This window comes from Pseudomonas oryzagri, from assembly GCF_020831405.1.
Lineage (GTDB): Bacteria > Pseudomonadota > Gammaproteobacteria > Pseudomonadales > Pseudomonadaceae > Geopseudomonas > Geopseudomonas oryzagri.
The window spans coordinates 185,322-241,424 of sequence record NZ_JAJHPU010000017.1; the positions used below are offsets into that span (position 1 = coordinate 185,322).

The window sequence follows — 56,103 nt, forward strand, 5'->3', positions numbered from 1 at the left end:
CCATCGGGCAGCAGCAGGCGGCCGTCGAGGCGCTGGCGCGTGCCGCGATTGTCGAGGGTCAGATCGATGTAACCGAGGGTCGCTCCCGCGCCCTCGAGCGGCTCCAGGGTCACCCGGCTGCCGAGCACCACCACCTGGCGCGGCGCCAGCAGGAGGGCAAGGATCTTGGCCGGATCGAGTTCGGGACGCGGGCTGGCGGGCTGGCGCAGGCCCTTGACGCGCCAGCGGCCGTCCGCTTCCTGGCGCAGGCCGAGCTGCAGCCCCAGCAGCTCGACGCGGGCGATGCGCAGGCTGCGCGTACGCAGGCTGTCGAGCACATCCGGGACCAGGCGCAGACGCTCCAGGTGCAGCGCTTCGCCGTCCGCCTGCAGCTGCACGTCGCGCAGCTCCAGCAGCGGACCGAAGCCCTGCCAGTGACCGCTCAGCGCGCCGACCTGCAGCGGCTGGCCGAGGGCTGCGGCGGCCCGCTGTTCCAGCTCGCCGCGGTATTCGGCGACCAGCGGCACCAGCGCGCGCCCCAGGCTGACATACAGGGCCGCCAGCAACAGCAGCGTGGCGCTCAGCGCGAGCAGGGCATCCAGCGCGCGCTCGAGCAGCCGGCCCGCCGGGGACATGTCAGTCCCTGACTTCAGAGCAGCACCACATCGAACTGCTCCTGGGAATACTCGCTCTCCACCTGGAAGCGGATCGGCCGACCGATGAATGCCTCCAGGTCGGCGACGTTGCCCGATTCCTCATCGAGCAGGCGCCCCACCACCTTGTCGCTGGCCAGCACCATGTAGCCCTCGGCCTGGTAGGCGCGGGCCTCGCGGAGAATCTCGCGGAAGATCTCGTAGCACACGGTTTCCGCGGTCTTCAGCCGACCGCGGCCCTGGCAGCTCGGACAGGGCTCGCAAAGCACCTGCTGCAGGCTCTCGCGGGTGCGCTTGCGGGTCATCTGCACCAGGCCCAGCTCGGTGATGCCGATGATGTTGGTCTTGGCGTGGTCGCGCTCGAGCATCTTCTCCAGGGTACGCAGCACCTGGCGGCGATGCTCCTCGTCTTCCATGTCGATGAAGTCGATGATGATGATGCCGCCGAGATTGCGCAGGCGCAGTTGGCGGGCGATGGCGGTGGCGGCCTCGAGGTTGGTCTTGAAGATGGTTTCCTCGAGGTTGCGATGGCCGACGAAGGCGCCGGTGTTGACGTCGATGGTGGTCATCGCCTCGGCCGGATCGACGATCAGGTAGCCGCCGGACTTGAGCAGCACCTTGCGCTCCAGGGCCTTCTGGATCTCGTCCTCGACGCCGTAGAGATCGAAGATCGGCCGCTCGCCGGGGTAGTGTTCGAGCCGATCGGACACCTCCGGCATCAGCTCGCCGACGAACAGGCCGACCTTCTGGAAGGTCTCCCGCGAGTCGATGCGGATCTTCTCGGTGCGCGGGCTGACCAGGTCGCGCAGGGTGCGCAGGGCCAGCGACAGGTCCTCGTAGATCACCGAGGGCGCGCTGGCGGTCTGCATCTGGGTGGAGATCTGCTCCCACAGGCGGCGCAGGTAGCGGATGTCGGCGAGGATCTCGTCGGCGCCGGCGCCCTCGGCGGCGGTGCGCAGGATGAAGCCGCCCTGCTCCTCGATGCCCTCGCTGGCGACGCAGTCGGCCACCACCTGCTTGAGTCGCTCGCGCTCGGCTTCGCCCTCGATCTTCAGCGAGATGCCGACGTGGCTGCTGCGCGGCATGTATACCAGGTAGCGGGAGGGAATCGACAGGTGGGTGGTCAGGCGCGCGCCCTTGGTGCCGATCGGGTCCTTGGTCACCTGCACCACCAGGCTCTGTCCCTCGTGGACCAGCGCGCTGATGCTTTCCACCGCGCTGCCCTCGCGGGTGGAGATCTCCGAGGCATGGATGAAGGCCGCGCGCTCCAGGCCGATGTCGATGAACGCCGCCTGCATGCCGGGCAGCACGCGCACCACCTTGCCCTTGTAGATATTGCCGACGATGCCGCGACGCAGGGTGCGCTCGACGTGCACTTCCTGGAGGACGCCGTTTTCCACCACCGCCACGCGCGATTCCATGGGGGTGATGTTGATCAGGATTTCTTCGCTCATCTAGTTACGCTTCTCGTCGCGGGGGATCGTCCATGCTGCGCCCTTCAGGAGCCGGCGTCACCCTGCTGCCAGCAGGGAATGCCGAAGCCGCCGAGCAGCTCGGCGGTTTCCGCCAGCGGCAGACCCACCACCGCAGAATAGCTGCCCGCAAGATGCTCGACGAAAATCGCCGCCAGGCCCTGGATGGCGTAGCCGCCGGCCTTGTCCTGCGGCTCGCCGGTCGCCCAGTATGCCTCGCGCTCGGCGGCGGAGAGGGTGCGAAAGTGCACACGGCTGCTCACTACCCGCGCCGCACAACGATCGCCATCGCATACCGCCACCGCGGTGAGCACCTCGTGGCTGCGCCCGGACAGCGCGGCGAGCATGGCCAGGCCGTCGGCGCGGTCGGCCGGCTTGCCGAGGATGCGCCCGTCCAGCACCACCGCGGTATCGGCGCCCAGCACGCAGGGCTCGCTTGAGCCGCAGGGTGCGCCATGCGCAGCGGCCGCAGCGCTGCCACCCAGCGCGGCCAGACCGGCGGCGGCCTTGGCCCGTGCCAGGCGTTCGACGTAGGCGGCCGGAGCCTCGCCGGGCAACACGCTTTCGTCGATGGGCGCGCTGACCAGGCGATGGGGCACGCCGATCTGTTGCAGCAGTTCGCGGCGCCGGGGCGAGGCGGAGGCCAGATGGAGCGACTTCACGAGCGATATCCCTCTCGGAGCGTGGCGAGGCTCAGTGGACGCGCAGCAGGCGACTGAACCAGCGCATGATGGTGAACACCCACGGCCAGAGCAGCGCGCTGACCAGTGCGGGGAACAGGAACAGCAGGGTTGGCGGGCGGTTGCCGGTCAGCGTGTTGAGCCACAACTGCACCAGCTGGGCGAGGCCGAACACCACCAGCAGCACCAGGCTCTGCTGCCAGACCGGGAACATGCGCAGCCGCTGGTGCAGCGACAGCAGCATGAACACGATCAGCGCCAGGACCAGGGCGTTCTGCCCGAGCGGCGTGCCGTAGAGCACGTCGGCGGCCAGGCCGAGCAGCCAGACGCGGGTCATGCCGATCCATTGCGGCGCGGCCAGCAACCAGTAGGCGATCAGCAGCGGCAGCCACAGCGGCCGGCCGACCGCCATGAACTCGGGCAGCGGCGCCACGCTGAGCAGCAGGGCGAACAGCAGGCTGAACCAGACGAACCAGCCGTTGCGGGAGCGGGAACGGGCGACCACCACCATCAGCGGGCTCCTCCGGCAGGGGCCGCCGCTGGCGCCGGCGCCGTGCTATTCGTCGCGGCGGAGCGGCCGGCAGCGGCCGGGCTCGCCTGCGTAGCCGGCGCGGTCGGCGGGTGGGCGGCCGATGGCGCAGCGGGATTCGCCGCAGCGGCACGACCGGCAGCGGACGGGCTCGCCTGAGTAGCCGGGGCGGCCGCCGGGTGGGCGGCCGACGGCGCGGCGGGATTCGCCGCAGCGGAACGGCCGGCAGTGGGCGGGCTCGCCTGAGTAGCCGGCGCGGCCAGCGGGTTGGCCGGTGGCGTAGCCGCGGGCCCGGAGGGATTCGCCGCATCCGGCGTCGGCGCAGCGGCCCCGCCTTGCGCCGCCTCGCGGTCGGCGGCTTCCTGGGCCAGCGCGGCATCCACGGCGCGCTCCTCCGGAGAGCGTCGGTCGCTGAATACCAGCAGCAGGTAGCGGCTACGATTGAGCCGCGCGGTGGGCACCGCACGCACCACGGCGAACGGCTGGCCGGAGTCGTGTATCACTTCCTTGACGGTGGCCACCGGGTAGCCGGCCGGGAAGCGCTGGCCGAGGCCGGAGCTGACCAGCAGGTCGCCTTCCTTGATGTCGGCGGTGTCGGCGACGAAGCGCAGCTCGAGGCTCTCCGGGTTGCCGGTGCCGACGGCGATGGCACGCAGGCCGTTACGGTTGACCTGCACCGGGATGCTGTGGGTGGTATCGGTGAGCAGCAGCACGCGGGCGGTGTAGGGCATCACCTCGACCACCTGGCCCATCAGGCCGAGGGCGTCGAGCACCGGCTGGCCGAGGAATACGCCGTCCTTCTCGCCCTTGTCGATCAGGATGCGATGGGTGAAGGGATTGGGATCGACGCCGATCAGCTCGCTGACCAGCACCTGCTCGTCGACCAGCGCCGCCGAGTTGAGCAGTTCGCGCAGGCGCACGTTCTGTTCGGTGAGGGTGGCCAGCTTCTGCAGGCGGCGCTGCAGCAGCAGGGCCTCGGCCTTGAGCTTCTCGTTCTCGGCGATCAGCTCGTCGCGGCGGCTGAACTGCTGGCTGACGCCCTCCCACAGGCGCAGCGGCCGCTCGGCCAGCCAGTAGAAGGGGGTGATCACCTGCGCCAGATTGCCGCGCAGCGGCTTGAGGGTGTCGAAGCGGGCGTCCACCACCATCAGCGCCACCGACAGAACGGTCAGCACCAGCAGACGCACACCCAGCGAGGGTCCCTTGGAGAAAAGCGGTTTGATGGCGAGCTCCTCGCAACGGCAAGCCTCAAGCCTGGAACGTCAAGCGCCAGCGGCAGACCCCGGCGCCAGGCGCTGGGGCCTGCCACGCCGGGCTTGCCGCTCGAGACTCACTCGGTCGACAGCAGATCCATGGCGTGACGGTCGATCATCTCCAGGGCGCGACCGCCGCCACGGGCGACGCAGGTCAGCGGGTCTTCGGCGACGATCACCGGCAGGCCGGTTTCCTGAGCCAGCAGCTTGTCGAGGTCGCGCAGCAGCGCGCCGCCGCCGGTCAGCACCAGGCCGCGCTCGGCGATATCCGAAGCCAGCTCCGGCGGCGACTGCTCGAGGGCGCTCTTCACCGCCTGGACGATGGCGGCCAGCGACTCCTGCAGCGCCTCGAGCACTTCGTTGGAGTTGAGGGTGAAGCTGCGCGGCACGCCCTCGGCGAGGTTGCGGCCACGCACGTCGATCTCGCGCAGCTCGCTGCCCGGATAGGCGGCGCCGATCTCCTGCTTGATGCGCTCGGCGGTGGCCTCACCGATCAGGCTGCCGTAGTTGCGGCGCACGTAGGTGACGATGGCCTCGTCGAAGCGGTCGCCACCGACGCGCACCGATTCGGCGTAGACCACGCCGTTGAGGGAGATCAGGGCGATCTCGGTGGTGCCGCCGCCGATGTCGACCACCATCGAGCCGCGCGCCTCGTCCACCGGCAGGCCGGCACCGATGGCGGCAGCCATCGGCTCCTCGATCAGGAACACCTCGCGGGCGCCGGCGCCGAGGGCCGACTCCCGGATGGCGCGACGCTCGACCTGGGTCGACTTGCACGGCACGCAGATCAGCACGCGCGGCGACGGCTGCAGGAAGCTGCTCTCGTGCACCTTGTTGATGAAGTACTGCAGCATCTTCTCGCAGACGCTGAAGTCGGCGATCACGCCGTCCTTCATCGGGCGGATGGCGGAAATGTTGCCCGGGGTGCGGCCGAGCATACGCTTGGCCTCGGTGCCAACGGCTACCACGCTCTTCTGGTTGCCCTGGTTGCGGATGGCAACCACGGACGGCTCGTTGAGCACAATCCCGCGCTCACGCACATAGATAAGGGTGTTGGCAGTACCCAGGTCGATCGACAGATCGCTGGAAAACATGCCGCGCAGTTTTTTCAACATGGGATAGAAAACCCTGGGGGGAACGCGTGGCTAAAAGTGCGGCGAACTCTAACAACGGCAGGGATTTTGGGCAAGGCGCACATATGTTAGATTGCTCGCTTTTCCGGGCCGCAAAGGCCCCTCATCGCGGCCTTTGACCGCCGTTTGGCGGCCCTGTTCCCCCCGTCCACGCCTGCCGGTCATTCGTCGCTTTTCCGCTGGAGACACCCGATGGCGCTCGAACGCTCCGACGTGGAAAAAATCGCCCATCTGGCCCGCCTCGGGCTGGACGAGGCGGAAATTCCGCGCACCACCGAGACCCTCAACAACATTCTCGGCCTGATCGACCGGATGCAGGCAGTGAACACCGACGGCATCGAGCCGCTGGCCCACCCGCTGGAAGCCACCCAGCGTCTGCGCGCCGACCAGGTCACCGAGACCGACCGGCGCGACGCCTACCAGGCCATCGCCCCGGCCGTGGAAAATGGTCTGTATCTGGTTCCCAAGGTGATCGAGTGATGCATCGTCTGACTCTGGCGCAAATCGCCCGCGGCCTGGCCGCCAAGGACTTCTCCGCCGTCGAGCTGAGCGACGCCCTGCTGGCGCGCATCCAGCAGCTCGACCCGCAGCTCAACAGCTTCATCACCGTCACCGCCGATCAGGCCCGTGCCCAGGCCCAGGCCGCCGATGCGCGCCGCGCGAGCGGCGAGAACGGCGCCCTGCTCGGCGCGCCGATCGCCCACAAGGATCTGTTCTGCACGAAAGACGTGCTGACCACCTGCGCCTCGAAGATCCTGCACAATTTCAAGGCGCCCTACGACGCCACCGTGGTCGAGAAGCTCGCGGCCGCCGGCACGGTCAGCCTCGGCAAGCTGAACATGGACGAGTTCGCCATGGGCTCGGCCAACGAGTCCAGCCACTTCGGCGCGGTGAAGAACCCCTGGGATCTCTCCCGCGTACCGGGCGGCTCCTCGGGCGGCTCGGCCGCCGCGGTGGCCGCCGGGCTGATCCCCGCCGCCACCGGCACCGACACCGGCGGCTCGATCCGCCAGCCAGCGGCGCTGACCAACCTCACCGGCCTCAAGCCGACCTACGGCCGGGTATCGCGCTGGGGCATGATCGCCTACGCCTCCAGCCTCGATCAGGGCGGCCCGCTGGCGCGCACCGCCGAGGATTGCGCCCTGCTGCTCGGCGCCATGGCCGGCTTCGATCCGAAGGACTCCACCTGCGTCGACGCCCCGGTGGACGACTACCTGGCCGCGCTCAACCAGCCGCTGGCCGGCCTGCGCATCGGCCTGCCCCGCGAATACTTCGGCGCCGGCCTCGACGCGCGCATCGCCGAGCAGGTGCTGGCGGTGGTCGAGGAGCTGAAAAAGCTCGGTGCCACGGTCAAGGACATCTCGCTGCCGAACATGCAGCACGCGATTCCCGCCTACTACGTGATCGCGCCTGCCGAGGCCAGCTCCAACCTGTCGCGCTTCGACGGCGTGCGCTTCGGCTACCGCTGCGAGAACCCGGTCAACCTCGAGGACCTCTACAAGCGCTCGCGCGGCGAGGGCTTCGGCGCCGAGGTCAAGCGGCGCATCATGGTCGGCACCTACGCGCTGTCGGCCGGCTACTACGACGCCTACTACCTCAAGGCGCAGAGGATCCGCCGGCTGATCAAGAACGACTTCGTGCAGGCGTTCGCCGAGGTCGACGTGATCCTCGGCCCGACCACGCCGAACCCGGCCTGGCAGCTCGGCGCGAAGAGCGCCGATCCGGTGTCGGCCTATCTGGAAGACATCTACACCATCACCGCCAACCTCGCCGGCATCCCCGGGCTGTCCATGCCGGCCGGCTTCGTCGACGGTCTGCCGGTGGGCGTGCAGCTGTTGGCGCCGTACTTCCAGGAGGCGCGTCTGCTCAACGTGGCGCACCAGTACCAGCAGGTCACCGACTGGCACACCCGCACCCCGGCCGGATTCTGAGGACGACACACATGCAATGGGAAACCGTGATCGGGCTGGAAATCCACGCCCAGCTCAGCACCCGGTCGAAGATCTTCTCCGGCAGCGCCACCACCTTCGGCGCCGAGCCGAACACCCAGGCCAGCCTGGTCGACCTGGGCATGCCCGGCACCCTGCCGGTATTGAATGAAGAAGCCGTGCGCATGGCGGTGAAGTTCGGCCTGGCCATCGACGCCGAGCTGGGCCGCACCAACGTGTTCGCGCGCAAGAACTACTTCTACCCGGACCTGCCCAAGGGCTACCAGACCAGCCAGATGGACCACCCGGTGGTCGGCAAGGGCCACCTGGACATCACCCTCGAGGACGGCACCGTCAAGCGCATCGGCATCACCCGCGCGCACCTCGAGGAGGACGCCGGCAAGAGCCTGCACGAGGACTTCCACGGCATGTCCGGGATCGACCTCAACCGCGCCGGCACCCCGCTCTTGGAGATCGTCTCCGAGCCGGACATCCGTTCGGCCAAGGAGGCGGTGGCGTACGTGAAGGCCATCCACGCGCTGGTGCGCTACCTCGGCATCTGCGACGGCAACATGGCCGAAGGCTCGCTGCGCTGCGACTGCAACGTCTCGGTGCGCCCCAAGGGCCAGGAAGCCTTCGGCACCCGCGCCGAGATCAAGAACGTCAACTCGTTCCGCTTCATCGAGAAGGCGATCAACCACGAGATCCAGCGGCAGATCGAGCTGATCGAGGACGGCGGCAAGGTGGTGCAGGAAACCCGCCTGTACGACCCGAACAAGGACGAGACGCGCTCGATGCGCGGCAAGGAAGAAGCCAACGACTACCGCTACTTCCCCTGCCCCGACCTGCTGCCGGTGGTGCTGGAGGACAGCTTCATCGAGCAGGTCCGTGGCGAACTGCCCGAACTGCCGGGCGAGAAGCGCGCGCGCTTCGAGAGCCAGTACGGCCTGTCCGCCTACGACGCCAGCGTATTGAGCGCCAGCCGCGAGATGGCCGAGTACTTCGAAGCCGTGCAGGCCGCCTGCGGCGACGCCAAGCTGGCTGCCAACTGGGTGATGGGCGACCTGTCCAGCCTGCTGAACGAAAGCGGCATCGAGATCGAGCAGTCGCCGGTATCGGCACAGCAGCTCGGCGGCATGATCCTGCGCATCAAGGACAACACCATCTCCGGCAAGATCGCCAAGGATGTCTTCAAGTTCCTCGCCGCCCGCGAAGGTGCCACTGCCGACGAGGTCATCGAGAAGAAGGGCCTGAAGCAGGTCACCGATACCGGTGCCATCGAGGCGATGCTCAAGGAAATGCTGGACGCCAACGCCGCCCAGGTCGAGCAGTACCGCGCCAGCGACGAAGCCAAGCGCGGCAAGATGTTCGGCTTCTTCGTCGGCCAGGCCATGAAGGCGTCCAAGGGCAAGGCCAACCCCGGCCAGGTCAACGAGCTGCTGAAGAAGCTGCTCGAAGGCTGAGCCGGCGGGCAACCCCAGGGTTGCCCTTGCCAGCGCCCGGCCCGGGATGGCCGGGCCGCGATAGCCTGTCCGTGAGCAGTTTCGGTCGGGCCGTCTATGCGGATCTGCTCAAACGCAGGCGGCAGTGAACCAACCGCCGACTCCGCGAATCGAAGCGAAGGTCACCTGCCGACGCCGGGCAAGCCCGGCGTCGTGCCTTCCCAAGGTTCTTCGCGATGAAACATCTGCTCCTGAGCTTCTTCCTGGTGCTGCTGGGCGGCTGCGCCAGCCAAGGGTCGTCCCGCGATGCCGAAGGCAGCGCCGACTACCGCGCCGAAGGCAAGGCCTCCTGGTACGGCAGCCGCCACCATGGCCGGCGTACCGCCAGCGGCGAGCGCTTCGACCAGCACGCCCTGACCGCGGCCCATCGCAGCCTGCCGTTCGGCAGCCGGGTCAGAGTCACCAACCTCGCCAATCAGCGCAACGTGGTGGTGCGGATCAACGACCGCGGACCGCATGCCCGCGGGCGGCTCATCGACCTGTCGCGCGCCGCCGCCGAGCGCCTCGGCATGCTGCGCAGCGGCACCGCCCAGGTGCGCCTGGAGCGGCTGGCGGACTGAGGGGGCTCTCCCCGGGAATGTCGGTCAACGTTGCTGGGGCTGCAGATGCGGCAACTCCAGCACCTGCGCCTGCGTCTCCTCGTCGCCCAGGCGGTTGAGCTTGCCGTCGACCACCGCGCCGTTCTCCATGCTCAGCTGGCGGTAACTGATATTGCCGCGCACCCGCGCGTTGGAATGCAACTCGAGCAGATGTTCGACCACCAGGTCGCCGACGATGGTGCCGTCGATCAGCGCGTCGTAGCTGCTCACGTTGCCTTCGATGCGCCCCTCGGCACTCAGCGCCAGCAGGCTGTGGGTGCCCTGCTTGTGGCTGATGTTGCCCTTGAAAACGCCGCTGACCTTGAGACCTTCCTCGAACTCCAGATCGCCGACCATCGACACGTTGCCGGAGATCAGGCTGGAGAACTTATCGATGGACACCTTGGAAGCCGACTTCTTGCTGCTGAACATCCCTGACTCCGAATGACTAGTGTTTTTTCTTCTGTTGCTGGAAAAAGGCCAGCTCGGTCTTCAAGCGCTTGACCTGCGCCGACATCTCCTCGATCCGCCGCATCAGCTGTTCCTGGGTGGCCTGCGCCTCGCCCTGCTGCAGACGGCCCTGCTCCAGCGCCGCCTGCAGCGCGCGATTTTCCGCGGCGAGAGCAGCGAGCCGGCGCTCGCGCTCCCGGCCATCGTCGAGGCGCCACCACCAGGCCGCACAGACCAGGCAGAACACCAGAAACACCGCCCATTGCCACAGGCGGCCGCCGCGGACGGTCTGCAGGCGGTGCTCGGCACGCAGCAGATCGCGGGTGGAGGGCTTCCTAGTCGTGGGCCATAGCACTGCGGTCGCGCTCCATGTCGCCGAGGGCCAGGAAACGCTGCGGGTCGGCGAAGCGACCGTGGTGCAGCACTTCGAAATGCAGGTGCGGACCGGTCGAGCGGCCGGTCGAGCCGACATCGGCGATCCGCTGCCCCGGGGTCACCAGCTCGCCGGCCTGCACATGGAAGCGCGAAAGGTGGGCATAGCGGGTCACCAGGCCATTGCCATGATCGATTTCCAGCAACTTGCCGTAGCCGCCCTGCTGACCGGCGAAGCGAATCTTGCCGCCGGCCGCCGCCAGTACGGCGGCGCCGGTGGGAAGCGAGAAATCCACGCCCGAATGGAACGCCAGGTGCCGGTTGAAAGGATCGACCCGGTTGCCGAACGCCGAACCCAGGCGGGCCCGCTCCACCGGCCGCCGCGACGGAATCGCCATCAGCGCGGCGTTGCGATTGGCCACGCTCTCCATCAGCCGATCCAGCTCCGAACGCAGACAACGCGCCGCGGCCATGCTGCGCGGCAGATCCTCGAGCGAAGCGGCGCTCGCGGCCGGGGCCTGCTCGGCACACCCGCGCGGCGGCAGCAGCAGGCCGCCCTGCCCCGCCGGCGCGGCGGACTTATCCGGGACCAGCGCGGGCAACAGCGAGGGATCGAGCGCCGACAACTGCTGGGTCAGCACCTTGTGCTCGCCCAGCATCTTGCGCAGCGAGAGCACGTCGGCTTCCAGCGACTTCAGGCGGCCGACCAGCTCGCCGACCCGGGCGATGGCGAAACGCTCCTCGGCCTGCGGCTGCGCCGGCACTTCGCCCGCCGGCGGCGCAACCCCGGCCTGCTCCAGGCCCCGACCGATCCACACGCCGCCGACGAAGGTCGCGAGGTTCAGCACCAGCAGGGCGAGCACGCCGGGAACGAGCAGGCGGCGCAGGTTGACGACCTGGATGGCATCGCGCGTCAGCGCGCGATTCGACGTCGAGAATAACTTCATGCGGACTTCCCGGAAAACAAAGCGGCCTGCCGGGTCAGGGCAAGCCGTCGAATGAGGTCGCACAATCTGCCCCAAGGGGACGGAATTTTCCATTGCCCCTTGGACAATTACGCAAATTGCCTGGCGTCGTCGCCACCTGGCGGGCGCCAGTATGCCCGCCTGGCCGGCCGGCTGGCTTGACTCAGATCCAGCCGCCCCACTGCAGCACGAACAGGCCGAGATTGGTGGTCAGCACCGCCAGCAGGGTGGTGATGACGATGATCGCCGCCGCCAGCTGGTGGTTGGCGCCGGCGGCGCGGGCCATGACGTAGCTGGCCGCCGCAGTCGGACTGGCGAAGAACAGGAACAGGATGCCCAGCTCGGCCTGGCGGAAGCCCCACAGCCAGGCGCCCAGGGTGGCCAGCGCCGGTAGCCAGAGCATCTTCATCAGGCTGGCGCTGACCGCCAGGCCGCTGCTGGCGCGCAGCATCGCCAGCGACAGGCTGCCGCCGATGCAGATCAGCGCCAGCGGTAGGGTCAGCCGGGCCAGATACTCGCCCGAGGTGGTCAGCCAGACCGGCAGGTGCACCTGCCACCAGGCGAAGGGCATCGCCGTCAGCACACCGAGGATCAGCGGATTGCGCAGGATGCCCTTGAGAATGCTCCACGGGCTGGTCCGGCCGTTGGGGCTGTAGACCTCCAGCACCAGCACGGCGAGGCTGTTGTAGAGCAGGATCACCAACCCGCCGAGCACACCGCCCAGCGACAGGCCGTAGTCGCCGTACAGGCTGGTGGCCAGCGCCAGGCCGACGATGCCGTTGTTGCCGCGGAAGGCGCCCTGCACGTAGACGCCGCGTTCGGCACGCGGACAGCGCCACAGCGCCCAGCCCCAGGCGAGCAGGAAGCCGACCACGGTGGCCAGCGCGAAGTAGCCGAGCAGCGCCGGCTGCAGCGCGGTGTCGAGGTCGGCGTGGAGGATGGCGAGGAACAGCATGACCGGCATGCTGACGTTGAACACCAGGCCGCTGGCGGTGTGGATGAAGTGGTCGTCGATCTGGCCGAGGCGCCTGAGCAGCATGCCGAGGAACAGCATGGCGAATACCGGGAGGGTGATGTACAGCGTCTGCAGGAAGAGGGAGAGCATGCCATGCCTCGGCTATCGACAAGCCGCCAATGATAGCCGGGGCAGACGGGGAAAGGCGTGCGCGGGGCGGGCGCGCTTCGCTGGCGTTCGTTCCGGGCGTCGGCCTGACCGTATCGATCACGGCCGGGCGGACGCGACCGCCGTGGCTCAGGGATAGCTGAAGCGCTTGACCAGGGTCAGCTCGCCTGGCGCACGCATCGGCACCAGGAAGGACTCCTGCTTTTCGTCCACCGTGCCCTCCTGGCTGATCAGGGTGATCTGCGCCGTGGTCAGCGCCACCCCCGGATCGCCGCCACCGCCGTAGTAGTTGACGTAGACCAGGTACTGCCCGGGTAGCGGGCTGGGCGAGGCGAACATCTCCGGCCCGTAGCCGGTGGTCACGTCTACATCCAGCGCGCCGCCATTGGCCAGCGCCCGCTCGCCATACCAGACGTGCCCACCGTCCGGGGCGACCACGTGCAGGTCGAGGTCGGTGTTGTCGCTGTCCCAGGCCAGCACCACGCGCAGGCGCGCGGGCGTCTCGCCGTGGCCGCCACTGTTGTAGAACTGCACGCGGTGGGCCTGCCGGCCGTCGGGGCTGCGCACCTCCACGCCGTTGCTGCCGGCGGGAAACACGAACGGACGGTCGAAGCGGCCGTCGGCCTGGGCCTTGAGCGGCATGGCGAGGCCGTTGACGATCAGCCGCGCCGGGGCGCCCGCGCCCTTGGGCGCTCCCTCGATCAGGCCGACGATGCGCGCCGTCGCCGCCTGATCGGCGGCGCTGTTGACCGAGGAGGCCGGATAGTTGACCTGCTGCAGGAAGTGCGCGCCCTCGGCAGAGCCCGGCCGCCAGCCGGCGAGCGGCGCCTCGAGGCGGATCGTCTCGCCGGCCGGCACCACGGCGATGGGCAACAGGCCGGCCAGCAGGGCGACGGCGACGGACAGGCGAGTGGTCATGGGGCTATTCCAGCAACAGGTGGCGGGCCAGGCTTTCGACATAGCCTTCGTCCTGGCCGTTGGGATGGGCCTCGAAGGCCAGGTGCAGGTATTCGTGGGTCAGGTCGAGGCGGTCCTGCAGGGAAAACAGGCCGCGCACGAAGATGCGGCGGCGCTCGCGGTCGACATGCGGGCGACCGGACGCCAGCTGGCATACCGTGAACTGGCGGGGCTCGCCGTAGCCCGGCTCGCCATCCAGCCGCCCCCGCCACTCGCGCTGCCGCGCCCGTAGCCAGTCCTCGGCGGCCGGCAGCGCCTGGCAGGCCGCCATCGGCTTGTCCCAGCGACTGAGGCTGGCGCGCGGGAAGGCGCGCGCCAGGATCGCGTCGTAGCGCAGCCCGGTGCCGGCCTGCGCCACCGCGTCGCGCCAGGCCAGACGCGCCGGTCCGGGCTGCTCCAGGTGATAGCCGACCGGACTGCCGGCCAGCACCAGATCGGTGGTCCAGGCGACGATGCGGCGCGCCTCGGCGCTCGCCGGGCGCGGCGCCACCCGCTGGCTGGCACTGCTGTCGGCGGTGGCCAGGCAGTCGCCGCGGCGTTCGGCGTTCTGCAGCAGGTAGCTGCGGATGGTCACCGCCAGCGCCTTGGCCGCTTCGACCGGCCGGGCCGCGGCTTCGCGGTCGAGCACCCGCGCCACGTACTCCTCCCGCTCCAGGCGGGCGACCAAATGCGGCGCCCCGTCCGCGCGGGTCAGGAACAGCTCGCCGGCGCTGTCGATCGCCAGGCGGTTGCCGTTGACGAACGTCACCTCGTAGCGGCCGCGCAGCACGCCCTCCGCCACGCCCTCGGCGCTGTCCGCGCGCCGCACTGCGCGCAGCGGATAGCGGGCGAACAAGCCCACCTCCACGCAGCTGCCCGGCTCGCGCGGCCAGGACGTGGGCAAGGCAGTACCCAGCGCTTCGGCGTAATGATTGAGAATGCTCCGCCCGGTGCCACTACCACCGACCCAGAGTGGCGTGCCATCCACCAGCCAGCCGGCGAAACCACCCTGGCGAGCCTCGGCGTCGTGCTCGGCCAGCCAGCTCCAGGTCTTTACCCGCAGGCGCCCGCCCAGCGCTCCCAGCGCCGTCCCCTCCGGGCCATTCAGCAGCACGTCGAGCAGCACCCGGCGGGCCTGCTCCTGGGCCGGCAACTGCGCCAGCGCCGTCAGCAGCTCGGCAACCGCCACCCGGCTTTCCGGCTGGAGGCGCTCGAGATCGCGCAACCAGGCTGGCGCGTGACGCGCCTGCCAGTAGCTCGCCCAGTCGGCAGCGCCCACGCCCAGGCGCTGCGGCTCGAAGTACAGACCGCAGGACTGCACCAGCGCCTGGTCGCGCTCGATGCGCTGCCCCGGTTCGCAGCAGTAGACCTCGTCGCGCGCCTGGCCCTGGCAGGTGTAGCCGACTTCGGCCAACCGGTTGTCGGCGAGATAGGCGTAGACGAACAGCTTCCACAGGCTGCCCAGCGGGGTCTGCAAATCCGCCGGCAGGGCGCCGCGCGACAGCACCCGGCTGCGATCCAGCTGGACCAGCTCGGCGCCCTGGTTATTCTGATTATTGCGCAGCGCCAGCTGCAGCGGGGCTTCCGCCGCCTCGCCGAGCAGCGGCAGCAACGCCAGCAGCAACCAACCCAGGCGCATGACCTCACTCCACCTCGAGCCGGCGCAGCGCCGACTGGCCTTCCAGCGCCTGCTCGTGCGGCGCGTACATGCGCTGGAAGCGCGCCGGCGGCAGGTCGAACTGGCCCTTCTGCGAGAAGCGCACCAGATGGCGGAACACCACGCGGCCCTGCAGGCTGTCGACCGGCACGGCGTAGAGCAGCTGTCCCGGCTCGTGGCGGGCCTTTTCCAGCGGCATCGCCTCGGCCGAGCCCAGGCCGCTGAGCTGGATGCCCCAGGTGGTGCGCTCGACGTCCGCGCCCGGTGGCAGCGGCACTTCCAGCAGGCCGTAGCGCAGCGGCTGCTCCGCGTCGCTGACCAGGGTCACTTCGTCCAGGTACAGGTCATCGCTGGAGATCGGCCGCTCGCCCAGCTCCTCGACACCGAACGCGAAGGCCTTGTCGCCGGGCACCAGGCGCAGCAGGCGGCGGCTGATGCTCACCGGCAGGTTGCCGGTCGCCGCCTGCGCGCTGTCGAAGCTCAGCGCCGCCGCCAGCGGCCGCGCCTGACTGGCCGGCAACTCCAGGGCGGTCGGCAGGCCCTCGCCCTGCCACTGCCAGTAGCGCTCGCCGGTGGCATCCCGGCGCGCCTGCCAGCCCGCCCCCGGAGTGGCCGCCTCGGCGGCGGGCGCCTGCTCCAGTGCTCCGCGCAGCCAAGTCAGCGCGAGGGCGCGCTCCAGGGTCGATTGCTCGGCGGCCAGGCGCTGCAGCAGGGCGACCGCCCCGGCCTGGTCATGCGGCGCCAGGCGCAGGCGCACCGCTTCGGCGAAGGGCTGGCGGCTGGCCGCGAGCAGGCCGCGGTCCGCTTCCAGCTGGGCCGCCAGAGCGTCCGGCACGCGCACCTTGAGTTCGCCGGCCAGCTGTACGCTCAGCAGCCTGGCGACCGCCAGGCCGAGCGCGGAATCCGGCGCGGCCATCACCAGGCTCGCCGTGCCATCCTCGGGCAGGCTCACCTGCTCACCAGCGCCGGCCGCGCCGAGTTCGGCCAGCAGGCCGTCCAGCAAGGTGGTCACCGGCAGCCGCATGTCGCGAGCGAAGCCCAGGATCAGCGCGCGCTGCAGCAGCGGCGAAGCCGTCGCCCGATCGGCGTAGACGTCGAGGACCCGCTGCCAGTGCTCGGCCGGCAGCTCGATGCCCAGGGCGCGGCTGGCGTGCCAGTCGGCGTAGTAGGCGTAGGCGGTGAGGAAGGCATCCGGCGGGGTACTGTCGCCCCACCAGGTGAAGGCGGCCGAGGGACCGGCCATCTGCACCAGGCGCAGGCGGCTGTTTTGCATGATCAGGCGCAGCCGCTCGCCGATGCGCGCCTCGCCGCCGGCCAGTACCGGGTAGGCCAGGCTCAGCGGCAGCAGGCGGCTGGCGGTCTGCTCGACGCAGCCGTAGGGATAGTCGAGCAGCGCGTCCAGGTTGCGCCGGAACAGCGCCTGGGCGCTGTCGTCCAGGTGCAGGCGCAGGTCGCCGGCATCCGCCGGCAGGTCCAGCGGCGTGCTGCCGGCGCCGGCCAGCAGCGTACGGGTCTGCCGCCCCTGCCAGCCGCCGCCGACGACGCGCAGGCCGACGCCGAGCGCATCGGCCGTGCGGCCGTCCTGCTGCAGTTCGCCCGTCCAGTCGCCGGCGACCAGCGCGGCCGGCGCCAGCGGCACGTAGTTGATGCCCCTGGCCAGCTGCAGCACGGTGCGCTGTTCCTGCCCGGCGTAGCGACTGAGCAATTCGGCCTGGGTGTCATCCTCGCCCTGGTTGAACACGAACACTCCCAGCGCCGGCCGGTCGCCGGCGCGGAACGCGGTCGGCCCGCTCCACTTCAGATACAGCGGTTTTTCCGAGCGGACGAACTGCTTGCGCTGGCCGACCTGGCCGTCCGCAGCGACCGCGCGGGCGGTGATGCGCCAGCGGGTCAGCGAGTCGGGCATGCGGAAGGTGAAGCGCGCCTTGCCGTCGGCATCGGTGACCAGGTCGGGCTGCCAGGCGGCGGTGTCGACTTCCTCGCGGCGCGGCCGTTCCAGCACCTTGACCGCGCGTTCGCTGCGATTGGCGCGCAGCGGCGCGCTCGGCGTACCCGGCAGGGCCACGTCGTAGCTGATGAACGCCAGGCTGGCGCTGGTGCGCACGTTGTTGCGCCGCGGGTGATAGAAGAACTGGTCGATGCCCGGGGCGATCTCCGGTTGCAGGGCGTAGATCATCTCGTCCACCACGCTGACCGTCAGCCGCGTCGCCGCCGGCTGGCCGGCGAAGCGGGTGGCCAGCTCCACGCTGACCAGCTCGCCCGGCTGGTACTGCTCCTTGTCGGTGACGATGTCGATATCGATCTGCGGCATCCCGACCTTGACCCCGGCGTTCTGGAAGCTGTAGTCGCCGCCCTTGGTGTACAGCACCGAGAAGGTCAGGTTCGGCGAAAAGTCCTCGCGCACCGGAATGCGCGCACGGTACTGGGTGTCGTTGAGCTTCTCCAAAGCGAGCCAGGCGCCGCCCTTGGACAGCAGCGCGGTGGCCTCCACCCGGTCGCGCTCCAGAGTCAGCAGCGCCTCGCCGACCGGCTCGGGGAAGGTGATCAGCGCCTGGGCCTCGTCGCCGACCCGGTACTCGGGCTTGTCGAGGACGATCTCGACGGTGCCGGCCACCGCCTTGAGGCCGGCACCGCTGACCACATGGCCGGTGGCGCCGAGGATCAGGTCGTGGGCGTCCTTGAGGGTGATGGTGTAGGTGCCCGGCCGCGCGAAGGCGATGCTGAAGTCGCGGGCGTCGGCGGCCAGACTGTCGCCGCCACGGCTCTGATCCTCCAGGCGCACCCACTCGTAGCGGGCCGGCACCAGCTCGCTCGGCTGCTCGCTGCGGTAGCCGAAGGAAACGGACTCGCCCACCGCACTGAAACGACGCGCGGTATCCAGCCGGTAGTGCGCGGCGCCACGCTCGATGAGGATTTCCTTGCTGGTCTTGACCCGGTAGGCGGCGCCGTCGCTGGCGAACACGCTCAGCAGGTAGCGGCTGGGCTTGCTCGCGGCGGGCAGTTCAAGGGCGGCCCGGCCCTGCTCGTCGGTCTGCAGCTCGCTGCTGGACAGCTCGACCGGGAACTGGCCGAGGTACTGCAGTTCGTTGTCGACCATCGACAGCTGCTGGGCGCGCAGGCTCAGCTGCAGGCGGGCATTCTTCACCGGCTTGCCGTCCGGATAGAGCAGCACCAGGTTGCCGGTGACCGGCTCGCCGGTGCGGAAGTCCGCCTTGGCCAGGTCGAGTGCGATCTCGAAGTGTGGCTTGATGTAGTCGGCGACCCGGAAGGCGCTGCTGTACAGCTGGTCGCGATAGGCAAAGCGCAGCTCGTAGCCGCCGGCCACGGCGTTGTCCGGCAGCTGGAAGCGGCCCTGGCTGCCGGCCTGGCCATCGAGGTTCAGGTCGAGCGTCTGCAGTACCGTGCCGTTGGCGTCCAGCACGCTGAGCTTGACCGGCGCGCTGGCCGGCGCCACCGAGTCGCGGGCATTCCTGAATTCGCGGCCGACGATCTTCACCTCCACCCAGTCGCCCGGGCGATACAGCGGCCGGTCGGTGAAGGCGTACAGCTTGGTGTCGTAGATCTCGCTGTCGTAATAGAAGTTCTCGGAGACGAACACGCCGCCCTCGGCGTCCTCGCCGAGCACGTAGGAGCGCTCCGGGCTGGCGTGCTGCAGGCGCAGCAGGCCCTCGCCGTCGGTACTGCCGCTGCTCATCACGCCCAGGCCGTCGCTCCACAGCACTCGGGTGCCGGGCACCGCGCTGCCCTCGCGCTTGCGCACGGTCCACACCAGCAGCTGGTCGCCGGCGATCTTGCTAACCGCCACGGTGTCGGAGACGAACACCACGGTGGTGGCGCGATACTGGCCGACCAGCGCCTCGGCCAGGTACAGGCCGGGCTTGAGCTTGCCCAGCGGGATGTAGACGTTGCCCGGATTGACCTGCATGAACTGGCTGGACGAGCCGGCCAGCTCGACGCCCTTGGGCGGCTCGATGGGCTTGGCGTCCCACAGCGGGTAGCGGAACTGGCTGACCAGCGGCAGCCCCTTGAGCGGGGCGAACTGCGGCGCCGCCTCGAACTGCGTCGGCGTGGCGATGGCCGCGCCCATCTTCAATTCCGGCGCCGCCTCGGTGACCTGCTTGCGCGACTCGTAGGAGAACGCCCGCTGCATCACCCGGCGCGACTTGCGATACCAGTTGTCCCACAGGTAGGCCAGGGTGTTGGACAGGCCCTCGCCCTTGAACTGGCCCTCGACCACCACCCGGTGCAGGTTCTTCTGCCGCTTGAGGAACTCCAGCGGCTGGTCGATGCGATACAGACGCACGTCGACCCCGCCGTAGGCCTCCATGCGATAGCGCCGGTAGTCGCGGCCCGGCGCCTCCAGACGCACGCGGGCCACTTCGTCGCTGGCGAAGCTGCTGTCGGCGAGCAGGAAGAACGACTCGCCGCTCTGCGGCGTGTAGCCGCTCGACTGCACCGCGTCGTCGGCCTGAGCGAGCGGCAGCAGCAGGAGCGCACAGAGCGCCAGGCCGAGCAGCCGGAGCAGGCCGCGCAAGCGCCTTGCGAGCGTCAGCGGGTGAGAAAATGCAGCCGATAGATGCCGATGAAGTTGGGATTGGCGGCGTCGGGTATCCATCGGGTGTCCTTCCATGTCATGAGTTGTTGCACGCCGACCTCGCGCATGCCGTTGTCGGTCGGTGTGGTGGTGCCGGTGTGGTAGACGATCGCGCGGCCCATCCAGATCATCAGGTGCTGGTCGTCGCCCTGGTCGAAGAAGATCAGGTCGCCGGGGCGCGCCTGGTTGAGGTCGCGGCCCATGAACGTGCTGTTGTGCTGGATCAGCTTGATGGCGTTGACGTAGGGGCCGAATTCGTCGCCGCCCTGGCTCCAGCGCTGCGCCAGCTGGCGCTGCTCCTCGCTCAGCGCCAGCTCCGGCGGCAGGTAGCGGTTGGACAGGCCGTTGCTGCGCAGCCACTTGCCGTCGTGGACCTTGAGCGCCTCGTTGGCGGCGAAGCGCACCAGGCCCGCGCAGTCCTGCTGGTGCCAGCGCGGGCTGGGCCCCTGGCGCAGCTGCTCCTGGGCGATGCGCACGAACCAGGCGCGGAACAGCTGCGACTGCTCGGCGTCGAGCGGCAGCGTTTCCTGCGCGCGCAATGCCGGACTGCCGAGCAGTAGCAGCAGCACGCCGGCGATCGGCAACAGTCGTGCGGCGACGATCATTCCAGCGCCCGCCAGTGCAGCGGCAGCCACTGCCAGCGTTCGTCGGCCTCGCTGCCCGCCGGCAGGGTCAGGGCATAGCGCTGGTGCCCGGCCAGCGCCTGCAGCTTGGGCAGCAGGTGGGCCTGTGCCGCGTTGCGGAACACCGGCTCCATATCCGCCGGCAGGCTGTCGAGGGTTTCCCGCTCGAGCAGCGCCGCCAGCGCCTGAGGCGCCAGGTAGGCGGGCACCAGGGCATCGCCGGGCAGCACTTCGGCCAGCGGCGGGAAGCGCTTGTCGAGGGTATCGATGGCCTTGTCGACCAGGCGGTCGTCCAGCGAGAACAGCAGGGTCGAACCGTGCCGCGCCAGGCTGACGCGGAAGAAGCCGCTGGCTGCCAGGGCGTCCGGCTGCGCGGCCTCATCGGCGGGATATTGGCCGAAATTGGAGCCGACCTCGCGCTGCCAGCGGTGCGCCGCCCCCAGCTTCTCCCGGCTCACCGGGAAGATGCCCTCGGCGGCCTGGGACTCCCAGGCGCCGATCAGCTCACCGAACAGCTGGCCGAGCTGCTCGTCGCTGGCCGCGTCGGGCTCTGCACGCAACTGCGCGACCAGCAACGGCGAGTGCAGGCGCGAGTCGGCGTACCAGCACAGCCCGGCCGCGCCACCCAGCTGCCGCGCCAGGCTGCCGGCCGCCTCGGCGGCGGCGCCGGTCCTGGCCAACATCCCGGCCGCCACCTCGGGCGCAACCGGCAGGGCCACGCAGGCACTGGCGCCCAGCGGCATCGCCCGCCACACCGGAGCGAAATCGAGCTCGGCGTGGTCATCGACCTCGTCCAGTGCCAGGTAGCTGTGCCAGCCCTCGCCGTCCAGCTCGAAACGCAGGCCGGCGAAGGCCGGAACGAAGCGCTGGTAGCCCAGCGCCAGGTAGCCGGCGCCGAGGGTGATGCGCTGGCTCGCCTCGGCGCGGGCGTCGAGGCCGAAGCGCTCGGCGAACGGGCTGTCACCCTCCAGCAGGGCCTCGACGCTCGTCGCGGCGTCATGGGCCAGCCGGGCGGCGTCGTCTTCGCCGTCGAACAGCAGGCCCTGGCCGGACAGCACCAGCAGCTGGTCGCCATGGCTGGCGAACAGCAGGTTGCGTCCGGCGTTGTAGCGCAGGCGATAGAGCGCCACCGGCGTGTCGTCGACCTGCAGCTCGCCGACCTTGCGCAGCTGGCTGTCGTCGCTGGCGACACGGGCCAGCGGCTCGAGCACGCGGGCCAGTCCGCCGCGCTGGATGACCAGCAGGAAGTGCTTCAGCTTGCCGTCGGCGCCGCGCCACAGGGCGACTTGCGCGGGCTGGTCGAGCAGCTCGTCGAGCAGGCTGTCCTGCAGGGTCAGCTCGTGCTCGTAGACGATCCGCCGCAGGCTGCCATTCAGGCCCAGGCGATCGGCATGCTGCTCGTAGTAGAAGACGAAGTCCTCGGTCAGGGTATCGCGCAGCAGCGGCACCGCCAGCAGGTCCCTGGGCAAACGGCTGAGCGAGGCGCTCTCGATCAGCACGTCGGGACGGCGCAGGTCCAGGCGCAGCGCATTCTGCGCGGCCGGCTCGGCGGCCGGCGCGGGTGCGCGCGACAGCCAGCCATACAAGGCACCGGCGGCCAGCGGCAGGCCGAAGCTCAGGACGATCAGCCAGCCGCCCAGGCGCGCCCGGGTCTTGCCGCCCGCGGCCGTGCGAGCGCTGGCGGACGAGGTGTTCGCGTTCATCTCTCCAACTCCCCAACTCTTCCCTGTAGCGTACGGCCCGGTAAGGCGAGCGCCCTTGCCGACCCCGCGCCGAGGAACCATCCGTTAATAGTCGAACGCCTTGATCAGCTGCAGATCGCCGATGCCGCGCAGGGGCACCAGAAAGGTCTCGCGCTTTTCGTTCGGTGTGTTTTCGTTGAATACCAGGCTGATCTGCGCGGTGATGACTTCGTTCTGGTTGCTGCCGGCCTGGAAGTTGTAGCCACCGCTGCCCAGGTTGCCCCAGTAGTTGACGTAGACCAGGTAGGTGCCGTGCAGCGGCGCGGTCATGGTGAACATTTCCGGGCCGGGGCCGTCGACGCTGTCGACGTCGAGGCCGCCGCCATTGCTCATCACCGGGTCGGCCCAGAAGGCGTGCTGGCCGTCCGGAGTGAGCAGGTGCAGGTCCAGCTCGGCCTTGGGATCGTCCCAGCCGAGGACGACCCGCACCCGTGCCGGCGTCTTCAGGCTGTCGGCCTCGTAGAACTGCACGCGCTTGAGCGACTGGCCATCGGCGCTGGCCAGCTCGACGCTGTTGGAGCCGGCGCCGAAGTTGTACGGCCGGACGAAACGCCCCTGGGCATCGGTGTACAGCGGCAGCGGATTGCCGTTGACCACCAGGCGGTGCGGCTGGCGCTGGCCTTCGAGACCTTGCAGGCGCCCTTCGATCAGGCTGCGCCCGCGTTGTCCGCCGCGGTCGATGGGCGGGGTGGGATAGGCCACGCGCGGGCCCTGCTGCGGTTCGAGCAGCCCGGAATGGCGCCAGCCGCCGACGGGCCCGTCGAGCTGGGCCGCAGGCTCGGCCCAGGCCCCCACGGCGCAGCCGAGCAGGCTCAGAGATAGCAGAGGAATGCGCATGAATAGTCCCTTATCGGCGCAACCCGTGCAGCCTAGCGATTCGGCCGGCGGCTGCCAACCGCCCGCCGGCGGGATTGCCGCCTGGGTCTCAGCGACCGTGGCGGCTCACGCGTAGTGGCGGGCCTCAGCGGCGTACCGGACGCTTCTGCAGCTTGCGCTGCAGGGTACGGCGGTGCATGCCCAAGGCGCGGGCGGTGGCGGAGATGTTGCCGTCGTGCTCGTTGAGCACGCGCTGGATGTGCTCCCACTGCAGGCGATCCACGGACATCGGGTTGTCGGGCACCAGGCTGTCGAGGTCGGCGTGCTCGGAGAGCAGCGCGGCCAGCACGTCGTCGGCGTCGGCCGGCTTGCACAGGTAGTTGCAGGCGCCGCGCTTGATCGCCTCCACCGCGGTGGCGATGCTCGAGTAGCCGGTGAGGATCACCACGCGCATCTCGCTATCCAGCTCGAGCAGCTTGGGCAGCAGCACCAGGCCGGAATCGCCGCCCATCTTCAGGTCGAGCACCGCGTAGTCGGGAAGGTCGCGCTCGGCCAGAGCCAGGCCATCCTCCGCCGAACTGGCCACCGACACACGCATGCCGCGCCGGGTCATGGCGCGGGCCAGCACGCGGGTGAAGGTCTCGTCGTCGTCCACCAGCAGCAGATGCGGCTGTTCTTCGGTGTCGAATCGGGCTTCTTCGCTCATCTCGATCCTCGCAAGGCAGAATCGGCGTTCAGGCGACGCCGTAATTGCGCGGCAGACGCAACTCGGTCAGCGTGCCGCCTTCTTCGTGATTGTAAAGCTTCACTGTACCACCGACACGGGTCACGCTGGCCTGGCTGAGGAACAGACCGAGGCCGAAGCCCTTGCCCTTGGTGGTGAAGAACGGCTTGCCGAGTTGCTCGGCGATCGCCAGTGGCACGCCGACGCCGTGGTCGCGGATGCTCAGGCAGATTTCCCGCGCATCCCAGTCCAGGCGGATGTCCAGGTCGTCCGGGCAGGCGTCGGCGGCATTGTTGAGCAGGTTGAGCAGCGCCTGGCTGAGGTCGGTCGGCGGCATCAGTCGCGGCGGCGCGCCGACACCCAGGCACTGGTAGCGATAGGTGGCTTCCGGACGCATCAGGTGCCAGCGCTGCAGCATCGCCTCCAGCCATTCGCTGACGGTCTGCTCGACGATCGCCTGGCGGCGCTCGGCCTCGGCGGCGCGCACCAGCTGCTGCAGGGTGTCCTTGCACAGCTTGACCTGCTCCTGGAGCAGGGAAAGATCCTCCTGCAACACCGGCTGGTCGCGATGCTCCAGGCGCAGCTCGTTGAGCAGCACGCTCATGGTCGACAGCGGCGTGCCCAGTTCGTGGGCGGCGCCAGCCGCCTGGGCGGCGACGGCGAGCAGCTGCTGGTCGCGCATGCCTTCCTCGCGGCGCTGGGCGCGCAGCTGCTCCTGGCGGCGCAGCTCCTCGGCCATCTTGGCGACGAAGAAGGTGATCAGCCCGGCGGCGAGCGCGAAGCTCAGCCACATGCCGTAGACCAGCAGGCTCTCGCGCGGCTCGGCCGGCAGGTCCAGCGGATGCGACCAGACCAGCAGCAGGGTGTAGCTGGCCAGCGCCAGGCCGGCGAGGAGCAGGGTATACAGCCAGGGCAGGGTCGCCGCGGCGATGGTCAGCGGCACCAGGTAGTAGGACACGAAGGGGTTGCTCGAACCGCCGGTGTAGTACAGCAGCACGCTGTGGATCACCAGGTCGCAGCCGAGCTGGATCGCGTACTCCAGTTCGGCGACCGGCCAGGAGGCGCGCAGACGCAGGGCGGTGAAAATGCTCAGCAGCCCGGACACGCCGAGGGTGACGGCCAGCTCGGTCCACGGCAGCGGCAGACGGTCGGACCACCAGGCGAAACCGACCGAGCCGGCCTGGGCGGCCAGCACGAGCAGACGGATGAGCACCAGCCGGGCGAGGTTCTGCAGGCTGGCGGAGAATAGCTGGACGGGTGCTTGCATAAGGGTTCCGAAAATCGGCGCGAGTATAACCAGAGCGACCTCCCCGATGCTTGCGGCAAATGGGCGCGGCAGCCCGTGGCCGCACCCGCGATGCTCCAGAAGGCGTCCAATCCCCCCTTCGCGACCACCGATCCGCGCGGGCGCCATCCCCTGCCGGGAACTGCGCCGCAACCGTCCGGTCCTACCCGGGATCGCCGGCTATCCTTGCCAGGCATCCCTAACGACAGGAGTCATCATGTTGCCCATGCAACGCTTCGCCGCCCTCCTCGCCCTCGGCGCCAGCCTGAGTATCCTCCAGGTGCAGGCTATCGAGGAGCCCCGCTACAACCAGATCAGCCTGCGCGCCGAGGTCGGCCGCGAGGTGGCCCACGACCGCATGCACGTCACCCTCTACCGCGAGGAGCAGGATGCCGATCCGGCCAAGCTGGCGGCGCAGGTCACCGCCAGCCTCAACCGCGCCCTGGAACGCGCCCGCGCGATCAAGACGGTCAACCTGGGCCTGGGCAGCCGGCAGAGCTATCCGGTCTACGACGACAAGGGCCGCAAGGTGGTGGCGTGGCGCGAGCGCGCGGAGCTGCGCCTGGAAAGCGCCGACTTCGCCGCGCTGGCCAAGCTGAGCGGCGAGCTGCTCGACGAGCTGCAAATGGCCGACATGCACTTCAGTCTGTCCGCCGACAGCCGCAAGGTGCATGAGGACCAGTTGCTCAAGCAGGCGGTGGCCGCCTTCAAGGCGCGTGCCCAACTGGTCAGCGAGGCGATGGGCGCCAGCGGCTACAAGCTGGTGCGCCTCGACCTCAACAGCAGCGGCGGTTCGCGCCCGCCGATGCCGATGGCGGCGATGAAGGACATGCGCATGGCGGAAAGCGCGCCGGTGCCGCAGATCGAGGGCGGCAACAGCGAGCTGGAAGTGAACGCCAGCGGGGTGATCGAAGTACAGCTGCCCTGAGCGGCAGCAGCGCCCGGTGCCGGCGGCTATCGCTGTCCGGCGCCGGCAGCAGGGCAAATGGCGGAAGGCAGTGAGAGTCGAACTCACCCGGGAACGGCTGCCGTCCCCAACCGGGTTTGAAGCCCGGCCGCGCCACCGGGCGCGAATGCCTTCCCTGTCTCGCGGGCGGCCGGCCGCGGGCACGCAGCGCACCTTCATGCGGCGACCGCCAGAGCCACCTGCGCCAGCGCGTTGTCGTGGCGCACCCGGCGCTCGTTGCCGCAGCGCCGGGTCAGGCCGATGCGGTCGAAGTGCTCGAGGATCTGCACGCAGCGCTTGCGGCCGATGCCCAGGCGATCGCGGAAGTCGACCACCCGGATCACGCCCAGCCGCGCCTCCAGCTGCACGACCAGGCGCGCCAGTTGCTGCAGGGTCTCCAGCGGATAGAACAGATCCTTGACCACCTGCTGCACCAGACCGAGGCGTGCCAGCTTGCGCAGCAGCAGGCGCATGGTGCCCTCCTCCACCGCCAGCGCGGCGGCCAGCTCGCGCACCCAGGGCGGGTCGAAGCCGCCTTCCAAGAGCAGCGGCCAGGCCCGGGCACGCAGTGCCTCGTCGGCCGCGGCGAGCTGCACGCGATGCTCCGGCAGATGCAGCCAGGGGCCGCTGGCCTGCAGCGCACCGCGCGCCAGCGCCTGCTCCAGCAGGGCGACGAACAGCGGCCGCTCCAGTTCGGCGAAGGCAAAGCGGCGCAGGCGGTCGCGATCCGGGCCGAGCTCGTCGGGCTGCCCGGCGTGGAAGCGCGCCAGCGCCGCCACCAGGCGCGCGTCGAGCGCCTGCCAGTGGTCGCGCGGCAGCAGGCGCGGCCCGCCGCGGGTGGCGATTTCCAGCACCTCCCCCGGCACCCGCCAGAGCGCGCGCGGGCGGTTGAACTGGCGCTCCAACAATCCGGGATCGAGACCGTTGGCCGCCTCGGCCAGCAGGATCGGCAGCGCCTGCTCCAGGCCGCCGTCACGCAGCGCGGCGAGCTGGGCGAGGCGCGCCGGCGTACGCCGCGCCCGCGCCGGGGCGAAGGGATCGAGCACCCGGCCGCCGCCCAGGGTGCGCTGCGCCGACTGGTCGCGCAGCACCAGGGCGTCGCCGTGCACCGCGTGCAGCGGCGCGTTGAGCACCAGCTGGGCGAGCGCCCGCGCCCCCGGCGCCAGGCTGTCGCCTTCGAGCAGGGCGACGCGACCGGTGACGTCGGCGGCGCCGAGGTGCACGTGCACCGGCGTCCAGTGTTTCAGCTCGCGCTCAGCGGGCAGCAGACGCAGGTCGATATCGATGCGCGTAGTCGGCGCGTGCAGCGCCTCGGCCAGCAGCCAGTCGCCGCGACGAATCAGCTCCACCGCCAGGCGTTCGCCGACGAGATTCAGCGCCACCCGCTGACCGGCGCAGGCCTCGAGCGCCTCGCGGTTCTGCGCATGCAGACCGCGCACCCGCACGCGCCGACCGGACGGGCTGAGCAGCAGCTCGTCGCCGACCGTCACCTGGCCGGCCAGCGCCGTGCCGGTGACCACCACGCCGGCGCCGGCGACACTGAAGACGCGGTCGATGGCCAGGCGGAAATGGCCGTCGGCGGCACGCGCCGCCAGCGTGCGCGCCTTGGCGGAGAGCGCCGCGCGCAGTTCGTCGATGCCCGCCCCGCTGAGGCTGGAAACAGGAAACAGCGGCGCGTCGGCATAGGGACCGGCGGCCAGCAGGCCGCGCACCTGCTCAGCCACCTCGGCCAGGCGCGCCGGCTCGACGCGGTCGCTCTTGGTCAGCGCCACCAGGGCGCGGGGAATGCCAAGCAGCTCGACGATGGCCAGGTGCTCGCGGGTCTGCGGCATCACGCCGTCGTCGGCAGCCACCGCCAGCAGCACGCAGTCGATGCCGCCGGCGCCGGCCAGCATGTTGTGCACGAAGCGCTCGTGACCGGGCACGTCGATAAAACCGGTGAGGTTGCCGTCGCCGAGGTCGGCGTAGGCGTAGCCGAGATCGATGGTGATACCGCGCTCGCGCTCCTCGCGGCGGCGGTCGCCGGCCACTCCGGTCAGTGCGCGCAGCAGCGCGGTCTTGCCGTGATCGATATGCCCGGCGGTGCCGACGATCATGGCGCCGCTCCGGCCAGCGGGGTCAACTCGACCAACTGGGCGACGAAGGCCGGCTCGTCGTCGAGCTGACGCAGGTCGAGCCACAGGGCGTCGTCGTCGAGGCGGCCGATCACCGGCAGCGGCAGCAGGCGCAGCGCCTCCTCCAGCTGGCGCAGGGCGCGGCCGCGCAAGCGCCGAGGCTGCAGCGGACGCAGGCACAACGCGGCGCTGGGCAGGCGCGCCACCGGCAGGGCGCCGCTGCCGATCATGCCCAGCGCGTCGGCGACGCTCACCTGCCAATTCGCCCCCAGCACCGCACGCAGCGCCGGCGCCAGACGTTCGGCCTGGGCGCGGATCGCCGCCTGCGGACGGCTGAGCAGGCGCAGGGTCGGCAGGCGCTCGGCGAGGCGCTCGGGGTCGCGGTACAGGCCGAGCACCGCCTCCAGCGCGGCGAGCGTCAGCTTGTCGACGCGCAGGGCGCGCTTGAGCGGGTGCTTCTTGATCTTCGCGATCAGCTCGCGACGGCCGACGATGATCCCCGCCTGCGGGCCGCCGAGCAGCTTGTCGCCGCTGAAGGTGACGATGTCGGCGCCGGCGGCCAGCGCCTGCTGCACGGTCGGCTCGGCCGGCAGGCCCCAGCGGGTCAGATCGACCAGGGTGCCGCTGCCCAGGTCCTCGAGCAGCGGCAGGCCGTGGCCGTGGGCGATGGCCGCCAGCTCGTCGGTGGCCACGCTGGAGGTGAAGCCCTGCACGCAGTAGTTGCTGGTGTGCACGCGCATCAGGAGGCCAGTGCGCGGGCCGATGGCGCTCTCGTAGTCGCTCGGGTGGGTGCGGTTGGTGGTGCCGACCTCGACCAGCTTGACCCCGGCGCGGGCCATGATGTCGGGAATGCGGAAGGCGCCGCCGATCTCGATCAGCTCGCCGCGCGAGATGATGCCTTCCCTGCGCGCGCCGAGCGCGGCCAGCGCCAGCAGTACGGCGGCGGCGTTGTTGTTGACCACGGTGACCGCCTCGGCGCCGGTCAGCTCGCGCAGCAGTCCCTCGACCAGATCGTCGCGGTCGCCGCGCCGGCCGCTGGCCAGGTCGTACTCGAGGTTGAGCGGATGGCGCGCGGCCTCGATCACCGCGTCGATGGCTTCCTGCGGCAGCAGGGCGCGGCCGAGGTTGGTGTGCAGCACGGTGCCGGTGAGGTTGAACACCCGACGTACGCGGCTGCGGTGGCCGGCGGCCAGGCGCTCGCCGGCGCGCCCGGCGAGCACCGCCTCGGACAGTTCGATGGCCGCCAGTTGGCCGTGAAGGGCCGGCTCGCGCAGCTCGTCGAGCAGGCCGCGCAGGGTGGCGAGCAGCGCCTGGCGCCCGTAGCGGCGCTCGAGGGGCGCCACCGCCGGGCTGCGCAGCAGGCGGTCGACCGAGGGCAGACGCAGGGTGGTCATCCGTCGCCTCCCGGCGCCAGCAGCAGGTTGGGCGCCTGGCGTCGGTAGCCCTCGCCATCGAGCAGCAGGTCGAGATCGAGGCTGGCGAGATCGGCGGACAACGTTTCGCCGCCCGGCTCCAGCTCAAGATAAAGTTGCTTGAGGTAGTGGCGGCACTCCGGGCAGGCCTCGGCGCGCACGCCGTGCGGCGAGTGCTGCAGATGCAGGTAGTCGAGCTTTCTGGTGCTCCGGCAGTGGCTGCACTTGAGGCGCACGTAGTGCCATTCGCAGGCGCACAGCGAGCAGACCAGGTAGCGCAGGCCGTTGCGCGCCCCCTGGCCGTGGATCACCCCGGCCATCGGCAGGGCGCCGCAGGCCGGGCAGGTCTGCTGGTCCTCCACCTCGGCGAAGGCACGGGGATCCAGGTTCAGCAGCCAATGGCTCCAGGCCAGTTGCAGCGCGGCGCCGACGAAGGGCGCCACGGCCGCCGGCACGCTGGCGTATCGGCCGTCGAGCAGCGCCCCGCCCCAGGCCTTGCGCTGCGCGGCGGCGGCCGCGCGCACGCGCTCGAGGGCGTGGGCGAGAGCCGGATTGGCCGGCGCAGGCGGCGCGAACGCGGCCAGCCAGGCGTCGAGCATCGGCAGCCAGGCGTCCTCGCGCACCAGGGCGTCGCCGGCCAGCGGCGGCATGTCGTGAGCGATGGCTTGGGCACAACGCTCGGGGTCGGGAAATGGCAGGGCGGGCGGCGCCTCCAGCACCTGCTGCTGGGCACGGCACACGGCGGCGAGCAGCTGCAGGTAGTCGCCCAGCGCGTGCCCCTCGGCGAGCTGGGCAAGACGCGCTGCGCGCAGCGCGAACAGGTTGCGCGGCGGTAGCTGGAGGAAGGGGGGCTTGCTGGCGGCGGCGGCGATCTGGCCGCGCTCGAGAATGGTGCCTGACACGCAGGACTCCTTCTGGGCTTGTTGTCCTTACTGGGCCTGAACTGAAGCCTAGACGCTGGCGTCGCGATTGCACGGGCCGGATGCGCAGGACCGCGTGCCGGGCCAGGCGGCGCGGTTGTCCCCCCTGCCCAGCGGGCGATGGGGTTGCGCCGCGAGGACGCGCACGGACTTGCTGTAGGGGCGAATTCATTCGCCAGCCATGGCCACGTCGGCGAATGAATTCGCCCCTACACAGGTCCCACCGGGGACCGGGCTATTTGCGGCCGATCTCCCTGAGCCAGGCGGCGTGATGCTTGCGCGCCCAGGCGCGGCTGACCTTGCCGTAGAGCATCGCGCCCATCGAGCCCTTGATCCAGATGGCGGCGTAGACGTGCACGATGATGCCGAGGATCAGCACGAAGGCGGCCAGCGCATGGGCCACCGCGGCCAGGCGGATCAGGCCGACGCCGAACGCCTCGCCGAAGTACTGGCGCCAGATGACGATGCCGCTGACCAGCAACACCAGCATGCACAGCACCAGCACCCAGAACAGCAGCTTCTGCCCGGCGTTGTAGCGGCCGACCTCCGGCAGCCGGTCCTCGCGGTTGTTGACCACATCGTCCATCTGCTTCAGCCACTGCCGGTCGTAGGCGTTCAGGTGGTTGTAGCGGGCGAAGCGGATGGCCAGAACCAGGAACAGCAGAAACATGGCGAGGCCAAGGAAGGGATGCAGGATGCGCGTCCACACCCCGCCGCCGAACAGACCGGACAGCCAGAACAGCGCCGGATGGAACAGCGCCAGCCCGGACAGCCCGGCGAGCACGAAGAGGATGGCCACGGCCCAGTGGTTGGACCGCTCCGCGGGGGTGTAGCGCTCGATCTCGTTGTTCATCGTCGACTCCCGGGAGAGGCTTGCGCGCTCTTCCCGTGGCAGCGGTCGTAGCCCGCCAACGCGCCGGGCCACCGCCGCATCAGGGTTGCTTGTTCGGATCCACCACATGCACCGACGGATCGACCTGGTGCACCGTCGGCTCGCCGGGGTCCGGCTCCTCGTCCACCCGGTTCGGCCCCACCCGCACGTAGTGGAAGAAGCCGGCCAGCACCGCGGCGCCCATTGCCAGCAGCGCGAGCGGCTTGGTGACGCCCTTCCACAGCTCGACCAGCGGGCTGATCGCCGGCGCCTCGGGCAAACCGGCGTACAGCGAGGGCTGGTCGGCATGGTGCAGCACGTACATCACGTGGGTACCGCCCACGCCGGCCGGGTCGTACAGCCCGGCCTGGGCGAAGCCGCGTTCCTTGAGATCCTCGATGCGTTCGGCGGCGTGCATCTGCATGTCCTGCTTGCTGCCGAACACGATGGCGCCGGTCGGGCAGGTCTTCACGCAGGCCGGCTCCAGCCCCACCGCCACGCGGTCCGAGCACAGCGTGCACTTGTAGGCCTTGTGGTCCTTCTGCGAGAGACGCGGGACGTCGAACGGGCAGCCGCTGATGCAGTAGCCGCAGCCGATGCACTTGTCCTGGTTGAAGTCGACGATGCCGTTGGCGTACTTGACGATGGCGCCCGGGCTCGGACAGGCCTTGAGACAGCCGGGGTCGGCGCAGTGCATGCAGCCGTCCTTGCGGATCAGCCATTCCAGGTTGCCGCTGGCGGGGTTCTCGTACTCGGCGAAACGGATCAGCGTCCAGGAGTCGGCGCCGAGGTCGTTGGGGTTGTCGTAGACGCCGACGTTGTGGCCGACCTCGGCGCGCAGCTCGTTCCATTCCGAGCAGGCCACCTGGCAGGCCTTGCAGCCGATGCACTTGGAGGTGTCGATCAGCTTGGCCACCTCGCCGACCTGGCGCACCTGCGGCATCGGCGTGGTGGTGGCGGAGCGCGCGGTGATGTCCTGGCTGGCCATGTCACACCTTCTCCACGTTGACGAGGAACGACTTGAACTCCGGCGTCTGCGTGTTGCCGTCGCCGACGAAGGGGGTCAGGGTGTTGGTGATGAAGCCGTTCTTGGCCACGCCGCTGAAGCCCCAGTGGATCGGGATGCCGACCTGGTGCACGGTCTTGCCGTCCACCGTCAGCGGCCGCAGGCGCTTGGTCACCACCGCCACCGCCTTGATGAAACCGCGGTTGGAGCTGACCTTGACCCGGTCGCCGGCGGTGATGCCCCGCTCCCTGGCCAGCGCCTCGCCGATCTCGACGAATTGCTCGGGCTGGGTGATGGCGGCCAGCCGGCAGTGCTTGGTCCAGTAGTGGAAGTGCTCGGTCAGCCGGTAGGTGGTGGCCACGAAGGGGAACTCCTCGGCCTTGCCGAACAGCTCCAGGTCGTTCTTGAACACCCTGGCGGCCGGGTTGCTCACCGCCTGGACGTTGCCGTGCAGCGGGTTGCGCCCGATCGGCGTCTCGAACGGCTCGTAGTGCTCGGGGAACGGGCCTTCGGCCATCTTGTCGAGGGCGAAGAAGCGCGCCACTCCCTCGGGGTTCATGATGAACGGGCTCATGCCGTCCTGCGGCGCCGAGTCGGGCTTGAAGTCGGGCACGTCGGTGCCGGCCCAGGCCTTGCCGTTCCACCACACCAGGCGCTTCTTGGCCGGATCCCACGGCTGGCCGGAGGGGTCGGCCGAGGCGCGGTTGTAGAGGATGCGCCGGTTGGCCGGCCAGGCCCAGGCCCAGCCGAGGGTCTGGCCCATGCCGTAGGGATCGGCGTTGTCGCGCCGCGCCATCTGGTTGCCGGCCTGCGTCCAGCTGCCGCTGAAGATCCAGCAGCCGCTGGCGGTCGAGCCGTCGGCGCGCAGCTGGGCGAAGCCGGCCAGCTGCTCGCCGGCCTTGGCCAGCACCGCGCCGCTGGCCGGATCGCTGACGTCGGCCAGGGCCCTGCCGTTGAATTCGCGGGCCAGTTCGTCCGGAGCCGGATCGTCCGGGCGCAGGTAGGGCCAGTCGAGATTGAGGATCGGCTCGGGGAAGGCGCCACCCTCCTTGGCGTACAGCGCGCGCAGGCGATGGAACAGGCCGGCCATGATGGCGATGTCGGTGCGCGCCTCGCCCGGCGGCTCGGCGGCCTTCCAGTGCCATTGCAGCCAGCGCCCGCTGTTGACCAGGGAGCCGTCCTCCTCGGCGAAGCAGGTGGTCGGCAGGCGGAACACCGTGGTCTGGATGGCGGCGGTGTCGACGTCGTTGAACTCGCCGGCGTTGCGCCAGAACTCCGAGGTGTCGGTGGCCAGCGGGTCCATGATCACCAGGTACTTGAGCCGGGCCAGCGCCGCACCGACCTTGGCCTTGTTGGGGAAGGCGGCGATCGGGTTGAAGCCCTGGCAGAAGTAGCCGTTGATCTGCCCCTGGAACATCATGTCGAACACCTTGAGCACGTCGTAGCCGGCGCCGGGCGCGTCGAGCTTGGGCAGCCAGTCGTAGGCCCAGTTGTTCTCCACGGTGGCGCTCTTGCCGTACCAGGCCTTCATCAGGCTGACGTGGAACTTCTCGTAGTTCTGCCAGTAGGACAGCTGCCCCGGACGCAGCGGCTTCTGCGTGCGCTTGGCGATGTAGGCGGCGTAGTCCTGCTCGCCGTCGCCAGGCAGGGTCAGGTAGCCGGGCAGCAGGTTGGACAACAGGCCGAGGTCGGTGAGGCCCTGGATGTTGGAGTGGCCGCGCAGCGCGTTCATGCCGCCGCCGGGCATGCCGATATTGCCGAGCAGCAGCTGCACCATGGCGCCGGTGCGGATCATCTGCGAGCCCACGCTGTGCTGGGTCCAGCCCAACGCGTACATGATGGTCATCACCTTGTCGGGGCGCGAGGTCTCGGCGATGGCCTCCCAGACCTTGAGCATCGTCTCCTGCGGCGTGCCGCAGACGCTGCTGACCAGCTCCGGGGTGTAGCGGCTGTAGTGATTCTTGAGCAGGTTGAACACGCAACGCGGGTGGCTGAGGCTTGGATCGACCACCGCGTAGCCGTCAGCGCCGATCTCGTAGCTCCAGGCGGACTTGTCCGGATAGCTGCGCTTGGCCGCGTCGTAGCCGTTGAACAGGCCGTCCTCGAAGGCGAAGCCTTCCTTCACCACGAAGGACACGTCGGTGTAGTTGCGCACGTACTCGTGCTGGATCTTGTCGTTCGCCAGCAGGTAGTTGATCAGCCCGCCGAGGAAGGCGATGTCCGTGCCGGTGCGGATCGGTGCGTAGAGGTCGGCGACCGAGGCGGAACGGTTGAAGCGCGGGTCGACCACGATCAGGCGCGCCTTGTTGTGCGCCTTCGCTTCGGTCACCCACTTGAAACCGCAGGGGTGGGCTTCGGCGGCATTGCCGCCCATGATCAGCACCAGGTCGGCATTCTGGATGTCGGCCCAGTGATTGGTCATGGCTCCACGGCCGAACGTCGGGGCAAGACCTGCCACCGTCGGGCCGTGTCAGACACGCGCCTGGTTGTCGAACGCCAGCATGCCCAGCGAACGCACCACCTTGTGGGTGATGTAGCCCGCTTCGTTGGAGGAGGCCGAGGCGGCGAGAAAACCCGTGCTCAGCCAGCGGTTGACCGTCTGCCCGTTCGCGTTGTGGGTGACGAAGTTGGCGTCGCGGTCGGCCTTCATCAGCGTGGCGATGCGCCCCAGCGCCTCGTCCCAGCTCACCCGCTTCCACTCGTTGCTGCCGGCCTCGCGCACCTCGGGGTACTTCAGGCGGTTGGGGCTGTGCACGAAGTCGAGCAGGCCGGCGCCCTTCGGGCACAGGGTGCCGCGATTGACCGGGTGGTCGGCATCGCCCTCGATGTGGACGATCTCCTGGACGACGTTCTTGGCGCCGTCGCCCCGGCTGTACATGATCAGGCCGCAGCCGACCGAGCAGTACGGACAGGTGTTGCGCGTCTCGCGGGTATTGGCCAGTTTGAAGTGGCGGATCGTCTCGGCGTAGGCCGGCGGTGGCGCCATGCCCAGCGCCGCGAGGCTCGAGGCGCCAAGACCGACACCGCAGACCTTGAAGAACTGCCGACGGTTCATGTCCATCGTGCTCTCCTTATCAGGCAGGGAACGATCGACCGGCGGACCGGGCGACCGCATCGACTTAACCATAGTCCAGCCGGCCCACGGTGCCAGCCGCAGGCCCGGCGCGACCCGCGATTGCGGCATACTATGCGGCGTTCCCCACCCGACCGGAGTCGCACCATGTCGTCCTTCAGCTGGCTGCTGCTCGCCCTGCCCCTGCTCTCCGGCGCCCTGATGCCGCTGCAGGCCGGCGTCAATGGCCAGCTGGCGCGGCATATCGACAGCGTGCTCACCGCCTCGCTGATCTCCTTCGTGGTCGGCACCCTGGCCCTGCTGTTCATTACCCTGGGCCAGCGCGACATGCCGACCAGCCTCGCGCCCTTCCGCGGCCTGAATTGGTGGCACTGGAGCGGCGGTCTGCTCGGCGTGCTGTTCGTGGTCAGCGCCGCCTTCGCCGGTCCGCGCATCGGCGCCCTGCTGTTCATGGCGCTGGTGCTGGCCGGCCAGATGTGCGCCGCGGTGGTACTCGACCACTACGGCTGGGCCGGCTTTCCGCAGTCCTCGGTGACCGTCGGCAAGGTCGCCGGCCTCGTGCTGATCGGCGCCGGTGTGTGGCTGATCCGTCGCGGCTGATCGCCGCTCTCCGCACTCCCTTCTCCTTTTCGTAGAGAACCCCATGCAGGTTGAAAGCTTCTTCGAATGGCTGGGCAAGGCCGTGGGCGCGCTGATCCGCGTCCTCGTCGAGAGCCTGAGCGGGCTGTTCGGCCTGATCGGCAGCGCCGGCGGGCACTTCCTCGACGGCCTGGCGCAGTCTTTGGGCATGCAGCCCACGCTGCTCGGCCTGATCGCCCTCGTCATCGGCCTGGCGCTGCTGGTCGCCGCCGGGCGCGCCTTCAAGCGCCGCTCCTTCGTCGGCGGGGCGATCTGGCTGCTGCTCGGCCTGTGGCTGCTCAGCTGGCTGATCCAGTGAACGGCCTGCGCGACGCCTGGCGGCACGCGCCGACCCAGCGCCGGGTATGGGCGCTGGCCGCGCCGATGATCCTCTCCAACCTGTCGGTACCGCTGGTGGCGCTGGTCGACACTGCGGTGGTCGGCCACCTGCCGCACGCCCACCAGCTCGGCGCCGCCGCGGTGGGCGGCAGCCTGTATACCCTGCTGGTGTGGACCTTCGGCTTCCTGCGCATGGGCACCACCGGCTTCGCCGCCCAGGCCTGCGGCCGCGGCGACGGCGGGGCGCTGCGCCAGGTGCTCGCCCAGGGCCTGCTGCTGGCCTTGGCCCTGGCGCTGCTGGGCGCCCTGCTGGTGGCGCCGCTGCTGCCGCTGGGCCTCGGCCTGATGCAGCCGGGCGTCGAACTGGGCGCCCTGGCCCATGAATACCTGTATATCCGCCTGTTCGGCCTGCCGGCGGCGCTGGCCAGCTACGCGTTGATCGGCTGGCTGCTCGGCACCCAGAACGCGCGCGCGCCGCTGGCCATGCTGCTCACCACCAACCTGCTCAACGTGGCGCTGGTGGTGGCCTTCGTGCTCGGCCTCGACTGGGGCGTGGCCGGCGCGGCGCGGGCCTCGGTACTCGCCGAATGGAGCGGCGCGCTGCTCGGCCTGTATCTCGCCCGCCGCCGCCTGGGCGAATACGCCGGCCGGGCGGACTGGGCGGCGCTGCGCCGCTGGGCGAGTTGGCAGGCGCTGCTGACCGTCAACCGCGACATCTTCCTGCGCACCCTGGCGCTGCAGAGCGTGTTCCTGCTGATCACCGTGCAGGGCACCCGCCTCGGCGACGCCACGGTGGCGGCCAACGCCCTGCTGCTCAACGGCCTGCTGCTCACCGCCCACGCCCTCGACGGCCTCGCCCACGCGCTGGAGGCGCTGTGCGGCCACGCCATAGGCGCGCGCGACCGCCTGGCGCTGCGCCGCGGCCTGTGGGTGGCCGGCGGCTGGTCGCTGCTCGCCAGCCTGGCCTTCGCCGTGCTGTTCCTGCTCGGCGGAGAATGGTTCGTCGACCTGCAGACCGACATCGCCGAAGTGCGCGCCATCGCCCACGCCCACCTGCCGTTCCTCGCCGCCCTGCCGCTGCTGGCGGTGTGGAGCTACCTGCTCGACGGCCTGTTCATCGGCGCCACGCGGGCGCGGGAGATGCGCGACGCCATGCTGCTGGCCCTGCTCCTCGCCCTGCCACTGGCCTGGCAGCTGCGCGAGCAGGGCAATGCCGGCCTGTGGCTGGCCTTCCTGGCCTTCATGGCGCTGCGCGGCCTGACCTTGGGCGCCAGCGCCTGGCGTATCGCGCGGCGCGGCGACTGGTTCGCTTCGCCATAGAAATCGGCGTGCCGGCGATCCGTGCGCCGGCGCGGGCCATGCTCGCGCGCAGGATCGCTTCTGCCGCACGCCGCGAGCCGGCCGGCGTCATCCGCCCGCCCTGGCGGTCCCCTGCGGCCAGCGCCTCGCGCGGCGGGCAACTGCTAGAATGCGCGCCCACTTCGTCGCCCAGCCCGCCGCCATGCCCAACCCAGCTCCCCTCGCCCCGCCCCGCGTCGCCGTGATCGGCGGCGGCCCCGCCGGCCTGATGGCGGCCGAAGTGCTCGCCGCCGGCAGCGCCCAGGTGGAAGTGTTCGACGCCATGCCTTCGCTGGGCCGCAAGTTCCTGCTCGCCGGGGTCGGCGGCATGAATATCACCCACGCCGAGGCCAAGCCGGCCTTCGTCGCCCGCTACGCCAACCGCGCCGCCGAGATCGGCCGCCTGCTGGAAGACTTCGACGCCGACGCCCTGCGCGCCTGGATCCACGCCCTGGGCATCGACACCTTCGTCGGCAGCTCCGGGCGGGTGTTCCCCACCGACATGAAGGCCGCGCCGCTGCTGCGCGCTTGGCTCCGCCGCCTGCGCGAAGCCGGCGTGATGCTGCATACCCGCGCGCGCTGGCTGGGCTGGGACGAATCCGGCGCACTGCGCATCGCCACCGTCGACGGCGAGCGGCTGCTGAAAACCGACGCGACTGTGCTGGCCCTCGGCGGCGGCAGCTGGGCGCGCCTGGGTTCGGACGGCGCCTGGGTGCCGTTGCTGGAACAGTGCGGCGTGCCTGTGGCGCCGCTACAACCGAGCAACTGCGGCTTCGAGGTAGCCGGCTGGAGCGCGTTCCTGCGCGACAAATTCGCCGGCGCCCCGGTCAAGCCGGTGGCCATCGCCGTGGACGGCCAGGCGCCGCGCCAGGGCGAGTTCGTGATCACCGCCAGCGGCGTGGAAGGCAGCCTGGTCTACGCGCTGTCGGCGGCGATCCGCGAGCGCATCAACCAGGAAGGTCGCGCCGTGATCCACCTCGACCTGCTGCCCAACCGCACCCGCGAGCAGCTCGCCACGGCCCTGCGCAAACCGCGCGGCACGCGCTCCATGGCTCGCCATCTGGCCGGTCTGGGCATCGACGGCGTGCGCGCCGCCCTGCTGCGCGAACTGACCGACGCGGCCACCTTCCAGGACATGGATCGCCTGGCGGTGGCGATCAAGGCGCTGCCGCTCACGCTGGTGCGCGCACGACCGCTCGACGAGGCGATCAGCAGCGCCGGCGGCGTACCCTTCGAAGCGCTGGACGCCAACCTGATGCTGCAGTCGCTGCCGGGCGTGTTCTGCGCCGGCGAGATGCTCGACTGGGAAGCGCCGACCGGCGGCTACCTGCTCACCGCCTGCTTCGCCAGCGGCCGCGCGGCGGGGTTGGGGGTACTGCATTGGCTGGAAGAGCGGCGCTGATTCGTAGGGTGGACAACGGCGTAGCCTTGTCCACCGGCCTGCCTTGGAAGCGGTGGACAATCGCTTCGCGAGTTGTCCCCCTACAAGGCTGCGTTGGCTGGCGCAGCGCTGAAACGTAGGGTGGGTTAGCCGCGCCGCGGCGTAACCCACCAGCGATGCCGCCCGGCATCGCGCCTGCCGGCCTGACGGCCGGTTGGTGGGTTACGGCCTGTGGCCTAACCCACCCTACGCCACCGGGTGGCCGCCATGAAAAACGCCGCCGCCCTTGCGGGCCGGCGGCGTTTTTCACAGCAGGACAAGACCTTAGCGGCGCTTGTCCTTTTTCTTCTTCTCGGCCTTCTTGTGGTGGCTCATCAGGCGGCGCTTCTTGTTCACCTGGCGCTCGGTGAGGGTGTTCTTCTTGCCCTCGTAGGGGTTGTCGCCCCCCTTGAACTCGATGCGGATCGGCGTGCCGACCAGCTTGAGCACACGCCGGTAGGTGTTTTCCAGGTAACGCGAGTAGGCGCGCGGCACGGCGTCCACCTGGTTGCCGTGGATCACCACCAGCGGCGGGTTGGCGCCGCCCAGGTGGGCGTAGCGCAACTTGATGCGTCGACCGTTGACCAGCGGCGGCTGGTGGGTGCTGACCGCGTCCTCGAGGATCTGGGTCAGGTAGCTGGTCGGCCAGCGGGTCACCGCCGAGCGGAACGACTCCTGCACCGACTTGTACAGGTGGCCGACGCCGGTGCCGTGCAGCGCGGAGATGAAGTGGATGTCGGCGAAGTCGACGAACTGCAGGCGGCGCTCCAGCTCGGTCTTCACCCGCTCACGCTCGTGCTGGTCCATGCCGTCCCACTTGTTGAGGGCGATGACCAGCGCGCGGCCGGTTTCCAGCACGAAGCCGAGCAGGTTGAGGTCGTGGTCGACCACGCCCTCGCGGGCATCCATGACGAAGATCACCACGTTGGCGTCCTGGATCGCCTGCAGGGTCTTCACCACCGAGAACTTTTCCACCGCCTCGAAGATCTTGCCGCGGCGGCGCACGCCGGCGGTGTCGATCAGCGTGTACTTGGCCTCGTCGCGCTCGAAGGGGATGTAAATGCTGTCGCGGGTGGTGCCGGCCTGATCGTAGACGATCACCCGCTCCTCGCCGAGCATGCGGTTGACCAGCGTCGACTTGCCGACGTTGGGACGGCCGATGATGGCGATCTTGATCCCGGCGTGCTCGTCGGGGCCGGGGATGCGCTGCTTGCGCTCGCCCTCGGCGCCTTGCTCACCCTCTTCGCCTGCGGCGAACTCGTCCTCCTCGGCCTCGTCCCGCGGGAACTCGCCGAGGGCGGCCTGCAGCAGGGCGTTGACGCCACGGCCATGGGCGGCGGCGACCGGGAAGGCGTCGCCGATGGCCAGCGGGCTGAACTCGGCGCGGGCGATGTCTGGATCGACGGTGTCGACCTTGTTGGCGACCAGGAAGGTGCGCTTGTTGTTCTTGCGCAGGTGCTCGGCGATCATCTGGTCGGCGGCGGTCATCCCGGCGCGCGAGTCGACCATGAACAGCACGGCGTCGGCTTCCTCGATGGCCTGCAGCGACTGCTCGGCCATCTTGGCGTCGATGCCCTCCTCGTCGCCGGAGATGCCCCCGGTGTCGATGACGATGTAGGTGCGGCCCTGCCACTTGGCCTCGCCGTACTTGCGGTCGCGGGTCAGACCGGCGTAGTCGGCGACAATGGCGTCGCGGGACTTGGTCAGGCGGTTGAACAGGGTGGACTTGCCGACGTTGGGCCGTCCCACCAGAGCAATAACGGGAACCATGCGGCTCTCCACTTAATTCGAAAAAACACAACGGCCGCTGCAGTCTAGATGCAGCGGCCGGTATAGGTTACGCACCGCCTCCCGGCGGTGCCTCAGCGAATGGTGTAGGCCACCAGTTTGCCGCTGTTGCCGTAGGCGTACAGCCAGTCGCCGACCACCAGCGGGCGGGCGCGCAGGCCGTCGCTGTCGACGCGCACGCGACCGACGAAGCGGCCGTCCACTTGGCTCAGCAGGTGCAGGTAGCCTTCCAGGTCGCCCACCGCCACGTTGCTGGAGAACACCGCCGGCGTGGTCAACTGGCGACGGGCCAGGGATTCGTTGCTCCACAGCGCCGAAGTCGAGCGTTCGTCGATACCCTCGACGGTGCCGCCGGCCTGGCTGAGGTAGACGTTGCCGAAGCCCAGGGCGACGCCGACGTAGCTGGACGCCTGGCGCTGCCACAGCGGCCGGCCGCTCTGCAGATCGAGCGCGGCCAGCTGGCCCTGGTAGGTCACCACGTAGAGGGTGCCGCCGGACAGCAGCAGGCCACCGTCGATGTCCACCATGCGCTCCAGTTCGGAACGGCCCTGCGGCACGGCGACGCGCTGCTCCCAGACCGGGATGCCGCGCTGGGCGTCGAGGGCGATCACCTTGCCGTTGGACAGGCCGGCCACCACCAGGCGGTTGGTCACCACCGGCGCGCCAGTGCCGCGCAGGGTCAGCACCGCCGGCGTGCTTTCGTAGATCCAGCGGCGCTCGCCGCTGGCGGCGTCGAGGGCGACCAGATGGTCGTCCTGAGTCTGCACCACCACCACGTCGCCGTTGCTGGCCGGCGCGGAGAGCACCTCGCTGCCGACGCGGGCGCGCCACTTGACCTCGCCGTTGACGCTGTCGAGGGCGATCACCTCCCCCTTGAGCGTGCCGACCAGGACCAGGCCGTAGCCGACCCCGACCCCGCCGGACACCGGCTTGTCCAGCTCGGTTTCCCACAGTACGTCACCGCTCTCGCGGTTCATCGCCATCACCAGGCCTTCGACATCGGCGGCGAACAGGGTGTCGCCCTCGGCGCCCAGCTCCAGCTGGTTCCAGCTCTCGCCCTGGCCCTCGCCGATGGAACGGCTCCACTGCTTCTGCAGCTCGACCTCCTCGCTGAACTTGCCGAGTTCGGCCGGCGGCAGCTCCTTGCTGCCCGTGCTGCTGCAGCCGCTGGCGAGCACCGCCGAGGCCAGCATTACCGCATGAATCCAGCGCATCATCAGGCCTCCCCGTCGGCCAAGTCGTCCAGCTTGATCTGCAGCGCACCCAGGCCGCCGTCCTGCGGCATCGCGGCGCGCGCCTTCTCATAGGCGCTGCGTGCCTCGGCCTTGCGGCCCAGCTTGGCCAGCAGGTCGCCACGCAGTTCCTCGCGGCTGGCAACGAAGGCCGCGGCGGCTTCGCCGGCGACCAGGGCCAGCGCCTCCTCGGTCTTGCCCTGGGCGGCGAGCACGCGCGCCAGGCGCTGGCGGGCGACTTCGCCCAGAGGGGCGTCGGCGGGCTTGTCGAGCACCTTGCGCAGCTCGGCGGCAGCGTCGTCGAGACGACCGTTGTCCACCGCCACGCGGGCCAGCAGCAGGCTGGCGTACTGCGCGTAGTGGCTGCCGGCGAAGTCCTTGCCCAACTTGCCGGCCAGTTCGCTGGCCTTGGCGGCATCCACTTCGGCCGGATTGTTGAGGGTGACTTCCACCAGCTGCTGGTAGAGCGCCGAGGCGCCGTAGGCCTGGCTGTTCTGATGGTTCTGCCAGGCCTGCCAGCCGAATACGCCGGCCAGGGCCAACGCGCCACCGGTGAGCAACGGCTTGCCGTTGCGCTGCCACCAATCCCTGATCGCCGCCAGTTCTTCTTCTTCGGTACGCGAGGTCACCGCGGTCACTCCCTAGATCTGTTCAGGTTCAGGCTTGCGCCAGGCAAGCCGCGAGATGCGCGGGCAGCGCATCCCAGGCAATGGTTTGCTGGGCGGCGTCGCCGCGCAGCGGCTTGACGCCGACCACCTGCTGGTTCAACTCGTCCTCGCCGAGGATCAGGGCGAACAGCGCGCCGCTCTTGTCGGCCTTCTTCAGCTGGCTCTTGAAACTGCCGGCGCCAGCGTTGACCACCAGACGCAGACCCGGCACGGCGTCGCGCAGTCGCTCGGAGAGCTGCAACGCGGCCAGCTCGGCGGCGTCGCCGAAGGCGGCCACATAGACGTCGACCTGACGGGCCAGTTCGGCCGGCACCTTGCCGAGGGTCTCGATCAGCAGCACCAGGCGCTCGACGCCCATGGCGAAGCCCACCGCCGGGGTCGGCTTGCCGCCGAGCTGCTCGACCAGGCCGTCGTAGCGGCCGCCGGCGCACACGGTGCCCTGCGAGCCGAGCTGGTCGGTGGTCCACTCGAACACGGTCTTGCCGTAGTAGTCGAGGCCGCGCACCAGCTTGGGATTGAGCACGTAGGGGATGCCGGCGGCATCCAGGCGGGCGGTGAGGCCCGCGAAGTGCACACGGGATTCCTCGCCGAGGTAGTCGGCCAGCTTCGGCGCGTCGACCAGCAGGGCCTGGGTGTCCGGGTTCTTGCTGTCGAGGATGCGCAGCGGGTTGCTGGACAGGCGCCGCTGGCTGTCTTCATCCAGCTGCTCGAAGCGCGCAGAAAGGTACTCGACCAGCGCCTCGCGGTAGCGCGCACGGTCGTCGCTGCTGCCCAGGCTGTTGAGCTCCAGCTGCACCGCGTCGCGGATGCCCAGTACGCCCCACAGGCGCCAGGTCAGCACGATCAGTTCGGCGTCGACGTCCGGGCCGTCGAAGTTGAACAGCTCCACGCCGATCTGGTGGAACTGGCGATAGCGACCCTTCTGCGGGCGCTCGTGGCGGAACATCGGGCCGATGTACCACAGCTTCTGCGGCTGGCCGCCGCCGATCAGGCCGTGTTCCTGCACCGCGCGCACGCAGGAGGCGGTGCCTTCCGGGCGCAGGGTCAGCGAGTCGCCGTTGCGGTCGTCGAAGGTGTACATCTCCTTCTCGACGATGTCGGTGACCTCGCCGATCGAGCGCTTGAACAGATCGGTGAACTCGACGATCGGCATGCGGATCTGCCGGTAGCCGTAGCCGTCGAGCAGGCCGGCGACGCTGTTCTCGAGATAGCGCCAGAGCGGGGTCTGCTCCGGCAGGATGTCGTTCATGCCACGGATGGCCTGGATGTTCTTGCTCACGCGGATTCCTTAACTGCGGGCGATCAGGCTGGCGTCGGCCGCAGCCTTCTCCGCCGCCTTCTGGCGGATCAGCTTCTCCAGCTCGTCCACCAGGTTGTCGTTGTTCAGCTTGTGCGCCGGCTTGCCGTCGATGTAGACCAGGTTGGGCGTGCCGCCGGTGAGGCCGACGTGGGCCTCCTTGGCCTCGCCCGGGCCGTTGACCACGCAGCCGATCACCGCGACGTCGAGCGGCACCAGCAAGTCCTCGACGCGGCTCTCCAGCTCGTTCATGGTCTTCACCACGTCGAAGTTCTGCCGCGAGCAGCTCGGGCAGGCGATGAAGTTGATGCCGCGCGAGCGCAGGCGCAGCGACTTCAAGATGTCGAAGCCGACCTTGATCTCCTCGACCGGATCGGCGGCCAGCGATACGCGGATGGTGTCGCCGATGCCTTCGGCGAGCAGCATGCCCAGACCAACCGCCGACTTCACGGTGCCGGAACGCAGGCCGCCGGCCTCGGTTATCCCTAAGTGCAGCGGCTGCTCGATCTGCCCGGCGAGCAGGCGGTAGGCGCCGACCGCCATGAACACGTCGGAAGCCTTGACGCTGACCTTGAAGTCCTGGAAATCCAGCTTGTCGAGGAAGTCGACGTGACGCAGGGCGGACTCCACCAGCGCCTCGGGGGTCGGCTCGCCGTACTTCTTCTGCAGGTCCTTTTCCAGCGAGCCGGCGTTGACGCCGATGCGGATCGGGATGCCCTTGTCGCGGGCGGCGTCGACCACCGCCCTCACCCGATCTTCCCGGCCGATATTGCCCGGGTTGATGCGCAGGCAGTCGACGCCCAGCTCGGCGACGCGCAGGGCGATCTTGTAGTCGAAGTGGATGTCGGCGACCAGCGGCACCCGGGCCTGCTGCTTGATCCGGCCAAAGGCCTCGGCGGCATCCATGTCCGGCACCGAAACGCGCACGATATCGGCGCCGGCGTCTTCCAGGCGGCGGATCTGCGCCACGGTGGCGGCCACGTCGCAGGTGTCGGTGTTGGTCATGCTCTGCACGGAAATCGGCGCATCGCCGCCGACCAGTACGGAACCGACGCGGATCTGCCGCGACTTGCGGCGCGAAATCGGGGAATGGCAGTGCATCTTACTGGCCCAGATTGACGCGGGCGGTGCCGCTGGCAGTCATGTTCTTGCGGTGCTCGACCACTGCGCCGTTGTAACTCACCTGCGCGACCCGGGCGTTGCCCAGGCGCAGTTCGAGCGGCGCCTTGCCGGCGATCTGCAGGGTCTCGCCGGCATGCTTGACGGTGCTGGTGAGCACACGACCGTTGGCATCGGTAACCTGGACCCAGCAGTCGGCGGTGAAGCTCACCTGGACCAGCCCCTCTCCTTCGCGGACGGCCGGAGCCGGCTCGCTCGGCGCGACAGCGGGTGCGGCCTCCGCTGCCGGCGCTGCGGGCGCCACCGCTGCTACCGGGGTCGCCGGTTCAGCGGGCGCGACGTTCGGCAGCGCGGCACTCGGGGTTGGCACCACCGCGGTGGCGGCCGGCGGCAGAGCGCTACCCGGCAGCGGCACGGCGACTGAGGTTGCCGGCGCAGCGGCGACCGGGGCGGCTTCGGCGCTCGGTGCGACAGCCTGGCCGTCCGCCTGAGGCTGGCCCGCCTCGGCCGGAGCGAGCTCGAGCGGAGCCTGCTCGCCGCCCTGCAGGGCTTCGGCCACCGCCTGGTCTTCCGGCTCGTCCAGCGGATGCACCTCGGTGGTGCCGTCGGCGCTTTCCACCTCGATGTGCTTGAGGCCGAACGCGCCAAGGTCGGCCAGACGCTCCGGACGCTCCTGCCACCAGAAGTAGCCGAGCAGCAACAGCAGGAGCAGCAACACGGCGCTGACCAGACGCAGCACGGTGCGCGACAGGCGCAGCGGCTCGGGAATGCGGCCGAGGCTCTGCACGGTACTGCCGGTGGCGTCGGTGCCGGTACAGCGATCGAAGGCCTCGACCAGCGCCAGCTGGTCCAGACCGAGCAGCTTGGCGTAGGCACGCACGTAGCCGCGGGCGAAGGTATGACCCGGCAGGCGCTCGAACTCGCCGGCCTCCAGTTGGGCCAGCGACTGCGGGCTCAGGTTGAGCTGGCCGGCCACCTCGGCCACCTGCCAGCCCTTCTTCTCCCGCGCCAGGCGCAGGGTTTCACCCGGATTGCCACGCGGTTGCGCGGCGACGGCTTCGCTGTGCGACATGCTCATTTTTGCTCCGCGAGGTATTGCTGGTATTCAGCCGTGCCGGGGTACAGGCGCTGCAGCTGCATACCGTAGTTGGCGGCCCGGTCGCGATCCTGGAAGACCTTGGCCAGGCGCACGCCGAGCAGCAGACTGCGGGCGTCCTGCGGCCCCTTCAGGGCCAGGAAGCGCTCGTAGTAGCCGCGCGCCGGCACGTACTGTCGGTCCTCGAAGGACAGCTGGGCCATTTCCAGCAGGGCGCGCGGACGGTTGCGGTCCAGGCGCAGCGCCTTGTCGAAATGTTCCATGGCCTGCTGGCGCTGGTTCATCCGCAGCGAGGTCAGGGCGAGGTTCTCGAACACGCGTGGGCGCTCGACGTAGAGGTTGTCTTCGGCGGCCTGCTGGAAGCGCTGGTAGGCCTCGGCGTAGCGCTGCTGCTCGAACAGGAAGCTGCCGTAGTTATTGAGGATGCGCGCGTCGTTCGGACGGGAGGACAGCGCCTGACGGTAGTGCTCGTCGGCCAGCTTGGGCTCTTTCTCGGCCTGGAACACCAGGGCCAGGGCCGCATGGGCGTCGGCATCGGAACCGTTGATTTCCAGGGCCTTCTTCAAGGGTACCTTGGCCTGGCTGGGGCTGCCCTTCTGCAGGTAGCCGATGCCGAGCTGGACGTAGGCGTCACGCGCCGCCTTGCGCCCCTCCTCGGTCTTCATCGGATCCTGCGGGCCGGTGGATACACAGCCGCCCAGCAGGGCGCCCAGCAACAGGATCGTGGTGGTTCGCAACAGCATGCACAGACTCCCTCGTCAGTTTCCAGATGCGGTCGAACGGGGCTGGTCGCCTTCGCTGTCCAACTGGCGCACGGCAATGTAGCGCTCGCTGCGACGCGTACGGTCCATCACCTGACCGACCAGCTGCCCGCAGGCGGCGTCGATGTCCTCGCCGCGCGTGGTGCGCACGGTGACATTGTGCCCGGCGTGGTGCAGCAGATCCTGGAAGCGGCGAATGGCGTTGTTGCTGGGCCGTTCGTAACCGGAGTGGGGGAACGGATTAAACGGAATCAAATTGATCTTGCAAGGAAAATTCTTGAGGAGTGCGATCATCTGCGCAGCATGCTCGGGCTGATCGTTCACATCCTTGAGCAGGGTGTATTCCACGGTGAGCACGCGCTTCTCGCCCAGCCCTGCGATATAGCGCTTGCAGGCGTCGAGCACCACGGCCAGCGGATACTTGCGGTTGATCGGCACCAGCTGGTTGCGCAGCTCGTCGTTGGGCGCGTGCAACGACAGCGCCAGGGACACGTCGATCACCTTGGCCAGCTCGTCGATCATCGGCGCCACGCCCGAGGTAGACAGGGTCACCTTGCGCTTGGAGATGCCGTAGCCGAGGTCGTCCATCATGATGTTCATGGCGGCGACCACGTTGTCGAAATTCAGCAGCGGCTCGCCCATGCCCATCATCACCACGTTGGTGATGGCGCGGTCGATCTTGGCCGGTACGGTGCCGAAGGATTTGTTGGCGATCCACACTTGGCCGATGATCTCCGCCGAGGTCAGGTCGCTGTTGAAGCCCTGCTTGCCGGTCGAGCAGAAGCTGCAGTCCAGCGAGCAGCCGGCCTGCGAGGACACGCACAGGGTGCCGCGGCCGCCCTGCGGGATGTACACGGTCTCGACGCAGCTGCCGGACGCCACGCGCACCACCCACTTGCGGGTGCCGTCGCTGGAGATGTCCTGGCTGACGATCTCGGGACCGCGGATCTCGGCACAGGCCTTGAGCTTTTCGCGCAGGGCCTTGCCGAGATTGGTCATGGCGTCGAAGTCTTCGGCGCCAAAGTGGTGAATCCATTTCATCACCTGGCCGGCCCGGAAGCGCTTCTCGCCGATGGCCTCGAAGAACTGTTCCAGTTGCGGCTGGGTCAGGCCCAGCAGGTTCACTTTGCCGGTGGTCTCGGTCATGGATTCACCCTCACCGCTGCCCGCTTAGCGGATGCGGTTGCACAGCTCGGTAGCGGAGAAGAAGTAGGCGATCTCGCGGGCAGCGGAAGCCTCGGAGTCGGAACCGTGCACGGCGTTCTCGTCGATGGACACGGCGAAGTCGGCGCGGATGGTGCCGGCAGCGGCTTCCTTCGGGTTGGTGGCGCCCATCAGTTCGCGGTTCTTCAGGACGGCGTCTTCGCCTTCCAGAACCTGGACGATGACCGGACCGGAGGTCATGAAGGCCACCAGGTCCTTGAAGAAGCCACGCTCGCTGTGCTCGGCGTAGAAGCCGGCGGCTTCGCGCTCGGACAGCTGGACCATCTTGGAAGCGACGACGCGCAGGCCGGCCTTCTCGAAGCGGGTGGTGATTTCGCCGATCACGTTCTTGGCAACGGCGTCGGGCTTGATGATGGAGAAGGTGCGTTGCAGGGCCATGGAAAAACTCCGGTGGGCAGGGTTGAAAGTTAACCCCTTGCACGGCGCCTCCGGCGATCGGCGGCACTGCACAAGGGGTCCGATAAATTGAACCGGCGGATTATACGCGGGTTCGCGGGAAATGCGTACCGCCGCACAGGGCGGTCGTCGTCGGGGCTTCGCCGGAGAAGCCGGCGGGACAGGCTCCTACGCGTAACGACGCAAGGTGGGGCGCGCGGGCGATGGCCCCGCGCGCTGCGGGCTCAGTCGAGCTCTTCGATCCAGGCGCTCTGGATGGCTTCCAACACCTTCTCGCCACCGCGCTGCGGGTCATCGGCGAACTCGGGCAGCGCCATCACCCAGGTGTGCAGGTCGACGAAGTTGACGTAGCGCGGATCGACCTCCGGCTTGCTCTCGGCCAGCTGGATGGCGATCTCCAGCACATCGGTCCATTTCAGGCTCATGGCGCTCCTCGCGGCGACGGTCAGTGTTTTTCCGACACCTGGTTGATGGTGTAGCGCGGGATCTCCACCACCAGGTCGGTGTCGCCGACGCGGGCCTGGCAGGACAGCCGCGACTCCGGCTCCAGGCCCCAGGCCTTGTCGAGCATGTCATCCTCCAGCTCGTCGGACGCCTCCAGGCTGGAGAAGCCCTCGCGGACGACCACATGGCAGGTGGTGCAGGCGCAGGACATCTCGCAGGCGTGCTCGATGTCGATGCCGTTGCGCAGCGCCGCCTCGATGATGGTTTCGCCGGTCTGCGCCTCGACCACCGCCCCTTCCGGGCAATGTTCGTCGTTGGGCAGGAAGACGATCTGCGGCATGGCTTATTCCTCGATTTCGTTGAGCTGTCGCCCGGTCAGGGCGGCCTTGATGCCGGCGTCCATGCGCCGGGCGGCGAATGCATCGGTGACCTGGCTGAGACGGCGGGCCTGCCGCTCGATCGCGCCGACATCGCTGCCGGCGGCCAGCTCACGCAGCTGCTGCATCTCGTGGTCGATGACCGCGCGCTCCTCGGCGTCGAGCAGACGCTCGCCGTCGGCGGCGAGGGCGGCCTGCACCACCTCGAGCAGACGCTCGGCTTCCACCTGCTGCTCGCGCAGGGCGCGCGCAGCCTTGTCGTCGCCGGCGTGAGCGAAGGAGTCCTGCAGCATGCGAGCGATTTCGCTGTCGCTCAGGCCGTAGGACGGCTTGACCTGGATGCTGGCCTCGACCCCCGAGCCGAGCTCGCGGGCGGAGACGCTGAGCAGACCATCCGCGTCGACCTGGTAGGTCACGCGGATCTTCGCCGCGCCCGCGACCATCGGCGGAATGCCGCGCAGCTCGAAGCGCGCCAGCGAACGACAGTCGCTGACCAGCTCGCGCTCGCCCTGCAGCACGTGGATCATCATGGCCGTCTGGCCATCCTTGTAGGTGGTGAACTCCTGGCCGCGCGCCACCGGGATGGTGGTGTTGCGCGCGATGACCTTCTCCATCAGCCCGCCCATGGTCTCCAGGCCGAGCGACAGCGGGATCACGTCGAGCAGCAGCAGTTCCTCGCCCTGCTGGTTGCCGGCCAGGGCGTCGGCCTGGATGGCGGCGCCGAGGGCCACCACCTGGTCGGGATCGAGGTCGGTCAGCGGGGTGCGGCCGAACAGCTCGCCGACCGCCTCGCGCACGCGCGGAACGCGGGTCGAGCCGCCGACCATGACCACCGCCTCGACCTCGTCGAGCTCGATGCCGGCGTCGCGCACGGCGCGGCGGCAGGCCTTGAGACTGCGGGCGAGCAGCGGCTCGATCAGCGCGGCGAACTGCGCGCGGTCCAGCGTGCCGGACCAGTCACCATAAGCGAGGGTGACGCTGTCGGCGTCGGTCAGCGCCTCCTTGGCAGCGCAGGCGACCTGCAGCAGGTGGCGTTGGGCGCCCGGATCGAGGTCGGCGGACAGCCCGGCCTGCTCGATGAGCCAGCCGGCGATGGCGTGGTCGAAGTCGTCGCCGCCCAGGGCGCTGTCGCCGCCGGTGGCCAGCACCTCGAACACGCCGCGGGTCAGGCGCAGGATGGAAATGTCGAAGGTGCCGCCGCCCAGGTCATAGATGGCGACCACCCCCTCGGCTCCCTTGTCGAGGCCGTAGGCCACCGCCGCGGCGGTCGGCTCGTTGAGCAGGCGCAGCACGTTGAGCCCGGCCAGACGCGCGGCGTCCTTGGTGGCCTGGCGCTGGGCGTCGTCGAAATAGGCGGGCACGGTGATCACCGCGCCGACCAGTTGCCCGCCCAGGCTCGCCTCGGCGCGCTCGCGCAGCACGCGCAGGATGTCGGCGGAAACCTCCACCGGGCTCTTCGCCCCCTGCACGGTGTCGATGAAGGGCATCTGCGAATCGCCGGCGACGAAGCGGTAGGGCAGTTGCGCACCGAGCTGCTTGACGTCGGCGAGGCCGCGCCCCATCAGGCGCTTGACGGAGATGATGCTGTTCAGCGGGTCGCTGGCGGCGGCCGCCACGGCGGCATGGCCGACCTCGACGCCGTCGGCCAGATAGCGCACCGCGGAAGGCAGGATGACCCGCCCCTGCGCGTCCGGCAGCGGCGTGGCCAGACCGCTGCGCATGGCGGCGACCAGGGAGTTGGTGGTGCCAAGGTCGATCCCCACCGCCAGGCGACGCTGGTGCGGCTGGGGGCTCTGCCCCGGTTCGGCAATCTGCAGTAGAGCCATGATCTTCGCAGTATCGGGCCCGCCCCCGGCATGCCGGCGGACGGTGCGGGTTAATCGTCGAGGCGCTCTTCCAGCTCGCGCACCTCAAGGGCCAGTTTGTCGAGGAACTGCATACGGCGCATCAAGCGTTCGGCCTGCTCGCGCTCGGCGGGCCGGTCCCAGCAGGCGGCGAAGCCCTGCTCCAGCTCCGCCTGGGCAGCCTTCAGGCGGCGCTTGAAGACGGCGACGCCGGCCAGATCGGCGCTGTCCTGCAACTCCTCCAGCTCCTCGCGCAGCATCATCTGCTGGAGGAGAAACTCGGGGTCCTGCACCGTGGCCTCGAGCGGCAGGTGCTCGCCGCGCAGGGCGAGCAGGTACAGGGCCCGGCGACTGGGACTCTTCAGCGTCTGGTAGGCGTCGTTGAGCTGGGCGGCACGCTCCAGCGCCTGGCGCTGCTCGCGCGGCGCGGCGTCGGCGAAGCGGTCGGGATGGGTCTCCCGCGCCAGCTCGCGGTAGCGCACGGCGAGCTGGTCGAGGTCGATGGCGAACGCCGGCTGCAGATCGAACAGGGCGAAGTGGCAGGTACTCACCGCGCGCCTCAGACGTTGAAGCTTTCGCCGCAGCCGCACTCGCTGCGCACGTTGGGGTTGTTGAACTTGAAGCCTTCGTTCAACCCCTCGCGGGTGAAGTCGAGTTCGGTGCCATCCAGGTAGGACAGGCTCTTCGGGTCGATGATCACCTTGACGCCGAAGCTCTCGAATACCAGATCCTCGGGCGCCAGCTCGTCTACGAACTCCAGCACGTAGGCCAGACCGGAACAACCGGTGGTACGCACCCCGAGGCGAATGCCCTCGCCCTTGCCCCGCCCTTCCAGCGAGCGCCGCACGTGCTGCGCGGCGGCTTCGGTCATGCTGATGGCCATTACCGACTCCTCAGATACTCAGAGCAAACCTTTCTTCTGCTTGTAGTCGCGCACGGCCGCCTTGATGGCGTCCTCGGCGAGCACCGAGCAGTGGATCTTCACCGGCGGCAGGGCCAGTTCCTCGGCCAGCTCGGTATTCTTGATCGACTCGGCCTCGTCCAGGGTCTTGCCCTTCATCCACTCGGTGGCCAGGGAGCTGGAGGCGATCGCCGAACCGCAACCGTAGGTCTTGAACTTGGCGTCTTCGATTACGCCGTCGTCGCTGACCTTGATCTGCAGGCGCATCACGTCGCCGCAGGCCGGGGCGCCGACCATGCCGGTGCCGACGTTGGGATCCTCGGCGTCCATCTTGCCGACGTTGCGCGGATTTTCGTAGTGGTCGATGACCTTGTCGCTGTATGCCATGGCGGTATTCCTCGCTGAATCGATACGGCGTCAGTGCGCCTGCCACTCGACCTTGGACAGGTCGACGCCTTCTTTGAACATGTCCCACAGCGGCGACAGCTCGCGCAGCTTGGTCACCGCCTCGCGCACCTTGGCGGCGGCGTAGTCGACCTCTTCCACGCTGGTGAAGCGCCCGAAGGTGAAGCGGATCGAACTGTGCGCCAGCTCGTCGTTGCGGCCCAGGGCGCGCAGCACGTAGGACGGCTCCAGGGAGGCCGAGGTGCAGGCCGAGCCGGAGGACACGGCGAGGTCCTTGAGCGCCATGATCAGCGACTCGCCCTCGACGTAGTTGAAACTGAGGTTGAGGTTGTGCGGCACGCGCGCCGTGGCGCTGCCGTTGAGGTAGACCTCTTCCATGCCTTCCAGGTGGGCCAGGAAGCGATCGGCCAGGGCCTTGATGCGCACGTTCTCGGCGGCCATCTCTTCCTTGGCGATACGGAAGGCCTCGCCCATGCCGACGATCTGGTGGGTGGCGAGGGTGCCGGAGCGCATGCCACGCTCGTGGCCGCCGCCGTGCATCTGCGCCTCGAGGCGCACGCGCGGCTTGCGGCGCACGTAGAGGGCGCCGATCCCCTTGGGACCGTAGGTCTTGTGCGCGGAGAAGGACATCAGGTCGACCTTCAGCTTCTCCAGGTCGATCTCCACCTTGCCGGTGGACTGGGCGGCGTCGACATGGAACAGGATGCCGCGGGCGCGGGTCAGCTCGCCGATGGCGGCGATGTCGTTGACGGTGCCGATCTCGTTGTTGACGTGCATGACCGAGACCAGGATGGTGTCGTCGCGCAGCGCCGCCTCGACCATCGCCGGGGTGACGATGCCGTCTTCGCCCGGCTCCAGGTAGGTGACCTCGAAGCCTTCGCGCTCGAGCTGGCGGGTGGTGTCCAGCACCGCCTTGTGCTCGATCTTCGAGGTGACGATGTGCTTGCCCTTGCCGCCGTAGAAGTGTGCGACACCCTTGATCGCCAGGTTGTCGGACTCGGTGGCGCCGGAGGTCCAGACGATCTCGCGCGGGTCGGCATTGACCAGCTCGGCCACCTGACGACGAGCGTTTTCCACCGCCTCCTCGGCTTTCCAGCCGAACAGGTGCGAGCGCGAGGCCGGGTTGCCGAAGTTGCCATCCATGGTCAGGCACTCGCACATCTTCTGCGCCACGCGCGGATCGGCCGGCGTGCTCGCGGAATAATCCAGGTAGATCGGCAATTTCATCAGGTCTCTCCTGTCAGGCTGGCGCACGCTGCATCAATCGATGGCGGACGCTTCGATCTTTTCAAGCTGGGGCGACAGCTTGCCATGCGAGTGGCAACGCTGGTCCTGGCGCTGGGCAACGCTCTGCACTTCCTGGCGCTGGACCAGGTCGGCGAGGCTGATGCCGCTGAGGAATTCGTGGATACGATCGCTTAGGCCGCACCACAGGTGGTGGGTCAGGCAGACATCGCCCTCGTGGCAGCCGCCGTTGCCCTGGCAACGGGTGGCGTCGACCGACTCGTTGACCGCGTCGATCACCTGGGCCACGTCGATGCTGGCCATGTCGCGCGACAGCTGATAGCCGCCGCCGGGGCCGCGCACGCTGCTGACCAGGCTGCCACGACGGAGCTTGGCGAACAGCTGTTCGAGATAGGACAGGGAAATGCCCTGCCGCTCGGAGATGTCGGCGAGGGACACCGGCCCGCCCTGCGCGTGCAGCGCAAGGTCGAGCATGGCAGTCACGGCGTAACGGCCTTTGGTGGTCAGTCGCATGGGCTGGTACCGCGATGGTTCGGAAAGTGCATGGAGTATGCAATTTTCCGAGTAAAGCAGTCAACTAAAAGACCGAGTATTTCACTCGGAAAAGACGGGCACGTCGGGAACGCGGGGGATCTTATAGCAGTTCCCCCGCGCGCGCATCTCAATCGTGGTGGCGTGGCGCCGCCGGAACAGCCTCGTCGGTTATCTCGCTGTCCTGCGGCTTGACGCCGGCGAAATCCTCGTTGCGCAGCTCCGGCAGCTTCTTCGCGCAGTAGTCGCTGCCCAGCGCGGTCAGCGCCGTGCACATGCCCTCCAGGCGATCGTCGACCGCATGCAGGTGATCGAGCAGCTGGCCGATGGCCTGCGCCACCGGGTCCGGCATGTCCTGGCTGACGCCGTAGGCGTCGAAACCGATCTTCTCGGCCATCGCCTTGCGCCGCGCTTCCTGCTCGTCGTCACCCTTGGTGATGATTCGCCCGGGAATGCCCACCGCGGTGGCGCCGGCCGGCACCGCCCGGGTGACCACGGCGTTGGAGCCGATCTTGGCGCCGGCACCGACGGTGAACGGGCCGAGGATCTTCGCCCCGGCGCCGACGATCACGCCGTCCTCCAGGGTTGGATGACGCTTGCCCTTGTTCCAGCTGGTGCCGCCCAGGGTCACGCCGTGGTAGAGGGTGACGTCGTCGCCAATCTCGGCGGTCTCGCCGATGACGATGCCCATGCCGTGATCGATGAAGAAGCGCCGGCCGATCCTCGCCCCCGGATGGATCTCGATGCCGGTCAGCCAGCGGCTGAGGTGCGACACCAGGCGCGCCAGCAGTTTCCAGTCGGCGCACCACAGCCAGTGCGCGACCCGGTGCAGCCACATCGCGTGCAGGCCGGGGTAGCAGATCAGCACCTCCAGGGTATTGCGCGCCGCCGGATCGCGATGGAATACGCTCTGCACGTCTTCTCGCATGCGCTCGAACATCAATCATGTCTCCGCTTGTGCAGCTCGCCACGGGCTGCCTTCTGAGTTTCTGTGAGGATACCGCGCAGGATGTTCATTTCCAGCTTGCTGACCCCGGAGCGCCCGTACAGGCGGCGCAGACGGGCCATCAGGTGGCGCGGTTTTTCCGGATCGAGAAAGTCGATCTCCACCAGGGTCTGCTCGAGGTGCGCGTAGAAGCGCTCCAGTTCGTCGGCGGTGACCGGCACCGCGTCGAGCATGGCGGTGGTTTCCAGCTTTTCCACCTTGGTCGGCTGGCCCTGCAGCGCCAGCCAGGCCATGCGCACCTCGTAGGCCAGCACCTGCACGGCGGTGGCCAGATTCAGCGAGCTGAACTCGGGGTTGGACGGGATGTGCACGTGGAACTGACAGCGCTGCAGCTCCTCGTTGGTCAGCCCGGCGTACTCGCGGCCGAACACCAGGGCCACCTCGCCGCCCAGCTTGACATGCTCGAGGCTGTGCTGGGCGCACTCGCGCGGGTCGAGCAGCGGCCAGGGAATGCGCCGGTCGCGCGCGCTGGTGCCAAGCACCAGGTTGCAGCCGGCCAGCGCCTCCTCCAGGCTGTCGACCACCACCGCCGCCTCGAGAATGTCGGTGGCGCCGGAGGCCCGCGCGTTGGCTTCGCCGCTGGGAAACTCCTCCGGCTGCACCAGCACCAGGCGCGACAGCCCCATGTTCTTCATCGCCCGCGCCGTACCGCCGATATTGCCCGGATGGCTGGTGTTGACCAGCACCACGCGAATCCTGTCGAGCACGTTCGCTCTCC

The 56,103-nt window shown here is 69.3% G+C and carries 52 protein-coding genes and 1 tRNA gene (1 of these 53 cut by a window edge); 9 read left to right on the forward strand and 44 right to left on the reverse strand.

Annotated features, from left to right (window positions below):
• The 6 genes from LMJ29_RS06075 to mreB form a co-directional block, all read right to left on the reverse strand.
• A protein-coding gene (locus tag LMJ29_RS06075) for a YhdP family protein (protein WP_229604618.1) crosses the window boundary here: on the reverse strand, window positions 1-614 show its 5' portion. It extends 3,238 nt beyond the left edge of the window; only the first 614 of its 3,852 coding nucleotides appear in the window; it begins with the start codon at window positions 612-614; its stop codon lies beyond the left edge, outside the window.
• Between the two features lie 14 nt (window positions 615-628).
• A complete protein-coding gene (gene rng / locus LMJ29_RS06080) occupies window positions 629-2,086 on the reverse strand; it encodes a ribonuclease G (protein WP_229604619.1) in 1,458 nt (485 codons plus the stop codon).
• A 44-nt stretch (window positions 2,087-2,130) separates the two neighbouring features.
• Window positions 2,131-2,766 carry a Maf family protein gene (locus tag LMJ29_RS06085; RefSeq protein ID WP_229604620.1) on the reverse strand — a complete coding sequence of 212 codons (636 nt, stop codon included), beginning with the start codon at window positions 2,764-2,766 and terminating at the stop codon, window positions 2,131-2,133.
• A gap of 31 nt (window positions 2,767-2,797) precedes the next feature.
• Window positions 2,798-3,295: a rod shape-determining protein MreD gene (gene mreD, locus LMJ29_RS06090; RefSeq protein ID WP_229604621.1), complete on the reverse strand. Its 498-nt coding sequence runs from the start codon at window positions 3,293-3,295 to the stop codon at window positions 2,798-2,800.
• The gene (gene mreC / locus LMJ29_RS06095) at window positions 3,295-4,488 is read right to left on the reverse strand and encodes a rod shape-determining protein MreC (RefSeq protein ID WP_229604777.1); all 1,194 of its coding nucleotides are present in this window, start codon (window positions 4,486-4,488) and stop codon (window positions 3,295-3,297) included. The genes mreD and mreC overlap by 1 nt, the downstream gene beginning before the upstream one ends.
• Before the next feature lie 155 nt (window positions 4,489-4,643).
• Complete coding sequence (gene mreB, locus LMJ29_RS06100; protein WP_229604622.1) at window positions 4,644-5,681, reverse strand: rod shape-determining protein MreB; 1,038 nt, start codon at window positions 5,679-5,681, stop codon at window positions 4,644-4,646.
• Between the two features lie 210 nt (window positions 5,682-5,891).
• Between mreB and gatC the strand changes: the two genes are divergently transcribed.
• The 4 genes from gatC (at window position 5,892) to LMJ29_RS06120 (ending at window position 9,689) form a co-directional block, all read left to right on the forward strand.
• Complete coding sequence (gene gatC, locus LMJ29_RS06105) at window positions 5,892-6,179, forward strand: Asp-tRNA(Asn)/Glu-tRNA(Gln) amidotransferase subunit GatC (protein WP_229604623.1); 288 nt, start codon at window positions 5,892-5,894, stop codon at window positions 6,177-6,179.
• Entirely contained in the window at window positions 6,176-7,630 is a 1,455-nt protein-coding gene (gene gatA, locus LMJ29_RS06110) for an Asp-tRNA(Asn)/Glu-tRNA(Gln) amidotransferase subunit GatA (protein ID WP_229604624.1), read from the forward strand. The genes gatC and gatA overlap by 4 nt, the downstream gene beginning before the upstream one ends.
• 11 nt (window positions 7,631-7,641) lie before the next feature.
• Window positions 7,642-9,090: an Asp-tRNA(Asn)/Glu-tRNA(Gln) amidotransferase subunit GatB gene (gene gatB / locus LMJ29_RS06115; RefSeq protein ID WP_229604625.1), complete on the forward strand. Its 1,449-nt coding sequence runs from the start codon at window positions 7,642-7,644 to the stop codon at window positions 9,088-9,090.
• A gap of 215 nt (window positions 9,091-9,305) precedes the next feature.
• On the forward strand, window positions 9,306-9,689 hold the full coding sequence (locus tag LMJ29_RS06120; protein WP_229604626.1) for a septal ring lytic transglycosylase RlpA family protein: 384 nt from the start codon (window positions 9,306-9,308) through the stop codon (window positions 9,687-9,689).
• A gap of 24 nt (window positions 9,690-9,713) precedes the next feature.
• Here the strand turns inward: LMJ29_RS06120 and LMJ29_RS06125 are convergent, their stop codons facing one another.
• From LMJ29_RS06125 to LMJ29_RS06180, 12 genes are all read right to left on the reverse strand, one after another.
• Window positions 9,714-10,139 (reverse strand): bactofilin family protein, encoded by a 426-nt coding sequence (locus LMJ29_RS06125; protein WP_229604627.1) that lies wholly within the window; start codon window positions 10,137-10,139, stop codon window positions 9,714-9,716.
• A 16-nt stretch (window positions 10,140-10,155) separates the two neighbouring features.
• Complete coding sequence (locus LMJ29_RS06130) at window positions 10,156-10,512, reverse strand: hypothetical protein (RefSeq protein ID WP_229604628.1); 357 nt, start codon at window positions 10,510-10,512, stop codon at window positions 10,156-10,158.
• Complete coding sequence (locus tag LMJ29_RS06135; RefSeq protein WP_229604629.1) at window positions 10,493-11,476, reverse strand: M23 family metallopeptidase; 984 nt, start codon at window positions 11,474-11,476, stop codon at window positions 10,493-10,495. The genes LMJ29_RS06130 and LMJ29_RS06135 overlap by 20 nt, the downstream gene beginning before the upstream one ends.
• Window positions 11,477-11,657: 181 nt before the next feature.
• Window positions 11,658-12,599, reverse strand: a complete 942-nt coding sequence (locus tag LMJ29_RS06140) for an AEC family transporter (RefSeq protein ID WP_229604630.1) — start codon at window positions 12,597-12,599, stop codon at window positions 11,658-11,660.
• A 147-nt stretch (window positions 12,600-12,746) separates the two neighbouring features.
• A complete protein-coding gene (locus tag LMJ29_RS06145; protein ID WP_377656392.1) occupies window positions 12,747-13,535 on the reverse strand; it encodes a YfaP family protein in 789 nt (262 codons plus the stop codon).
• A 4-nt stretch (window positions 13,536-13,539) separates the two neighbouring features.
• Window positions 13,540-15,192 (reverse strand): DUF2300 domain-containing protein, encoded by a 1,653-nt coding sequence (locus LMJ29_RS06150; protein WP_229604632.1) that lies wholly within the window; start codon window positions 15,190-15,192, stop codon window positions 13,540-13,542.
• A gap of 4 nt (window positions 15,193-15,196) precedes the next feature.
• The gene (locus LMJ29_RS06155; RefSeq protein ID WP_377656395.1) at window positions 15,197-19,744 is read right to left on the reverse strand and encodes an alpha-2-macroglobulin family protein; all 4,548 of its coding nucleotides are present in this window, start codon (window positions 19,742-19,744) and stop codon (window positions 15,197-15,199) included.
• A gap of 14 nt (window positions 19,745-19,758) precedes the next feature.
• A complete protein-coding gene (locus LMJ29_RS06160; RefSeq protein ID WP_229604633.1) occupies window positions 19,759-20,409 on the reverse strand; it encodes a DUF1175 domain-containing protein in 651 nt (216 codons plus the stop codon).
• Window positions 20,406-22,130 carry a DUF2138 domain-containing protein gene (locus LMJ29_RS06165; RefSeq protein WP_229604634.1) on the reverse strand — a complete coding sequence of 575 codons (1,725 nt, stop codon included), beginning with the start codon at window positions 22,128-22,130 and terminating at the stop codon, window positions 20,406-20,408. Before LMJ29_RS06165 ends, LMJ29_RS06160 begins: the two co-directional genes overlap by 4 nt.
• An 84-nt stretch (window positions 22,131-22,214) precedes the next feature.
• Complete coding sequence (locus tag LMJ29_RS06170) at window positions 22,215-23,006, reverse strand: YfaP family protein (protein ID WP_229604635.1); 792 nt, start codon at window positions 23,004-23,006, stop codon at window positions 22,215-22,217.
• Between the two features lie 124 nt (window positions 23,007-23,130).
• The gene (locus LMJ29_RS06175; protein WP_229604636.1) at window positions 23,131-23,691 is read right to left on the reverse strand and encodes a response regulator transcription factor; all 561 of its coding nucleotides are present in this window, start codon (window positions 23,689-23,691) and stop codon (window positions 23,131-23,133) included.
• Between the two features lie 28 nt (window positions 23,692-23,719).
• Window positions 23,720-24,976, reverse strand: a complete 1,257-nt coding sequence (locus tag LMJ29_RS06180; protein WP_229604637.1) for an ATP-binding protein — start codon at window positions 24,974-24,976, stop codon at window positions 23,720-23,722.
• 235 nt (window positions 24,977-25,211) lie between these two features.
• Between LMJ29_RS06180 and LMJ29_RS06185 the strand changes: the two genes are divergently transcribed.
• A complete protein-coding gene (locus tag LMJ29_RS06185) occupies window positions 25,212-25,922 on the forward strand; it encodes an SIMPL domain-containing protein (protein WP_229604638.1) in 711 nt (236 codons plus the stop codon).
• A gap of 58 nt (window positions 25,923-25,980) precedes the next feature.
• On the opposite strand, the gene LMJ29_RS06190 is transcribed toward LMJ29_RS06185, so the two are convergent.
• The 7 genes from LMJ29_RS06190 to fdnG form a co-directional block, all read right to left on the reverse strand.
• Window positions 25,981-26,076: transfer RNA gene (locus LMJ29_RS06190), tRNA-Sec, on the reverse strand.
• Window positions 26,077-26,116: 40 nt separating this feature from the next.
• On the reverse strand, window positions 26,117-28,036 hold the full coding sequence (gene selB / locus LMJ29_RS06195) for a selenocysteine-specific translation elongation factor (protein ID WP_229604639.1): 1,920 nt from the start codon (window positions 28,034-28,036) through the stop codon (window positions 26,117-26,119).
• Complete coding sequence (gene selA, locus LMJ29_RS06200) at window positions 28,033-29,448, reverse strand: L-seryl-tRNA(Sec) selenium transferase (RefSeq protein ID WP_229604640.1); 1,416 nt, start codon at window positions 29,446-29,448, stop codon at window positions 28,033-28,035. The genes selB and selA overlap by 4 nt, the downstream gene beginning before the upstream one ends.
• A complete protein-coding gene (gene fdhE / locus LMJ29_RS06205; protein WP_229604641.1) occupies window positions 29,445-30,368 on the reverse strand; it encodes a formate dehydrogenase accessory protein FdhE in 924 nt (307 codons plus the stop codon). The genes selA and fdhE overlap by 4 nt, the downstream gene beginning before the upstream one ends.
• A 253-nt stretch (window positions 30,369-30,621) precedes the next feature.
• A complete protein-coding gene (locus LMJ29_RS06210; protein ID WP_229604642.1) occupies window positions 30,622-31,239 on the reverse strand; it encodes a formate dehydrogenase subunit gamma in 618 nt (205 codons plus the stop codon).
• Between the two features lie 79 nt (window positions 31,240-31,318).
• Window positions 31,319-32,245, reverse strand: coding sequence for a formate dehydrogenase subunit beta (gene fdxH / locus LMJ29_RS06215; protein ID WP_229604643.1), 927 nt, complete (start codon window positions 32,243-32,245; stop codon window positions 31,319-31,321).
• 1 nt (window position 32,246) lies between these two features.
• On the reverse strand, window positions 32,247-35,324 hold the full coding sequence (fdnG, locus tag LMJ29_RS06220; RefSeq protein ID WP_229604644.1) for a formate dehydrogenase-N subunit alpha: 3,078 nt from the start codon (window positions 35,322-35,324) through the stop codon (window positions 32,247-32,249).
• Between the two features lie 159 nt (window positions 35,325-35,483).
• Here fdnG and LMJ29_RS06225 point away from each other — a divergent pair, with 159 nt between their 5' ends.
• From LMJ29_RS06225 to LMJ29_RS06240, 4 genes are all read left to right on the forward strand, one after another.
• The gene (locus tag LMJ29_RS06225; protein ID WP_229604645.1) at window positions 35,484-35,936 is read left to right on the forward strand and encodes a DMT family transporter; all 453 of its coding nucleotides are present in this window, start codon (window positions 35,484-35,486) and stop codon (window positions 35,934-35,936) included.
• 43 nt (window positions 35,937-35,979) lie between these two features.
• On the forward strand, window positions 35,980-36,273 hold the full coding sequence (locus LMJ29_RS06230) for a hypothetical protein (RefSeq protein WP_229604646.1): 294 nt from the start codon (window positions 35,980-35,982) through the stop codon (window positions 36,271-36,273).
• A complete protein-coding gene (locus LMJ29_RS06235; protein ID WP_229604647.1) occupies window positions 36,270-37,613 on the forward strand; it encodes an MATE family efflux transporter in 1,344 nt (447 codons plus the stop codon). Before LMJ29_RS06230 ends, LMJ29_RS06235 begins: the two co-directional genes overlap by 4 nt.
• Window positions 37,614-37,761: 148 nt before the next feature.
• Window positions 37,762-39,033 carry a TIGR03862 family flavoprotein gene (locus LMJ29_RS06240; protein WP_377656403.1) on the forward strand — a complete coding sequence of 424 codons (1,272 nt, stop codon included), beginning with the start codon at window positions 37,762-37,764 and terminating at the stop codon, window positions 39,031-39,033.
• A 303-nt stretch (window positions 39,034-39,336) separates the two neighbouring features.
• Here LMJ29_RS06240 and der read toward each other — a convergent pair whose 3' ends face one another.
• The 19 genes from der to trmJ all read right to left on the reverse strand — a co-directional run bounded on the left by der (window position 39,337) and on the right by trmJ (window position 56,092).
• Window positions 39,337-40,821 (reverse strand): ribosome biogenesis GTPase Der, encoded by a 1,485-nt coding sequence (gene der, locus LMJ29_RS06245; RefSeq protein ID WP_229604648.1) that lies wholly within the window; start codon window positions 40,819-40,821, stop codon window positions 39,337-39,339.
• 92 nt (window positions 40,822-40,913) lie between these two features.
• Window positions 40,914-42,056, reverse strand: a complete 1,143-nt coding sequence (gene bamB / locus LMJ29_RS06250) for an outer membrane protein assembly factor BamB (protein ID WP_229604649.1) — start codon at window positions 42,054-42,056, stop codon at window positions 40,914-40,916.
• Window positions 42,056-42,700, reverse strand: a complete 645-nt coding sequence (locus LMJ29_RS06255) for a YfgM family protein (RefSeq protein WP_229604650.1) — start codon at window positions 42,698-42,700, stop codon at window positions 42,056-42,058. Before LMJ29_RS06255 ends, bamB begins: the two co-directional genes overlap by 1 nt.
• A gap of 28 nt (window positions 42,701-42,728) precedes the next feature.
• Complete coding sequence (gene hisS / locus LMJ29_RS06260) at window positions 42,729-44,018, reverse strand: histidine--tRNA ligase (protein ID WP_229604651.1); 1,290 nt, start codon at window positions 44,016-44,018, stop codon at window positions 42,729-42,731.
• A 9-nt stretch (window positions 44,019-44,027) separates the two neighbouring features.
• Window positions 44,028-45,137: a flavodoxin-dependent (E)-4-hydroxy-3-methylbut-2-enyl-diphosphate synthase gene (gene ispG / locus LMJ29_RS06265; RefSeq protein ID WP_229604652.1), complete on the reverse strand. Its 1,110-nt coding sequence runs from the start codon at window positions 45,135-45,137 to the stop codon at window positions 44,028-44,030.
• A 1-nt stretch (window position 45,138) separates the two neighbouring features.
• Entirely contained in the window at window positions 45,139-46,233 is a 1,095-nt protein-coding gene (locus LMJ29_RS06270) for a RodZ domain-containing protein (protein WP_229604653.1), read from the reverse strand.
• Window positions 46,230-46,994: a type IV pilus biogenesis/stability protein PilW gene (gene pilW, locus LMJ29_RS06275; RefSeq protein WP_229604654.1), complete on the reverse strand. Its 765-nt coding sequence runs from the start codon at window positions 46,992-46,994 to the stop codon at window positions 46,230-46,232. Before pilW ends, LMJ29_RS06270 begins: the two co-directional genes overlap by 4 nt.
• 15 nt (window positions 46,995-47,009) lie before the next feature.
• Window positions 47,010-48,158 (reverse strand): 23S rRNA (adenine(2503)-C(2))-methyltransferase RlmN, encoded by a 1,149-nt coding sequence (gene rlmN / locus LMJ29_RS06280; RefSeq protein ID WP_229604655.1) that lies wholly within the window; start codon window positions 48,156-48,158, stop codon window positions 47,010-47,012.
• A gap of 24 nt (window positions 48,159-48,182) precedes the next feature.
• Window positions 48,183-48,614: a nucleoside-diphosphate kinase gene (gene ndk / locus LMJ29_RS06285; RefSeq protein ID WP_090211713.1), complete on the reverse strand. Its 432-nt coding sequence runs from the start codon at window positions 48,612-48,614 to the stop codon at window positions 48,183-48,185.
• 242 nt (window positions 48,615-48,856) lie between these two features.
• The gene (gene iscX / locus LMJ29_RS06290) at window positions 48,857-49,057 is read right to left on the reverse strand and encodes a Fe-S cluster assembly protein IscX (RefSeq protein WP_229604656.1); all 201 of its coding nucleotides are present in this window, start codon (window positions 49,055-49,057) and stop codon (window positions 48,857-48,859) included.
• Window positions 49,058-49,077: 20 nt separating this feature from the next.
• The gene (gene fdx, locus LMJ29_RS06295) at window positions 49,078-49,416 is read right to left on the reverse strand and encodes an ISC system 2Fe-2S type ferredoxin (RefSeq protein WP_229604657.1); all 339 of its coding nucleotides are present in this window, start codon (window positions 49,414-49,416) and stop codon (window positions 49,078-49,080) included.
• A 3-nt stretch (window positions 49,417-49,419) separates the two neighbouring features.
• Window positions 49,420-51,279, reverse strand: a complete 1,860-nt coding sequence (gene hscA, locus LMJ29_RS06300; RefSeq protein ID WP_229604658.1) for a Fe-S protein assembly chaperone HscA — start codon at window positions 51,277-51,279, stop codon at window positions 49,420-49,422.
• A gap of 50 nt (window positions 51,280-51,329) precedes the next feature.
• Window positions 51,330-51,848, reverse strand: a complete 519-nt coding sequence (gene hscB, locus LMJ29_RS06305; protein WP_229604659.1) for a co-chaperone HscB — start codon at window positions 51,846-51,848, stop codon at window positions 51,330-51,332.
• A gap of 8 nt (window positions 51,849-51,856) precedes the next feature.
• On the reverse strand, window positions 51,857-52,180 hold the full coding sequence (gene iscA, locus LMJ29_RS06310) for an iron-sulfur cluster assembly protein IscA (protein WP_229604660.1): 324 nt from the start codon (window positions 52,178-52,180) through the stop codon (window positions 51,857-51,859).
• Between the two features lie 18 nt (window positions 52,181-52,198).
• Window positions 52,199-52,585 (reverse strand): Fe-S cluster assembly scaffold IscU, encoded by a 387-nt coding sequence (gene iscU / locus LMJ29_RS06315; RefSeq protein WP_229604661.1) that lies wholly within the window; start codon window positions 52,583-52,585, stop codon window positions 52,199-52,201.
• A gap of 30 nt (window positions 52,586-52,615) precedes the next feature.
• Window positions 52,616-53,830 carry an IscS subfamily cysteine desulfurase gene (locus LMJ29_RS06320; RefSeq protein WP_229604662.1) on the reverse strand — a complete coding sequence of 405 codons (1,215 nt, stop codon included), beginning with the start codon at window positions 53,828-53,830 and terminating at the stop codon, window positions 52,616-52,618.
• Between the two features lie 33 nt (window positions 53,831-53,863).
• Window positions 53,864-54,361, reverse strand: a complete 498-nt coding sequence (gene iscR / locus LMJ29_RS06325) for a Fe-S cluster assembly transcriptional regulator IscR (RefSeq protein ID WP_229604663.1) — start codon at window positions 54,359-54,361, stop codon at window positions 53,864-53,866.
• Window positions 54,362-54,509: 148 nt separating this feature from the next.
• Window positions 54,510-55,319, reverse strand: a complete 810-nt coding sequence (cysE, locus tag LMJ29_RS06330) for a serine O-acetyltransferase (RefSeq protein WP_229604664.1) — start codon at window positions 55,317-55,319, stop codon at window positions 54,510-54,512.
• Window positions 55,319-56,092, reverse strand: a complete 774-nt coding sequence (trmJ, locus tag LMJ29_RS06335) for a tRNA (cytosine(32)/uridine(32)-2'-O)-methyltransferase TrmJ (protein WP_229604665.1) — start codon at window positions 56,090-56,092, stop codon at window positions 55,319-55,321. The genes cysE and trmJ overlap by 1 nt, the downstream gene beginning before the upstream one ends.
• Between the last annotated feature and the right edge of the window lie 11 nt (window positions 56,093-56,103).

What these genes read in the sequence shown, in the direction of transcription:
- rng (WP_229604619.1), bottom strand. Translation starts at nt 2,086, where the DNA reads ATGAGCGAAGAAATCCTGATCAACATCACCCCCATGGAATCGCGCGTG.
- mreD (WP_229604621.1), bottom strand. Translation starts at nt 3,295, where the DNA reads ATGGTGGTGGTCGCCCGTTCCCGCTCCCGCAACGGCTGGTTCGTCTGG.
- mreB (WP_229604622.1), bottom strand. Translation starts at nt 5,681, where the DNA reads ATGTTGAAAAAACTGCGCGGCATGTTTTCCAGCGATCTGTCGATCGAC.
- gatC (WP_229604623.1), top strand. Translation starts at nt 5,892, where the DNA reads ATGGCGCTCGAACGCTCCGACGTGGAAAAAATCGCCCATCTGGCCCGC.
- gatB (WP_229604625.1), top strand. Translation starts at nt 7,642, where the DNA reads ATGCAATGGGAAACCGTGATCGGGCTGGAAATCCACGCCCAGCTCAGC.
- LMJ29_RS06120 (WP_229604626.1), top strand. Translation starts at nt 9,306, where the DNA reads ATGAAACATCTGCTCCTGAGCTTCTTCCTGGTGCTGCTGGGCGGCTGC.
- LMJ29_RS06125 (WP_229604627.1), bottom strand. Translation starts at nt 10,139, where the DNA reads ATGTTCAGCAGCAAGAAGTCGGCTTCCAAGGTGTCCATCGATAAGTTC.
- LMJ29_RS06135 (WP_229604629.1), bottom strand. Translation starts at nt 11,476, where the DNA reads ATGAAGTTATTCTCGACGTCGAATCGCGCGCTGACGCGCGATGCCATC.
- LMJ29_RS06140 (WP_229604630.1), bottom strand. Translation starts at nt 12,599, where the DNA reads ATGCTCTCCCTCTTCCTGCAGACGCTGTACATCACCCTCCCGGTATTC.
- LMJ29_RS06145 (WP_377656392.1), bottom strand. Translation starts at nt 13,535, where the DNA reads ATGACCACTCGCCTGTCCGTCGCCGTCGCCCTGCTGGCCGGCCTGTTG.
- LMJ29_RS06150 (WP_229604632.1), bottom strand. Translation starts at nt 15,192, where the DNA reads ATGCGCCTGGGTTGGTTGCTGCTGGCGTTGCTGCCGCTGCTCGGCGAG.
- LMJ29_RS06160 (WP_229604633.1), bottom strand. Translation starts at nt 20,409, where the DNA reads ATGATCGTCGCCGCACGACTGTTGCCGATCGCCGGCGTGCTGCTGCTA.
- LMJ29_RS06165 (WP_229604634.1), bottom strand. Translation starts at nt 22,130, where the DNA reads ATGAACGCGAACACCTCGTCCGCCAGCGCTCGCACGGCCGCGGGCGGC.
- LMJ29_RS06170 (WP_229604635.1), bottom strand. Translation starts at nt 23,006, where the DNA reads ATGCGCATTCCTCTGCTATCTCTGAGCCTGCTCGGCTGCGCCGTGGGG.
- LMJ29_RS06175 (WP_229604636.1), bottom strand. Translation starts at nt 23,691, where the DNA reads ATGAGCGAAGAAGCCCGATTCGACACCGAAGAACAGCCGCATCTGCTG.
- LMJ29_RS06180 (WP_229604637.1), bottom strand. Translation starts at nt 24,976, where the DNA reads ATGCAAGCACCCGTCCAGCTATTCTCCGCCAGCCTGCAGAACCTCGCC.
- LMJ29_RS06185 (WP_229604638.1), top strand. Translation starts at nt 25,212, where the DNA reads ATGTTGCCCATGCAACGCTTCGCCGCCCTCCTCGCCCTCGGCGCCAGC.
- selB (WP_229604639.1), bottom strand. Translation starts at nt 28,036, where the DNA reads ATGATCGTCGGCACCGCCGGGCATATCGATCACGGCAAGACCGCGCTG.
- selA (WP_229604640.1), bottom strand. Translation starts at nt 29,448, where the DNA reads ATGACCACCCTGCGTCTGCCCTCGGTCGACCGCCTGCTGCGCAGCCCG.
- LMJ29_RS06210 (WP_229604642.1), bottom strand. Translation starts at nt 31,239, where the DNA reads ATGAACAACGAGATCGAGCGCTACACCCCCGCGGAGCGGTCCAACCAC.
- fdxH (WP_229604643.1), bottom strand. Translation starts at nt 32,245, where the DNA reads ATGGCCAGCCAGGACATCACCGCGCGCTCCGCCACCACCACGCCGATG.
- LMJ29_RS06225 (WP_229604645.1), top strand. Translation starts at nt 35,484, where the DNA reads ATGTCGTCCTTCAGCTGGCTGCTGCTCGCCCTGCCCCTGCTCTCCGGC.
- LMJ29_RS06230 (WP_229604646.1), top strand. Translation starts at nt 35,980, where the DNA reads ATGCAGGTTGAAAGCTTCTTCGAATGGCTGGGCAAGGCCGTGGGCGCG.
- LMJ29_RS06240 (WP_377656403.1), top strand. Translation starts at nt 37,762, where the DNA reads ATGCGCGCCCACTTCGTCGCCCAGCCCGCCGCCATGCCCAACCCAGCT.
- der (WP_229604648.1), bottom strand. Translation starts at nt 40,821, where the DNA reads ATGGTTCCCGTTATTGCTCTGGTGGGACGGCCCAACGTCGGCAAGTCC.
- bamB (WP_229604649.1), bottom strand. Translation starts at nt 42,056, where the DNA reads ATGATGCGCTGGATTCATGCGGTAATGCTGGCCTCGGCGGTGCTCGCC.
- ispG (WP_229604652.1), bottom strand. Translation starts at nt 45,137, where the DNA reads ATGCACTGCCATTCCCCGATTTCGCGCCGCAAGTCGCGGCAGATCCGC.
- LMJ29_RS06270 (WP_229604653.1), bottom strand. Translation starts at nt 46,233, where the DNA reads ATGAGCATGTCGCACAGCGAAGCCGTCGCCGCGCAACCGCGTGGCAAT.
- pilW (WP_229604654.1), bottom strand. Translation starts at nt 46,994, where the DNA reads ATGCTGTTGCGAACCACCACGATCCTGTTGCTGGGCGCCCTGCTGGGC.
- rlmN (WP_229604655.1), bottom strand. Translation starts at nt 48,158, where the DNA reads ATGACCGAGACCACCGGCAAAGTGAACCTGCTGGGCCTGACCCAGCCG.
- ndk (WP_090211713.1), bottom strand. Translation starts at nt 48,614, where the DNA reads ATGGCCCTGCAACGCACCTTCTCCATCATCAAGCCCGACGCCGTTGCC.
- iscX (WP_229604656.1), bottom strand. Translation starts at nt 49,057, where the DNA reads ATGAGCCTGAAATGGACCGATGTGCTGGAGATCGCCATCCAGCTGGCC.
- fdx (WP_229604657.1), bottom strand. Translation starts at nt 49,416, where the DNA reads ATGCCGCAGATCGTCTTCCTGCCCAACGACGAACATTGCCCGGAAGGG.
- hscA (WP_229604658.1), bottom strand. Translation starts at nt 51,279, where the DNA reads ATGGCTCTACTGCAGATTGCCGAACCGGGGCAGAGCCCCCAGCCGCAC.
- iscA (WP_229604660.1), bottom strand. Translation starts at nt 52,180, where the DNA reads ATGGCCATCAGCATGACCGAAGCCGCCGCGCAGCACGTGCGGCGCTCG.
- iscU (WP_229604661.1), bottom strand. Translation starts at nt 52,585, where the DNA reads ATGGCATACAGCGACAAGGTCATCGACCACTACGAAAATCCGCGCAAC.
- LMJ29_RS06320 (WP_229604662.1), bottom strand. Translation starts at nt 53,830, where the DNA reads ATGAAATTGCCGATCTACCTGGATTATTCCGCGAGCACGCCGGCCGAT.
- iscR (WP_229604663.1), bottom strand. Translation starts at nt 54,361, where the DNA reads ATGCGACTGACCACCAAAGGCCGTTACGCCGTGACTGCCATGCTCGAC.
- cysE (WP_229604664.1), bottom strand. Translation starts at nt 55,319, where the DNA reads ATGTTCGAGCGCATGCGAGAAGACGTGCAGAGCGTATTCCATCGCGAT.